This is a genomic window from Neorhizobium sp. NPDC001467 (assembly GCF_050275975.1).
In the GTDB taxonomy this organism is placed as follows: domain Bacteria; phylum Pseudomonadota; class Alphaproteobacteria; order Rhizobiales; family Rhizobiaceae; genus Neorhizobium.
Window position 1 is genome coordinate 1 of record NZ_JBNNPS010000006.1, and the last position, 57,671, is coordinate 57,671.

Genomic DNA, 57,671 nt, shown 5'->3' on the forward strand with positions numbered 1-57,671 from the left:
GCATCCGATAGGCGCAAAATCTAACCAATCCCGCCAGACCAAGCTCGATGACGAAATACCATGGGATGCGCTGGTGTTTTCACACAGCCTCGGCCCATTGCAGACCATTTTTCACTACTCGGCTTTGACGCGCCCGCAAATTCTCCGTTATCACAGTGCGATCTTTGCCAGAGGGTCGGCCTGTGAAGAAGCTTCTATACAACGATGCGCTGCAGATTGAGCCTCTGACAGTGTTTTTTAAGCAGGGCTGGACGCTGGTGGATTGTGCTGTTGACGGATCGACAAAACATCAAGTTGATCATCGAGCTATCAAACTACATTTCGAAAATGCTGAGAGGCTCTGGGGTTCATACCCGAGCCGCTACGTTTTGGCCAAGCGAGATACCGCTCTCCCTGACACTAAATTATCGACGGTGCTCTCTGCGCTGGAATTAGAAGAGGCAATGGATATCGCGGCCTTGGTCGGCTACAGCGATGGGGGGCCGATAGCGTTGTCCGCCAATGGCCTTCATTTGCCCGGCGTGGCTCAAGACGCAAATTGGTGGACTGGAAAGATGACAAGCTGAAGCCAGCAAATGTCCGCTCCTGGCGCTTTCGCGCCATTACCCACACATCCTCATCCTCACCCCTTCAACCTTGGCGCATTCCCCGGCCCCAGATCCGGCGTCGAGGCTTCCGAGGGCGCGGGTTCCGGCGCGATGATCCCCGAGGGCATGCGGGAGCGCAGCTCGTCGTCCTGATCGTTCATCACCGGTTTCAGGCGGGCAACGATGCTCGCCTGGCGGTTCTCGTTGGCGATCTTCATGCCGACGATATCGGTCACATAGAACGTATCGATGACCTTTTCGCCGAACGTGGTGATGTGCGCCGACTTGATATCCAGCGACAGGTCCGACAGCACGGCGGTGATTTCCGCAAGCAAGCCGACGCGGTCGAGGCACTCCACCTCGATGACGGTGAACTTGTTGGACAGCGTGTTGGAGATCGTGACCGACGGGTGAACGGAAAAAGTCTTGTTGCGCTTCTTGGATTTGGCGCGCGAGGCGATGACTTCAGGCAGCCGCTTCTTGCCCGAAAGCACGTCCTCGATCATGCGGCCGATCGTGCCGGCGCGGCGCAACTCGTCGGCATCGTCGGTGAACTCACGGCTGACGAGGATGGTGTCGAGCGCACGACCGTCATTGGTCGTGAAAATCTGGGCGTCGGCGATGTTGGAACCGGCTGCCGCGCAGGCGCCGGCGATGATGGACAACAAGCGCGGATGGTCGGGCGCCAGGACCGTGATTTCGGTAATGGCGCGAAAACTGTCGGTGCGCACCATGGTGGCGAGCGCGCGGCCGGCCTTGTCGGTATCGCGGATAAATTCGGCATGGCGTATCTGATCGGCCAGCGGCACGGAAAGCAGATAGGGCTGGTAATGCATGCGGCCGTAGGTCTTGCGGTCCTTCATGGTCCATCCCTGATCGAGCGCTTCCACCAGCGCCTCCTCCGAGGCCCTGGCGCGGTCCTTGCGCGAGCTTTCAGAAAAGCCGCCGGACAGGAGAAGCTCGGTCTCGTAGTATAGCGTGCGCAACAACTGGCCCTTCCAGCCGTTCCACACACCCGGACCGACGGCGCGAATATCGCAGACCGTCAGGATGAGCAGCGCCTTCAGCCGCTCCATCGACTGCACGTGTTCAGCGAAATCAGTAATCGTCTTGCGATCGTTGAGATCGCGGGTCTGCGCCGTCATCGACATCAGGAGATGCTGGTCGATCAGCCACACGACCAGTTCCGTCTGCTTGGGGTTGAGGCCAAAACGCGGGCAGAGTTTTCGCGCCACGCGGGCGCCGGCGATCGAATGATCCTCTTGTCGGCCCTTGGCGATATCGTGCAGCAGCACCGCCACGTAAAGTGCGGTGCGATCCTCGATGGTCGGCATCAGCTTGTTGATCAGCGGATGCTCGTCACCGAACTTGCCCTTGTCGATATCCGACAGCGCGTCGACCGCGCGGATGAGGTGCTCGTCCACCGTATAGTGGTGGTACATGCTGAACTGCATAAGGGCGACGATCCTGCCGAATTCGGGGATGAAACGACCCAGAACGCCGGCCTCGTTCATGCGACGCAGCGTCATGCCCGGCGTCCGCGGCGAGGTCAGGATCGAGAGAAAGAGGCGGTTCGCCTCCTCGTTGTCGCGCAGGCTGTTATCGATCAGCCGCAGGTCGCGATTGACCTGTTTCAGCGCGTCGGGGTGATATTCCAGTCCGGCCAGATCGGCGACATGGAAAAAGCGGATGAGGCTGACCGGATCGCGGCGAAATACGTCGGGATCGGCGAGCGCGATACGGCCGCGATCCTCCACGAATTCGCTGCTGCCGGCAATCTTGCGGGTGCGATAACGGAAACGGGTGATGACGCCGGTGAGGCCGGGCGCGGGCTTTGCCTGCTCTTCCTCGAGCGCCGCGCAGAGGATACGGGTGAGATCGCCGACATCCTTGGTCACGAGAAAATAATGCTTCATGAAGCGTTCGACGGCCGAAAGCCCCGGACGCGCATTATATCCGATGGCGGCCGCCACTTCGCGCTGGATATCGAAGGACAGGCGCTCTTCCGCCTTGCCGGTCAGAAAATGCATGTGGCAGCGCACCGCCCAAAGAAAGTCCTCGGCCTTTTCGAACAGGCGCAATTCCGCGCGCGACAGCACCCCGCGCTTGACGAGGGCAGCCGCATCGCGCACGCCGTAATGATATTTGGCGATCCAGAACAGGGTCTGGATATCACGCAGCCCCCCCTTGCCTTCCTTGACGTTCGGTTCGACCAGATAGCGGGTATCGCCCGCCTTCTGGTGGCGCATGTCGCGTTCCGCAAGCTTTGCGGCAATGAAATCGGGGCCGGAATTGTGGATGATCTCGCGATCGAACCGGGTATCCAGTTCTTCCGCCAGCGACTGTTTTCCGCAGATGAAGCGGGTTTCCAGAATGGCGGTGCGGATGGTCATGTCCTCGCGCGACAGACGGATACATTCCTCCACGGTGCGCGTCGCGTGGCCGACCTTGAAACCGAGATCCCACAGAACGTAAAGCAGGAATTCCACCGACTTGCGCATGGCATCGGTGCTGGAGGACGGCAACAGGAAGAGGAGATCGATATCCGAGCCCGGCGCCAGCGTGGCGCGGCCATAGCCGCCAACGGCGGTAATCGCCGTAGCACCGGCTGCTTGCGGATAGACATGCGCTTCGACCAGATCATGGATGGCGACGATCAGTTGGTCCTGCAGCCAGGAAATCCGTTCTGCACACAAGATGCCGCCGCCCTTGGTGGCTTCCAGCAGGGTGCGTGCCTTGTTGCGGCCTTGCGTGTTGACGGCGCGCAGAAGCGGCAAAAGGGCTGCGCGCATTTCCGCCGGCTTGCCGGCATGGGCGGTGGCGATGGCCTCGATATCGGCCTTCAGCCTGGCGACATCGAGCAGTTCTTCAAAATCGGTATCGGGTCTGGCCATGTCTTCCTACCGGTGCCGGGTCGCCACGCGTCTCATCTGCGGGCCTCGACCTCATTCACGCACCTTATTGCGCATGATTATGCCTGCTGCACGTTTCCAACTTGTTGCCTCTGCGCAACAAGATCAACCCCTTCGGCCTGCGCGCCAGACGTGCCGGTATCGCGTGCCTTCCACTGGCGCGGATTTTTGCCGGTGACGCGGCGGAACTCGCGATTGAAATTCGATTTCGTTGAGAACCCGACCTCGAACAGGATCGTGGTTGCCGATTTGGTCGTTTCATCAAGCAGCCGGCAGGCTTCGGCAACGCGGCGATTATTGACGAATTGTGAGACATTGAGCCCGGTGCTGCGGTTGATGGCGGCCGACACCTCGCGTGCCGGCAGACCGGCCTTGCGCGACAGCCGCGCAAGGCTGAGGTTCTCATCAGCAAACAACGTTTCGAGAGCCGCCGAAACCCGGGTGAGAACGGCAACATCCTCCGGGCAGGCCGCGGGCGCGCCGCCCGTCGCCGGCCTGGGTGCAGGCTGCGGCACCTGCGGCCGGAGGTAATAGGCTAGGACTGCGGCGATGGCGGCGAGATTCATCAGCGAAACGGCCAGCGGGACGTCGGCATTGCCATAATTTTCCGCATATATTGCCAGCGCCCCATCGCTCAGCGCAAAGAACAGCATGAGAGCGGCGGTCAGTCTGGCGGCGCGAAAGGCTGGCTGCATGCGCTGCAAGGCGGCTTCCGCCATCACCTCGTGGGACCCCGCCCGCGTGATGCGAAAGAGCGCGATGGCGTAACCGACGAAGGTGAGCAACAGCAGGAGATCCACAAGCGGACGCACGAATGCAACGGCAAGCGCGACAGCCAGCGGCGGTAGGACGTGCACCCAAGGCATTCGGATGGTCGAAGCGGTGAGGTTACGGAAGGCGAGGTAGGAAAGCGGCGGCATGGCTGACGCCGTAACCGGCAGAAGCGGCACGAGGCTGTCGACGCCATAGCCAAAGCGCAGACCGATACCGATGCACTGGGCTGCATAAAGCACCAGAAAGGCGTTGAAGATTTTGCGGGTTCCCGGCAGGTCAACGCCCCTGAGGCTGCCGTGCAAGGTCAGCACGAAAACGAGGCCGGCGAAGAACGGCAGGGGAATGGTAAGCAAGGCGGCGCCCCGGAGATGACGGCAGAGTTTGGTTGGCCGGATAAGGTTATAGCATAGGAGACGAGGCCGCGCATCCAGGGATGCTGTTCGAACCCATCCCTATCCGCGTCTGCCCCCGGGTCCGGTGGCGAATTTGTAGATCGCGTGAATGCTCGCCGGCGCCATTGGCCCGGCGCTGACACCTTTGCCTGGCTCGATCGGAAAGCGAGGGAACCGGTGAAAGCGTAAGTTATCATGACGCTATCGTTGACATGATTCCTGCCGGTTGGGGGACGGTATCGACCGCCCCCAAAGCTTCATCAGATCGGGTTGACCACGCCCCCGAACAGCAGCGCCAGAAGCACAGCGCCGATCACCAGACGATACCATACGAACGGCATGTAGCTCTTGGTGGAGACCAGCTTCAGGAACCAGACGATGACGGCGTAACCCACCACGAAGGCGATCAGGGTTGCGAGTGCCGTCGGGCCGGCGGCAACAGCGGTTTCCTCGCCCATCGTCTTGACGAGCTGGTAGAACCCCGAGCCGAACACGGCCGGCACCGCGAGCAGGAAGGAATAACGGGCGGCAGCTTCACGGGTATAGCCCATCAGCAGGCCGGCAGTGATCGTGCCGCCGGAGCGGGACACGCCTGGAATGAGCGCCATTGCCTGGGCAAACCCGAAAATGACGCCGTCACGCCAGATCAGCTGCTTCAGACCGTATTTCTTTTTGCCGATACGATCCGCCCAGCCGAGAATGAGACCGAATACGATGAGCATGATGGCGGTGATATAGAGGTTGCGCAGCCCGTGTTCGATCGTGTCCTTGAAGAGAAGGCCGAGCACGATGATCGGCACAGAGCCGATGACGATAAGCCAGCCCATGCGGGCGGCATCCCTGTCGTAATCGCCCTGGCGAAACACCTGCCGTAGCCATGCGGTGGCGATGCCGAGAATATCCTTCCAGAAATAGACGAGCACCGCCGCTTCCGTGCCGAGCTGGGTAATGGCGGTGAAGGCCGCGCCAGGATCGGTGCCGGAAGGCAGGAACTCTCCCAGGATGCGCAGGTGGGCGCTGGAGGAGACCGGAAGAAATTCGGTCAGTCCCTGAACAAGTCCAAGGATGGCGGCATCGGTCCAACTCACGCTCATGGCAGCTCCGGAGCTTTGGGGTTTCGCGGAAGGAAATAGGCGGATTTCCGGCTTCTCAAGTCTGGCTTGCGGCCATTCCCGAGCGTCCGTCTTTCGAACCGTCAATGTGACGATTGTATGGTTGCGGAAGGTTCGTCGACAGGCGCGCGCTGCGACGACCCGCAACGGGCGGCCGAAGGGATGCCGATCGGCCGCGACGGCTTTCAGGCTGCGACAATCAGGATCTCCGTTGGTGAAGGATCGATGGGATGTTGCGATGCAACAATAATCGCAGTCATGAGGGTTGGCCAGTCCCGATGAGGGCGCTGCGGTCACGCCCCGTTCAAAGGCGGCGTCGGCTAACCTCTTATTAGGAATTTGTTGACCATAACGGGTGATCCCGCGGCGCTCTTGAGGGCGTCAGATGTCCCGCGTAGTCCGGATTGTGATCATGATGGCGTTCGATTTCCTGCACGGCGTTTCGGTCGCCACCGTTTCCTGCCGAAACACGCTGGACCGCATGCGTCGGTTCGCGACGCGTCGGGCAAGAGGATTGACGGCGGCTTTGCTGGCGCTGCCCATGCTGGGTGCCACGAGCGGTATCGCGGCCGCCGAAACCCGGTCGTTGAAACTCTACTTCACCCATACCGGTGAGCGCGCCGAAATTACCTACAAGCGCAATGGCCGCTTCGATCCGGCGGGGCTTAACCGGATCAACCGCATTTTGCGGGACTGGCGGCGTAACGAGCCGACCAAGATGGATCCGCGCCTGCTCGATCTCGTGTGGGAGGTCTATGACCGGGTGAATGCCAAAGACTATATTCACGTGGTATCGGCCTATCGGTCGCCGGCAACCAACGGCATGCTACGCGGCCGCTCCCGGTCTTCGGGTGTCGCCAAGAAGAGCCAGCACATGCTGGGCAAAGCCATGGATTTCTATATCCCGGGCGTCAAAATTTCCACCCTGCGCGCCACCGCGATGCAGATGCAGGTCGGTGGCGTCGGTTATTACCCGACATCCGGCTCGCCCTTCGTGCATCTCGATGTCGGCAGCGTGCGCGCCTGGCCGCGCATGTCGCGGACGGAGTTGGCAAAGCTCTTTCCCGATGGGCGCACGCTGCACCTGCCCACCAGTGGCCGGCCGCTGCCCGGCTACCAGCAGGCGCTTGCCGACTACAAGCGCCGCATCGGTCCGCGTTCGATCGAAATTGCTGCGACCGCAGAGGATGACGACGACAATGCGGGACCGGTGATGACGCGGAGCCGCTCGCGTGACGCCGATGACAGCGGCTTTGTAACGGCCATGCTGCCGACGCCCAAAAGCCGCGCACAGGCGGCGCTGGACATGCAGGGCAGGTTTGGCGGCAGCCCGAAGGAAAAGGCGGAGTTTGCCGACAAGCGCGAGGAAAAGCAGGTCGAATTGCTGATGGCGGCCATTCCGGTGCCTTCGCCACGCCCCAAGACCGTCGAGACCACCGATCTTCCACCCGATCCTATCGTCGTCGCATCGATCGGGCCCATCCCCGCCCCACGTCCGGTTCTGCCGACGCCGCGATCCAAGCCGTTTGGCGATCCGGCCATCCGTCAGAATCTTGCAAAGATCCGCGTGCTCAAGGAGGCCGTTCCGGTCAACGGGACGGCCTCGGCCGAGCCCGTCGCGATCCGATCGCTCACCCACTGGGCACTGCTTTCGCCTGGTCAGACTCTCACGATGAAGCCGCCCATTCTGGTGAAACGTTCGCTGGAGACCGAGCCGGGGGCTGCGACCGAAACCGTGGCGCAGCGGCCGATGGCCCATGGAGGCGCGTTCGATTTCGGGCGGTTCGTCGAGGATGAAGGGTAAGCGGAGTTTTTACGCGAGCCACCTTGTGGGATCACGCATCCCGTGAACGACGGTGACAATCCTGACGTCATAATCGGTTGGCCGATAGATTGCGATGTAACGTCCTTCGACAAGCATACGCGCATCCGCCGAAATATCTGGCCGAGCTACACCGATCATGGGATGGGATGCCGCTTGATCGAACCTATCGAAGAGGCGGTTTAGGAGGCTGTTGGCTGCCGTCTGATTGTGTATGGCGATATCGCCAGATATTTTGCAGCTGACTTTTGGCACGGGGGAGATAACCGGTATCTAGCCACGACCGGAACGTCGCTCGGCTTGCAACTCCTGCAAAAACTGAACAGAGTCTATTTCCTCGGCTTCCCCACTCGCTTCGCCCAATGCATATTCGCGACGCAGAAATTCGAGCTCCAGCGCGTGAATCCGTTCCTCATCCTGCACCAACCGCAGCCCTTCGTCCAAAACCTCATTGGCGTTCTGATATCGTCCGGATTTCACCAGCCGATCGATGACCTCCGCGTTTTGATCGGTCAGGACGACATTTCGGGTGGACATGGCTGGGCCTCGCGGGTGCGGTTGCGAAGCCTATCATAGCAGAATGGCACGATCTGCCAATGCGCTCCTACTTCGCCGCCAGTTGCTTCCTCAACGCATAAAGCGCATCCATCGCCTCGCGGGGAGTCATGTCGTCCGGGTTAAGCGCCTTCAGCGCCTCCTCGACCTTGGACGGGCCACGCCGGGCTTCTTCCCTCCGTACGGCAACCTGGAACAGCGGCAGGTCGTCGATCAACTGGCTTGCCGGGTTCTTTCGATCGCTATCTTCGAGCTTGGTCAGCACGTCACGGGCACGCGCCACGACCGCATCCGGCAGGCCGGCAAGTCGAGCGACCTGGATTCCGTAGGATCGGTCGGCAGCGCCGGGCCCGACTTCATGCAGGAAGATCACCTCTCCATCCCATTCCCGCACCTTCATGGTGGCATTGGACAGGCGGGTGAGTTTTTCCGACAGGACCGTGAGTTCGTGGAAATGGGTGGCGAACAGGCCGCGGCAGCGATTGGCCTCGTGCAGGTGTTCCACCGCAGCCCAGGCAATCGACAGGCCGTCAAACGTCGCGGTCCCGCGGCCGATTTCATCAAGGATCACAAGCGAGCGGTCGGTCGCCTGGTTGAGAATGGCGGCGGTCTCGACCATTTCCACCATGAAGGTGGAGCGGCCGCGCGCCAGATCGTCCGATGCGCCGACGCGGGAAAACAGCCGGTCGACCACGCCGATATGGGCAGAGGCTGCGGGCACGAAGGATCCCATCTGGGCCAGAATGGCGATCAGTGCGTTCTGGCGCAGGAAGGTCGACTTACCGCCCATGTTGGGACCGGTAAGCAGCCATAGCGCCCCGAATTCCCCTCCGTCGCGCGGCGAAAGATCGCATTCATTGGCAATGAACGGTGCGGCCGATTGGCGGCGCAACGCCTGTTCGACCACCGGGTGGCGTCCACCTTCGATGGCAAACATGCGGCTGTTATCGACGATCGGACGGCGATAGGCCCATTCTTCGGCCAGCATGGCAAGACCGGCGGCGACATCGATGACGGCAAGCGCGCGAGCGCCCGCCTTGATGGCTTCGGCCGCGCCAGTGACCGCCTGCGTCATGTGGGTGAAGGCTTCAAGCTCGATCGTCAGCGCCTGGCCGGCGGCGTTGGCGATGCGGCTTTCGAGATCGGCAAGTTCCGTCGTGGTGAAGCGCATGGCGTTGGCCATGGTCTGGCGATGGATGAATCGGGCCTTGGCTTCCGGCGTATCCGTCATCGGGCCGGCATTGCCGGCGGTGACCTCGATGAAATAACCGAGCACGTTGTTGTGCTTGATCTTCAGCGACTTTATGCCGGTTTCCTCGGCATATTGCAGTTGCAGGCCGGCAATCACTTTTCGGGACTGGTCACGCAGGCCGCGGACTTCGTCGAGTTCCCCATAGGCGCCATCGGCGACGAAGCCGCCATCGCGTTTGAGAAGCGGCAAATCCTGCGAAAGCAAGGCGGAGAGAAGGGTCTCGACGTCATCCGGCAAAGCGGCAAGGAAGGACATGGCTTCCTCGAGCTCTGGCGGCAGCATGACTTTCGACAGGCTCTCGCCGACCGTGCGCGCTGCTCGCAAACCGGTCAGAATGGCGCCGAGATCACGCGGGCCGCCTCGATCGAGCGCCAGACGTGACAGCGCACGCGGCATGTCGGGCACATGTTTCAGCCCGGTGCGCAGATCGCCGCAGAGCGAAGGTTCGTCGATCAGGAAGGAGACGGAATCGAGCCGGCGGTTGATGGCGTCAGGGTCGGTCAGCGGCGACATCAACCGCTCGGCCAGAAGCCTGCCGCCACCGCCGGTAACGGTGCGGTCGATCGCTTTCAGAAGTGAGCCGTCACGGCTGCCGGCGAGCGTCCTTGTCAGTTCCAGATTGCCGCGGGTGGCGGGGTCAATGAACAGGGTGGAGGCGCCGCTTTCTCGCTCGGGCCGGCCGAGCGGCGGACGCTCCGCGATCTGGGTTTTTTCGACGTAAGCGACAGCCGCTGCGGCCGCTGCGAGTTCGGCCCGTGAAAACGTGCCGAAACCGTCGAGCGTTTCCACGCCGAAATAGCCGGTGATGCGGCTTTCGGCCATGGCACTGTCGAACAGCACGGCAGGCTGCGGCACGGCAACGCGGCCGAGCACGTCGAAGACCGGCTTCAGATCCGGATCATGGAAGATGGTATCGGCGAGGATGAGCTCGCGCGGCTCGATTCGCAGGATATCGGCCAGCAGGCGGGTGGAGTCGGTTTCCGCAAGACGAAAAACGCCGGTGGAAATATCGATCCAGGCCAGCGCCATCTGCTGGTCGCCGGTGCCACGAATGCGGGCCAGAGCCATCAGATAGTTCGATTCGGAAGCGACCAGCAGTTTTTCCTCGGTCAGCGTCCCGGGCGTGACGAGCCGCACGACATCACGCTTCACCACTGATTTCGAGCCACGCTTCCTGGCTTCCGCCGGGTCCTCGACCTGCTCGCAGACGGCGACGCGATACCCGAGCGAGATCAGTTTCTGCAGATAATCGTCGCTCGCGTGGATCGGCACGCCGCACATGGGAATGTCATGACCCATATGCAGGCCGCGCCTGGTGAGCGTGATGCCCAGCGCCCGCGAGGCCTCCACGGCATCATCGAAGAACAGCTCGTAGAAATCGCCCATGCGATAGAACAGCAGCGAGCCGGGGTTGTTGGCCTTGATCTCGATATACTGCTCCATCATCGGGGTCGCCGAGGCGCGGCTTTCCTCGGTGAGCAGGCGGGCAGTATCGAGCGTGTCGGTCGGCAGGCGTTGCAAATCGATGGTCCGTTTTGTGTTGCTTCCGGGAAAAGGCGACCTTATCGATGATGGCCCCGGAAAGACAACAATGGCAGCGGCAATCCGGCCTTCTGCCCACATGATACTGATAGAGCATAGGGAAACGGAAACACGATGGCCGCAGACAGACAAGCGCCCGGCACCAAGAACCGCATGTCGGTAACCGACCGCGAAGCGCTCGATTTTCATGCCACCGGCCGTCCCGGCAAGCTGGAAATTACGCCCACCAAGCCTATGGCAACGCAGCGCGACCTGTCCCTGGCCTATTCTCCCGGCGTTGCAGTACCGGTCAAGGCGATCGCCGAAAACCCGGCAACTGCCTATGATTACACGACCCGCGGAAACATGGTTGCGGTGATTTCGAACGGCACCGCCATTCTCGGTCTTGGCAATCTGGGCGCGCTTGCCTCAAAGCCCGTCATGGAAGGCAAGTCGGTCCTTTTCAAGCGGTTTGCCGATGTGGACAGTATCGATCTCGAGGTCGACACCGAGAATGTCGAGGAATTCATCAACTGCGTGCGTTATCTCGGTCCGTCCTTTGGCGGGATCAACCTTGAGGATATCAAGGCGCCGGAATGTTTCATCATCGAAAGCCGACTGCGCGAACTGATGGATATTCCCGTCTTCCATGACGACCAGCACGGCACGGCGATCATTGCAGCCGCCGGTCTCATTAATGCGCTGGAGCTGACCGGCCGTGATCTGAAGACCACCAAACTGGTCTGCAACGGCGCAGGCGCTGCCGCAATCGCCTGTATCGAACTCATCAAGGCGATGGGGTTTGCGCCGGAAAACATCATTCTCTGCGACACCAAGGGCGTAATCTATCAGGGCCGCAGCGAGGGCATGAACCAGTGGAAGAGCGCGCATGCGGCCAAGACCGACCGGCGTTCGCTGGAAGATGCGATGAAGGGCGCCGACGTGGTGTTCGGCCTGTCGCAGAAGGGTGCCTTTACCGAAGAGATGATCCGCTCGATGGCGGACCAGCCGATCATCTTCGCGATGGCCAACCCGGACCCGGAAATCACGCCGGAAGAGGTGGCGCGCATTCGTGACGACGCAATCATGGCGACCGGCCGTTCTGACTATCCGAACCAGGTCAACAACGTGCTCGGTTTTCCCTACATCTTTCGCGGGGCGCTGGATGTGCGCGCCAGCCAGATCAACGAAGCGATGAAGATCGCCGCCGCGCAGGCACTGGCCGATCTCGCCCGCGAAGACGTGCCGGATGACGTCGCCGCCGCCTACCAGGGTGTGCGCCCGCGCTTCGGACCGCAATATATCATCCCCGTGCCGTTCGATCCGCGCCTGATCTCGGCCATTCCGGTGGCGGTTGCGAGGGCTGCGATGGAAAGCGGCGTGGCGCGGCGCGACATTACCGATCTCGCCGCCTATGGCCGCCAGCTTTCGGCACGGCGCGATCCGATCGCGGCGAGCACGCAGAGCATTTTCGAACGCGTCCGTCAGTCGCCCAAACGCGTCGTTTTCGCCGAGGCCGAAGAGGAACAGGTCATGCGGGCCGCCGTGTCCTTCATCGCCCAGGATCTCGGAACTGCCATCCTGCTCGGCCGTGACGACGTGATCCGTGCAACGGCGGAAAAGGCCGGCATCGAACTCGATCGCCCGGGCATAGAGATCGTCAATGCCCGTCTTTCCAACCGTGTCGAAGCCTATATCGACTATCTCTACGAACGCCTGCAGCGCGAGGGTTATCTCCAGCGCGACGTACAGCGCCTGATCCACAACGACCGCAACCATTTTGCTGCCTGCATGGTGGCACTGGGCGATGCCGATGCCATGGTGACGGGGACGACCCGCAACTACGCGACCGCGCTCTCCGACGTGCGCCGCTGCATCGACGCCAAGCCCGGGCACAAGGTGATCGGCGTATCGCTGGTGCTTGCACGCGGTCGCACCGTCTTCGTCGCCGACACGGCCGTCCACGACATGCCGACGGCAGACGATCTGGCCGAAATCGCCATTGAAGCAGCCCACCTGGCCAAGCGTATGGGGCACGAGCCGCGGGTGGCGATGCTTGCCTATTCCACCTTCGGTCAACCCGTCGGCGAACGGTCGGAACGCGTGCGCGAAGCGGTGAAAATCCTCGACGGCCAGAGGCTCGATTTCGAATATGACGGCGAGATGGGAGCCGATGTGGCTCTCAACCTGGAACGCATGCAGCAGCAATACCCATTCTGCCGTCTTTCCGGCACGGCAAACGTGCTGGTCATGCCGGCCATTCACTCCGCAGCGATTTCCACCCGCATGCTGCAGGAACTCGGCGGCTCCACGCTGGTCGGACCGTTGCTGGTCGGTCTCGACAAATCGGTACAGATCGCGCCCATGGGCGCCAAGGACAGCGACATCGTCAATATGGCGGCGATTGCTGCCTATAACGCCGGCATGTAACAAATTGTGCCGAGGTCACAGTATCCATGACCTCGGCACAACGAATGCTCAAGATGAAAACCGACCGGCCGGTTCGATAGAGAGGATCGCACTAGCTCGCGAACCGCCCGGCATCGGCGCCAAAGTGGTTGATGTAGCGGCCAGAAATCACCGCGATCGGCAGCACGATCAACACGTCCGTGGTGTTGAAGGCCTGGTCGACCACAGCGCCATCGCCGATCATGGCGCCGAGCCGCAGGTAGCCCTTGACGAGCGGCGGCATGGCCGACAGCGCCTGGCGCGGATTGATTTCCTCCGCGGGCACCATGTCCATGTTGCGGTAGAGATCCGGCTGGGCCGAGACCATCCACTCGCCGTTCACCCGCGAATTATGGTGCAGGAAGGAGAGCGCCAGCGCATGGTCCTGCGGATCGATGCCGGGGAAGGAGGCGCAGCCGAACATCGCGTCCATGCCGTGTTTCAGCGCATAGGCCCAGTTGCCCTGCCAGAGAAGCTCGACGGTGCGCTTGGTCCGGTAATCGGGCAGAACGCAGGAACGGCCGAGTTCCATGAACCTCTTGCCGGGATGGCGCGCCAGAAGCGGTGCGAGATTAAATTCCGACGCCGAGTAGAAGCCGCCATGGGCCATTGCCACTTCCTGGCGCAGCAGGCGATAGGTGCCGACGATCTGATCCTCGATATCGCCCTCGATGGCGTGATCGATGACGAGAAGATGGTCGCAGATCTCATCGAAACTGTCGACGTCGCGCTGACGCCGCATGGCCTCGGCGGGCAGCTGTGCGCCCATTTCCTCGACGAAAACGCGGTAACGGACGGCCTGGGCGGCATCGATCTCCCGCGCCGTGCGAGCGAGGCGGGTTTCGAGCGTGCCTATCCTGCCGAATACGTCCGTGCCCGCAGCGGCCTGCGGGACAACCTGGTTAGTTTCGATGATGACGCCCCGAGTCAGCAATTCGACAGTCATGTTTTTTCGCCCGTGATAGCGCTTCGATGGCTGTCATAAATCATTTCCATGCGACACTGCCGTGACAGTCTTTGTCACATTGGCGGGCGGCGTCAAGATGCCTGACGCATGGCAGCTGTTCCGAATTGCCGCACCACGTCGTTCAGTCTGTCGGGCGAGACAGGCTTTTCCATGACATGGCTCGCTCCTGCCGAAAGAGCCTGCACATGCTGGCTGAGACGCCCCTCCCCGGTGAGGATTATGACAGGCAAGCTATCACCCCGTCCCTTGGCGCTGGCAGCGATGGCCGTAAGCGTGGGCGCGATTTCGCCACCCGGCATGTGCATGTCGGAGATGACGAGATCCGGCGGGGTCTCGCCGCAGGCAGCGCTCAGAAGTGCAGAGAAGTCCGCGACGCATGTGACGCTATGGCCGGCACGCGTGAGAATGGTCGAATAAAGCTTGGCGCTGACGGCATCGTCTTCCGCAAGCAGGATCGACAGGCCGCCCGACGATTCTGTCACTGTTTCATCGTGCTCCTGCGCGGCGGGTTGCGCATGCGTCGGCACGGCCGCGTCGCGTCCACCCAGACGACCGCGAAGGACATCGATCAGCGTGCGCTCGCGCAACGGGCGGATGAGCCAGGCGTCGTATAGCTGTTGCGGCTGGCTGCCGCGATCCTCCGGATTGACCAGAAGGATACGGCGTAGGCCTTCCTGATCGAACCCTTCGGCGGGACCGCCGGCGAGACGATGATCGACGATGAGATCGGTGAAGCGATCCGCCTGTGTACCAGCGTCCCGGATCAGTCGTTCCGCCTCTGCAATGCCGGCGACCTGGACGCAGGTGCCGCCCAGCGTTTCGATCATGCCCGCGATCGCCGCCGAGGACGGACCTTCCGGCGCGAGCAGCAGCACGCGCGACGCGCGCAGGGCTTCGGCACGGCCCGAAGACATCGGCCTTGCGGCCTCGACAAAGGCAGCGGCGCTTTCCGTCGGCGGCAGCGGCAAACGGATGGTGAAGGTGGAGCCGATGCCTTTCTCGCTATCGACGACCAAGGACCCGCCGAATTCCTGAACGATACGGTGCGAAATGGCCATGCCGAGGCCGGTGCCGCCGCTGCGCGCCTCGGTCGAGCCGGCCTGTTCAAATTCGCCGAAAATGCGCGCCTGCTCCTCCGCCGTCATGCCAGGCCCGGTATCGGATACAGTGATCACGACATTCTGTGCATCCGGCCAGGCGCGGATCAGCACGCCGCCGGATTGCGTGAACTTCACCGCATTGCCGATGACGTTGAACAGGACCTGGCGTAGACGGGCCGGATCGAAATCATGCAGGTCCGGCAGGTCGGACATGACGGTGGCGCCGATTTCCACCTGCTTCTCATGCGCGCGCGGAGCAAGCATTTCCACGACGCTTTCGATCAGTTGCCGAAGGTTTTCGGCGCGCGTATTGAGCTTGAAGCGGCCGGCTTCCATGGTGGAATAATCGAGCAGATCATCGACGAGTTGGGCTAGCGCCTGCCCGGCCTGGCGGATGCCGCCATTGTAGTTCTGCTGTTCGGGCGACAAATGCGTTCGGCCGAGCAGCTGGCCCATTCCGAGAATGCCGTTAAGCGGCGTGCGCAATTCATGGACGACGGTGGCAAGCTGGCGGGATTTGGTCAGGTTTAGTGCTTCAGCCTTGAGCCGGGCAACTTCCTGCGCTTGGCGCGCCATTCTTTCCTCGGTCACGTCGCGGGCAAAGCCGTAAAGGATGGTGCCATGCTCTTCGGTGCCGACCGACACATCGCGCCACCACAGGATGCGCGGACCGGCCGGCCTGTCGATCTCGATATCGCGGCCGCCGAGCGTCGGCTCGGATAGATCGATCTGTTGGCTGGACTGGGCGCAGGCGCGAAAACCAAGTTCTTCGAGCGTGCTGCCCTGGGGCGCATCGCGACCCGTCAACTGGCGAAAGACGCCATTGGCGGTGATGATGCGGCCGTTGGCGCTACGGGTTACGGCGACTTCACCCAGGGCTTCGGCAAGGCCGGCGGGGTCGGCCGATGAGATGGTGACGGTCGGCGCCGTTTCGCGGTGGCTGCCGAGGCGGGTGAAAAAATTCAGCCAGGCCGGACTGGGCGGCGGCGCTGTGGAAGGAGAGGTCCTAGAAAAGGCAACCGGAGCCGCGGCGTTTTCGTTCGCGCGCCCTTCTTCGGTCGGCGCCGGGACGCCGAAGGCAGCGATCAGTCGATTTTGCATGTCGGCTATCTTGCGCATGCCCGACAATTAGCATGCGCTTCCTTCCGAATGCTTTCGGACGAAGGTTAACGCTTTAGTTTTCAGGCCCTGCGGTCTTCTTCCTTGTTGAGCCTAAGATTTCATCGAGAATGACGCAGCCGGCGCCGATGGTGATGAAGCTGTCGGCAAGGTTGAAGACAGCAAACGACCAGGTCGATGTATGGAACAGAACGTAATCGATCACGTGGCCATAGAGGAAACGGTCGAACAGGTTCCCGAGCGCGCCGGCAATGATGAGCGCGAAACCGGCATGGGCGAATGTGCGGTCTGCGGGCGTGCGACGCCATAGCCAGATGACGAAGGCGCAGATTGCAAGCCGCATGCTGACGATGAACCAGCCGTCCATGTGATCCAGCATCGAGAAGGCGACGCCGGTATTATAGGTGCGGTAGAGCGCCAGCATGGGCATGACATGCACGGCTTGTTCAAGTGGCAGGTAATGATCGACCGCGATCTTGATGATCTGGTCAAGGATCAGCGCGACGACGATGAAGATCGCAATCGGCAACGGCCGCGAAAGAAGCGCCGGGCGTGCAATCGGGCTGGGGCTGGCGGGTTCGCTCATGCCGGTCCTTTTCAGATTTCCAGGAGATGTCGACGGGCTTCAAACAGCATGACCGCCGTCGCCACCGCAAGATTGAGGCTGTCCGCCAGGCCCTGCTGCGGGATGCGCACCAGACGCGTGGCTGATTTGGCCAGGTTTTCCGGAAGGCCGGACTGCTCGTTGCCCATCAGGATCACCACCGGCTTCTTCGAGTAATCGACCCTGCGATAGTCGACAGTACCGGCAAGGTGCGTGGCGACGAGCTCGGTGCCGGCGTGTTTCTGCCAGGACAGGAATTCTTCGACCGAGGTGCGGATGAGCGGCGTCGCAAAGATCGAGCCCATGGTGGCGCGCACGGTTTCGAGCGAAAACGGATCGGTGCATTCGCCGACCAGAATGACGCCGGATGCGCCGGCAGCATCGGCCGTGCGGATGATCGTGCCGAGATTGCCGGGGTCGCGCACGCGGTCCAGCGCCACAAAGGTCTGGCCGTTTTCCGGGCGGATGTCCGACAGGCGGGTCCACCGGCTTTCGAAGATGCCGACCACCATCTGCGGATTGTCGCGGCGGGTGATCGACGACAGGACCTTTTCACTGACTTCCAGCACGAGGCCGCCATTGGCGACGGTCTTTGCCGCCACCTGCTCGACCAGCGGCTTGCCCTTGGCAGCCTTGGCATAAACCAGCGTACGGATCTTCCAGCCGAGTTCCAGCGCATCGATGACCAGTTTCAGGCCTTCGGCCATGAAGGTCCCGGTTTCTTCGCGGGTCTTCTTGTCCGACAGTGCCTTGATGTCCTTGACGATCGGATTGGCAAGGCTGGTGACTTCCTTCACCTGGCCGACGCGGCGCGGGCCTTCCCGCCTGAAATCGGAACGATAGTCTTCGGTCATTTCGGCACCCAGCGGGAAAAGAGAGAGGTGGAGAGCGCGCGGCCATGATCCTTGCCGTCTATGCCAGCTTCGCGGATGACGAGTTCGCCCGATTCGACGACGCCGCCGGCGCCCCGCATGGTTTCGCGCATCAATTCATGGATGGAATAGAAACTGGCGCGGATGGAATAGGCGGTCAGCACAAGGCCGACAGCCTTGGGAGACAGAAGTTCACGGCAGATATCCAGCATGTTCGGCAGGTGCTCGAACAGGTGCCAGACCTCGCCATTCGGCCCGCGCCCGAATTTCGGGGGATCGGTGAGGATGATGTCGTACTTGCTGCCGCGACGTTCCTCGCGCTGGATGAACTTCATGGCGTCCTCGCAAATCCAGCGGATCGGCGCGCGGTCTAGGCCGGCCAGCGCCTGGTTTTCGCGGGCCCAGCCGATCGCCTTTTTTGAGGCATCGACATGGGTGACCTCGGCGCCGGCACCCGCCGCGACCAGAGAGGCCACACCGGTATAACCGAACAGGTTCAGCACTTTCAGCGGGCGATCGGCCTTCTCCTGCTGTTCCTTGACCCAGGCCCAATGGACGATCTGTTCCGGGAACACGCCGACATGGCGGAAAGATGTAAAACGGCCGAGGAAATCGATGCCGAGAAGCGCGAGCGGCCAGGTTTCGCCAAGCGCGTTTTTGGGGAAACGCCAGCGACCCATGCCATCCTCGTCGGTATCGCCGGTAAAGACGGCATCGGCATCATCCCAGACATGGTCGGGCAGAGCCGGCTTCCACAGCGCCTGCGCTTCCGGGCGCACGATGCAGTAGGGGCCGTATTGCTCGAGCTTCAGGCCATTGCCGGTATCGATCAGATGAAAATCACCGGCACCGGTGGATTCGAGAATGACTGGAATGCGCTCGGGCGGACGCTCGCCATCGCGCTCGATCATCGGGCGCTGTTCGGCTGTAGCCGCCTGGCGTGCCTCGGCTTCACGCAGATTGCCGAACTGCGCGTGTTCGCTGCGTGGATGGCGCGGCTTGGGCTCCGCACGTTGCGTTGCTGGACGACCGGACTTCTGCGGTCCGGGCGCGATTTTCGGAGCCGCGGACCGTACTGAGGCCGGACGTTCAGGGCGCGACGTGGCCGTCGGCTTGCCGCTGGACTTGCCCGACGATTTGCCTGCGGGCAGACTGGAGCCTTTGCCCGCTGTCCTGCCGGCCGGCTTCTCGCCGGGGCGCGATCCCGGTCGCCTTTCCTTGTTCTTCATGGTGTCTTCCCGAGCACGATCAGGCCGATCCGGTCGGGCCTTCCTTTATCTGGCGTGCAAATAGCATTGCCGCGCCCCTTGGCAAAGGGCTTTCCCTTCCGCAGATAGGTGACAAAAGACGGAAATGAACGGCATGACCGCATCTGAGAAGGAGCAGCCCCATGAATGTAACCGGTGAGGAACGCATTGCCGCGCACCGCGACAGGGTATGGGCTGGGCTCAACGACGCCGAAATCCTTAAGCGCTGCATTCCTCATTGCAAGAGCCTGGAATGGCAGTCGGAGCACGAACTTGCGGCCGTCATCCGGATCAAGCTTGGGCCGGTCGCCAGCAATTTCTCCGGAACAATCACGCTTTCGAATGTCAACGCCCCCGCAAGCTACCGGTTATCGGCGGCGGGCAAGGGCGGCATTCTCGGCTTTGCGCAGGGGGCTGCCGATGTGCAACTGATCGAGGATGGCGACGAGACGATCCTGCGTTACGTGGCGGCAGCGGAACTCGGCGGGCGACTGGCGCAGCTCGGTGCAAAACTGATCGGCAGCGCCACCCAACGTCTGGCCGCCCGGTTCTTTTCGGATTTCAATGATGCCGTGAGTGGTCAACCGTCGAAACCGGACGGCGCCTCCGTTGCAGCGAAGCTCACTTGATCCGCAACTGCTTTGCCTCGACCGGCGAGATCGACGGCTTGCCGTTCTGCTGCCACTTGATTGCTTCGCGGGCCTCGGTGCGGGCCTGCTTGCGGTAGCGCCCCTGATTCCACCAGGTCACCATGGAGCCGACGCCCATGCCAAAAATCACCGACAGGAACATCAGGACGAAAAGCGGCGCCGAGACCGACAGAATGCTGTCCTGCGGCTGGAAAGGATTGAGCGCCAAGGTTGCGCTCTGACGGTTGGCCACGCAAAGCACGACCAGCAGGATGCCGAGCGGTACGAAAATCACGAGATTGGCGATTTTTCTAACCTTCGTCATGGTCCCTCTCATCATTCCGAACTGGCGTGAATTCATGCTCCGCCGCAGCCACCCATGCGGCCGCCTTCATGAGCTAGGCCCGAAGAGCAGATTTTCAAGCGACGACGCCGGCCTCGTGAGGCTCAGTCGGCATCTTCCTCGTCGGCGAGATCGGGGTTCAGTCGCTCGCGCAGCTCCTTGCCTGTCTTGAAAAATGGCACCCACTTTTCCTCGACAAAGACCGTTTCGCCCGTGCGCGGGTTGCGACCGGAGCGCGAGGGGCGGTTCTTGACAGAAAAGGCGCCAAAGCCGCGAAGTTCCACGCGGTTGCCGGCGGCAAGCGCGTCAGTGATCTCGTCGAGAACGGCGTTGACGATATTTTCCACATCACGGTGATAAAGATGCGGGTTGCGGGCCGCGACGATCTGCACCAGTTCCGACTTAATCACGATCGTCCCCCAGAAATCATTGAATTATCTGTCACTGCCAACCTGCCAAACGGAAACGAGACCGTCAAGAAACAACTTGTCAGTGCCCCATTGGCGCATTGTCTCCGGCGTCAGACCGGTTTCCACGCCCATCAGCCGCGCCAGATAAATCGCAGCGGTCGGCAGCGAGAAGAAGGACCCGTTGTCCTTCTTTTTCCACTCCTCGACAGGCAAGTCCTTCGAAACACCCTTGGTCTCCAGCCAGGCCCGGATTTCCGCGTCGCCGCCGAGCTGGTCGATCAATTTCGCCTTGAGCGCCTGGCGGCCGGTAAAAATGGAACCATCGGCAAGCTTGAGCGTCTCTTCACGCGACAGGCCGCGTCGCTCGGCCACGAGATCGACGAACCAGTCGTAGCTGTCCATGATCATCGAACGGATCATCGTCTTGGCCTCCTCGCTTGCCGGATGGAAGGGCGACGGTTCGGCCTTGAGCGGTGCCGACTTGATTTCCTGGAGCGACACGCCGAGCTTGCGCATCAGCTCATCGACCTGCGGATACTGGAAAATGACGCCGATCGAACCGGTGATCGAACTTTCGCCGGCAATGATCATGTCACCGGCAGAAGCGATCATGTAGCCCGCCGACGCGGCAAGCGTGCGCACGTCGGAGACGACCGGCTTCTTTTCCGAAACGGCGCGGATCGCCTTGAACAGACGCTCTCCGCCATAGGTCGTGCCCCCCGGAGAGGAGATCGAGACGACCAGCGCCTTCACCTGATCGTTTTTGGCAATAGCATCCAGACGGTCGAGAAGTTCGGTATTGTCGGTGATCATGCCGGTGATTTCGACATGGGCGACATGCGGGCGCACCGTGCCCTTTTTATCGCCCGCGAAAAAGCTGTAGGCGGAAAAGCCGATGGCGATGACGAGGGCGAACGCGGCAACGCGCCAGAATGTCAGCTTGCGGCGCAGGCGGCGTCGATCGGCATAGGCCATGTCATCCATAATCGTCTTCCCTCAGGTGGTCTGTCCGGCTTCTAGAACCCTTCTGGCAAAAAAGGACCCGGCGCGTCGAAAATCAAGAGAAGTGTTCCGCCGCCGCCAAAATAAGGTGGTCGAACGCACGCTTGGCAGCGCCTGCGAATGCGAGTACACGTATTTGTGTCATCCATTATTGTTTGTTGATGACGAATTGCCATATTCACGGTGCATGAGCCGGCTGCCTGATCCCGTAGCCCTTCAATAAGAATGCGGACGCAAGACCGCGTGCCTGGAGAAACCCGCTGCAGACCCTCGACCCCTCCGCTTCCGCCGATAGTGCCGCCTTGCGGCAGAGCCGAGCCTATCGTCTGGCTCTGGCGCATTCGGCGCGTGTGAAGAAGCTGAAAGTGCTGCTGCCGGTCGCGGCGCTGGTCATTTCGCTGATTTTTATCGGCGTCTCATTCATCCGCACGTTTCTTCCGGAAAACCTGACGATCCAGAGCGCCACGATAGAAGACGGAAAGATCGTCATGGAAAGCCCGGCCATTGCAGGACGCAACGACGATGGCGTGAGCTATTCCATGACGGCATCGCGCGCGCTGCAGGACCTTCAGAATCCCAACATGATCTCGCTTGAAAACGTCAAGGCAGCGATGCCGATGAGCAAGGACGTGATCGCCCGTGTCGTGGCAAGTGCCGGCCTTTTTGACCGGGCCACCGACCGCATGCAGCTGACGGCACCTTTCGACGTCAATCTCAGCAACGGGCTGACAGCGAAATTCCAGTCTGCCAATATGGATGTGAAGGCCGGAACGCTGGATACGCCAGATACGATAACAATCTCCACGGCGGAAGCGTCTATTGTTGCAGACTCGATGAAGATAACGGATAAGGGAAAAACCATTACCTTCACGGGCGGGGTCCGGGTCGATCTCGAAGCCGCCTCGCTCAACAACCAGAACAAATAGAGCCCGGCCATGACCCTTCGCCGCTTCCTGATCTCGACGACCGTTCCGGCTGCACTTGCGGCCTGTTTTCTCGCCAGTCCGGCGCTTGCGCAGTCATCAACGCGCATGGAAGGAATGACCCTCTCCAATGACAAGCCGATCCAGATCGAAAGCGACCAGCTCGAGATCCAGGATACCGAAAAGAAGGCTTATTTTACCGGCAATGTGCGTGTGGTGCAGGGCACCACGACCATGCGCGCCGGCAAGATGACCGTGATCTATCTGGGCGAAGGTTCATCGGTGACCGCCGGCGACACGCAGATCGACAAGATCTTTCTCGAAGACACGGTGCATCTGACCTCGGGCGAACAGAACGCTACCGCCGACAACGGTGAGTTCGAAATGGCGTCGCAGACTTTCGTTCTGACCGGCAAGCAGGTGGTGCTGTCCGACGGGCCGAACGTGTTTCGCGGCTGCAAGCTGACCGTGTTGATGAAGACCGGGGAAGCCAAGCTCAATCCCTGCCCCAGCGGCCGCGTGCAGATCCTGCTCGACCCGAAATCGAAGCCCCAGCAGTAACCGCGCGCGCCCCCGTGAAAAAACTTTTTGCCAAACAGCCGAAGCCGGGCCAGCCGGAACCGTTCGACCCGCGCGACAAGGCGCGGTACGAAGGCACGCTGATCGCCCATGGCCTGACCAAGACCTATGACAGCAGACGCGTCGTCAACGGCGTGTCGCTGGTCGTGCGGCGTGGCGAAGCCGTCGGCTTGCTGGGACCGAACGGTGCCGGCAAGACGACGTGTTTCTACATGATCACCGGCCTCGTCGGCGTCGATCTCGGCATGATCGCCATCAATGGGAACGATGTGACCAGAATGCCGATGTATCGCCGCGCGCGGCTGGGTGTCGGTTACCTGCCGCAGGAAGCGTCGATCTTTCGTGGACTGACGGTCGAGGAAAACATCCTTGCCGTTCTTGAGGTTCATCAGAAGGACAGGAAGAAGCGCGCCCGCAAGCTCGACGAATTGCTGGAAGAATTCCACATTGAACGGCTGCGCAAGTCGCCGGCCGTGGCACTGTCCGGCGGCGAGCGGCGTCGTCTCGAAATCGCCCGTGCGCTTGCCACCGATCCGGCCTTCATGCTGCTTGACGAACCCTTTGCCGGGGTCGATCCGATCTCCGTCTCCGATATCCAGAACCTCGTGCGCCATCTGACCGCGCGCGGCATCGGCGTTCTGATTACAGACCATAACGTGCGTGAGACGCTCGGCCTGATCGACCGTGCCTATATCATCCATGCCGGCGAGGTTCTGACGCATGGCCGCGCCGACGACATTGTCAACAATGCCGACGTGCGCCGGCTCTATCTGGGCGACAAGTTCAGCCTCTGATCGTTGATGATGACGACAGGAATCCGGCACCGCCAGTTGTCGGCGCTTGACCAAACCCGTATAAAACGCAATTTTCGGGCCAAGTGAGGATTTCCGTCGCAGAGCGCCGGACAAAACCCACGACTGGGAGACCGTCCGGGAGTTTCGCGTTCATCATGGCCTTGTCCGCCAGCCTTTTTCTGCGACAGAACCAGTCGCTCGTCATGACGCCGCAACTGATGCAGTCGATCCAGCTGCTTCAGATGACGCATATCGAGCTTACCCAGTTCATCGCGCAGGAAGTGGAAAAGAACCCGCTGCTCGATGTCGCCGCCCTCGACACCGATTTTGCCCAGAACGATACGCATGGCATCGCCCCCGGCGCAGAGGCTGCCCCTCTGCGCGACGACCACGAAGGCGAGGATCGGGACGCAGCTTCTGGCGGCGAAGACGATCAGTCCGAATGGTACGACAGCCGCCACGGCCTTGGCGGTGCCCATCTCGTCGAGCAGCTGGATGTTAGTTTTGAGAACGTGTTTCCCGACGACCTGCCGCAGGCACGGCCCGATGCGCCCGAACTGATAAGCCAGTGGAAGTCGATGCCCGGCAGCGAAGGCGGTCAAAGCTACGAACTCGACGATTTCGTCGCCGCACGCGTTAGCCTTCACGACCACGTCGCTCAGCAGGTTCCGCTCCTGCTGAGCGACATCAACGAGCGCGTGGTTGCACGGCACCTGAGCGATCAGCTGGACGATGCAGGTTATCTGCAGGCCGATACCGCGGAAATCGCCGAGCGCCTGGGCGTCGGGATCGCTTTCGTGGAAAACGTTCTTCGAAGCCTGCAGACGCTTGATCCGCCTGGCATATTCTCGCGGTCGCTTGGCGAATGTCTGGCGATCCAGCTGAAACAGAAAGACCGCTACGACCCGGCCATGCAGGCGCTTATCGAACATCTGGACCTGCTGGCCAAGCGCGACTTTGCGACGCTCCGCAGGCTGTGCGGCGTCGAGGACGAGGATCTCATAGAGATGCTGGCGGAAATCCGCCAACTCGATCCCAAGCCCGGCAGCCGCTTCGACACCGTCGTTTCGGAAGCGATCGTGCCGGATGTCGTGGTGCGTTCGGGTGCCGACGGGGGATGGGCGATCGAACTCAACCCCGACACCCTTCCCCGCGTTCTGGTCAATCACAGCTACTTCCGCACGGTTTCCAAGACGGTAACCCGGCAGAGCGACGGTCAGGCATTTCTTTCCGAATGTCTCCAGAACGCCAACTGGTTGACACGCAGTCTCGACCAGCGCGCCCGCACCATCATGAAAGTGGCGACCGAAATCGTCCGCCAGCAGGACGCCTTTCTCGTGCACGGCATCGAGCACCTGCGGCCGCTCAACCTGAAAACGGTGGCGGACGCCATCAAGATGCACGAATCGACCGTCAGCCGCGTCACTTCCAACAAATACATGCTGACGCCGCGTGGGCTGTTCGAACTGAAATATTTTTTCACCGTATCGATCGGTTCGGGTGCCGGCGGCGACGCTCACTCGGCTGAAGCGGTGCGCCACCGCATCCGCCAGATGATTGCCCAGGAAACCGCCGAAGCGGTCCTTTCCGATGACGACATTGTTATCAGTCTGAAGAAGGCCGGGGTCGATCTTGCTCGCCGTACGGTTGCAAAATATCGCGAGGCGATGAACATCCCATCCTCGGTGCAACGGCGGCGCGAAAAGCGTGCGATGGCAAAAATTCCGGCTTCCGGCTGACCCATTCGGACGTCGACAGGCGCTGGTTTCACGGCCGATCGGGGTTCGTTCCGGTTGCAGGATTTACCAAGCGTTGACTTTGTCAGGCGTCAGGGCTAGAAGCCCGCCGCATCGGCTTGGAGATATGTGCCGCACCTTTGATCCCTCAATTATGACCTGACAGCGCAATTTGCCTCATCACCGTGTGTAGAGCTTGGATGCTTCCACGGCTTGGCGTAAACTGGTTCGTGCAAGTCACGACAAGAAGGAAACAATCCATGAGTGTGCGTGTATCTGGAAAGCATATGGAGATTGGCGACTCGTTCCGTCAGAAGATCGAAAGCCATATCGGCGATGCGGTTACCAAATACTTCGACGGGGGATATTCCAGCCAGGTGATTGTCGAGAAGGCGGGTTCTTCCCGCTTTTCGGCAGACTGCAAGATCCATCTGGATTCGGGCGTGGTCTTCCACGCGGCTGGGCAGGCCAACGATCCGCAGCTGAGCTTCGATGCCGCTGCAGAGCGGATCGAAAAACGTCTGCGCCGCTACAAACGTCGCCTCAAGGACCATCATGCCAACGGCAACAGTTCCGAAGACGTCGCCTACGCGATCATGGATTCCATTCCTGATGACGACCAGGAAGTGGCGGAGGACTTTGCTCCGACGATCGTCGCCGAAAGCTCCAAGCAGCTGCGCACCATGACGGTGGCGACCGCTGTGATGGCGCTCGACATGACCGATGAACCGGTTCTTCTGTTCCGCAGCCCGGAAAAGAGCCTGAACATCGTCTATCGCCGCAATGACGGCAATATTGGCTGGATCGACGCCGCCAATATCAAAGGATAACAGACTTGTCGGGAGCGGCTGCGTGCCGCTCCCCTCGCCCCGCTCGGCGGCAAAAGGATGAGAAGAAATGGCTTTGGCAGATCTGCTGCGGCAAGATGCGATTATCCCCAGCTTGAAGGTGAATTCTAAAAAGCAGTTGCTGCAGGAACTGGCTGCCCGGGCTGCCAAACTGACTGGCGTACCCGAGCGTGAGATCTTCGACGTCATCGTCCAGCGGGAGCGTCTCGGCTCGACCGGTGTCGGCCATGGCATCGCCATTCCGCACGGCAAGCTGACCGCCATTTCCCAGATCGTTGGTCTTTTCGCCCGTCTTGACGCGCCCGTCGATTTTGAGGCGCTGGACGACGAGCCGGTTGATCTGGTGTTTCTGCTTCTGGCGCCCGAAGGCGCCGGCGCCGACCACCTGAAGGCGCTTTCGCGTATTGCCCGCGTCCTGCGCGACCAGGATCTGGTCACCAAGTTGCGCGCCACCGAATCTGCGTCGGCAATCTACGCCTTCCTCAACGAGGAACAGGCTTCCAACGCTGCCTGAAACGTTTCGAACTTCAAAACAAAAAGCCCGGGTATCTGCTGACACCCGGGCTTTTTGTTGGATCGATGTTCGAACGATCAGGCCTTGTCGGTAGCTTCCGCAACTTCGGCCTTCGGGCCGCCCTTGGCAACGCCGACCATGGCCGGACGCAGCACGCGATCACCGATCGTGTAGCCGGCCTGCACGACCTGCACGACGGTATTGTTTGGTACGGCCGGGTTCGGCACTTCGAACATGGCCTGATGGAAGTTCGGATCGAACTTTTCGCCTTCCGGTTCGATCTTCTTGACGCCATGGCGTTCCAGCGTCGAAAGCATGGAGCGCTCGGTCATTTCCACGCCTTCGAGCAGCGTGGTGAGGCCCGCATCGGCCGCGGCGCGCATTTCGGCCGGAACGGCATCGAGCGCACGGCGAAGATTGTCGGACACGCCGAGCATGTCGCGGGCAAAGGCGGTGACGCCGTAAACCTTGGCATCCTTCAACTCGCGCTCGGTGCGGCGGCGCAGATTGTCCATATCGGCGGCAAGACGCACGAAGCGATCGCGCAGGTCGGCATTCTCGGCCTGGAGTTCCGCGAGCGGATCGGTTTCGGCGACGTCGGCTTCGACCGCGGCATTCTCCTCCAGCGCAGATGCCACGGCTTCGGCAGTGTTTTCATTGGCTGCCGCGTCAGGGCCGTTGTGGTTTGTTTCGTCGGTCATGACGGTCTCCGGGTGTTCGTGTGAAGTGGCCCCGATATCAGGGTTTGGGCCGAAAAAATCAAGAGTTTGGGGCGATCAAGCGTCAGGCGGCAACAAAGGCCTCAAAGCGGTGCGCGCGACATGCGGGCCAGCAATTGGGCGGTGTAATCCACCATCGGCACGATGCGTGAATAGTTGAGCCTCGTGGGTCCGATGACGCCAACGGCGCCCACGATGCGATCCTCGCCATCCCGATAGGGTGCGACGATGAGCGAAGAACCGGACAGAGAAAAGAGCTTGTTTTCCGAGCCTATGAAGATACGCACACCCGGCCCGCTTTCGGCAAGATCAAGAATCTCGATGAGGCTGTCCTTCTTTTCCAGATCATCGAACAGCAGCCGCAGGCGATCCATATCGTCTGCGCCGTCCAGCCCCTGCAGGAGATTGGCGCGGCCGCGCACGATCAGCTGTGCCGGCTTTCCCTCGCCATTGTCGCCCGACCAGACGGCAAGGCCCCGCGCGACGAGATCCTGCGACAGCGCGTCGAGTTCGCCCTTCACCTGTTGCTGGAGTTTTGCGATCTGGCCGCGCAGGTCCGGCAGGGTCTGTCCGGTCAGATGCGCGTTGACGTAATTGGCGGCTTCGGTGAGCTGCGATGACGTGATGCCGGACGGCAGGTCGATGACGCGATTTTCCACCTGATTGTGCTCGCCGACCAGAATGGCGAGCGCCTTGGTCGGCTCGAGCCGGATAAACTCGACATGTTTGAGCACCGGATCGCTTTTCGAGGTAATGACGATACCGGCGCCGCGCGATACGCCCGACAGCATGCGGCTTGCCTCGGTCAGCATGGTTTCGATCGGCTGGCCGCGATCGGACGCGCGCACTTCACGGTCGATATTGGCGCGTTCTTCCGGCGACAGGTCGCCCACCTGCATGAAGGCGTCGACAAAGAACCGAAGGCCCGTCTGGGTCGGCAGGCGGCCGGCGCTGATATGCGGCGAATAGATGAGGCCGAGTTCTTCGAGATCGCTCATGACATTGCGCACCGATGCCGGCGACAGCGACATCGGCAAAAGCCGTGACAGATTGCGTGAGCCGAGCGGTTCGCCATTTTCCAGATAGCTCTCGACGATGCGCCGAAAGATTTCGCGCGAACGGTCGTCGAGAATGGATTCCGTCGCCGTCGATCTCGAAAACGCCATATGCTTGCCCAACCTGTCTGAAACCTGGCTCTGTGATGGAGATATAATGCTGCCCCGCCTTTGGCAAAAGGGAAAAGCGGTCGCATCCTAACCGGCTTTTCCTTTGCAAAAGCGCCCCCACAGTTCTAGAAACGCGCTCACCATATTCATGGAGTTCAGCATGCGGCCTTCAGGCAGAAAAACCGACCAGATGCGCAAGATCTCGTTCGAGCGCAATTTTTCCAAGCACGCGGAAGGTTCGTGCCTCGTGAAGTTCGGGGAGACGCATGTGCTGTGCACGGCAAGTCTTGAGGAAAAGACGCCGCCGTGGTTGCGCAATTCCGGCAAGGGCTGGGTAACGGCCGAATACGGCATGCTGCCGCGCGCCACCGGCGACCGCATGAAACGCGAAGCCGCATCCGGCAAGCAGGGTGGCCGCACCCAGGAGATTCAGCGCCTGATCGGCCGCTCGCTGCGTGCCGTCGTCGATCTTGAAGCGCTGGGCGAGAAGCAGATTACCATCGACTGCGACGTCATCCAGGCGGATGGCGGCACCCGCACGGCGGCGATCACAGGCGGCTTCATTGCCCTGCATGATTGCCTGAAGTGGATGGAAGCGCGCAACATGGCGAAGGTCGACAAGGTTCTGAAAGACCATGTCGCCGCCATTTCATGCGGTATCTTTGCCGGCCAGCCGGTGATCGACCTTGATTACCTCGAGGATTCGGCCGCCGAAACCGATGCCAATTTCGTCATGACCGGTGCCGGCGGCATTGTCGAGGTGCAAGGGACTGCGGAAGGCAAGCCGTTCAGCCGCGAAGAATTCCTGACGTTGCTCGACCTCGCAACAGCCGGCACGGCCGAACTCGTGGCGATGCAGAAGGCCGCGATCGCGGGCTAAATTGTTTCGGGGTGCCAGCGCGCGCGTCGCCGGTGCCCCGAACCTCGTGTAATCAGCGTGCGATTGCGACGACCTTGCGAGCCGGAGGAAGGATTTTCGCCAGGCACCATCACAGACTTGCGGTCGCGCCGGAGCGCGCAGACAGTCGAGGCGATACTGGCTGCCATCATAAGCATGCCAACCTTCAGGCCGAAGACCACGCCAACCATGCCGCCATAGCTGTCTCTGTATCGATCAGGGCAATTATCCGGGCTGAACGCCATCATACCAGGGAGCGATGCATGATCGATGGCATTCTCGAAACAGCCCTTTATGTCGATGACCTTGATGCTGCCGAAAGCTTTTACGGTAGCCTCCTCGGTCTCGAAAAAGTCCTGCGCGCCGGCAACCGCCATGTCTTTTACCGCTGCGGCCGAGGCATCCTCCTGATTTTCAACCGCAGCGAAACCATCAAGCCACCCTCCCCTGACGCCCTGCCTGTTCCGCCCCATGGCACGACCGGCGCGGGCCATGCCTGCTTCCGCGTCAATGCGGAAGCGATTGACTTGATCGTCGAAAAGCTCAACAAGGCGGGCATCTCCATCGAAAGCGACTTTCGCTGGCCGAACGGCGCGCGATCGATCTATTTCCGCGACCCGGCCGGCAACAGCCTGGAATGCGCCGAACCCAAACTCTGGAGCCTTTGAAGGACTGTCATGCGCAAGCTCGAGACCCGTACGATCGTCGTGGCCAGCCATAATGCCGGCAAGATCCGCGAGATTGCCGACCTGATCGGTCCATTCGGCTTTTCCGCCAAATCTGCTGCCGAACTGCAATTCGAGGAGCCGGATGAGACCGGAACCACATTCGAAGAAAATGCCGCGATCAAGGCACTGGCTTCCGCCAAGGCTTCCGGTCTGCCGGCGCTGTCCGACGACAGCGGCATTGTGATCGACGCGCTGGACGGGGCGCCGGGCGTCTACACGGCCAACTGGGCCGAACGCGAGGATGGCAGCCGCGACTTTCCCTGGGCCATGCAGAAGGTGGAAACCGCATTACAGGAAAAGGGTGCGACCACGGCCGACCGGCGCACCGCGCGTTTCGTGAGCGTGCTGTGCCTGGCATGGCCGGATGGACATACCGAAACGTTTCGCGGCGAAGTCGAAGGCGTCATCGTCTCGCCGCCGCGCGGCAACGATGGTTTCGGCTATGACCCGGTCTTTCAGCCGGTCGGTTACGACACCACATTCGGCGAGATGACGGCGCAGCAGAAGCATGGCTGGAAGCCCGGCGATGCCGAAGCGCTTTCCCACCGCGCCCGCGCCTTCAAGCTTTTTGTCGAAACCTGCCTGGAAGCCTGACGCTACAAGATGGACACCGTGCTCGACCGCCATGCATCGCTTCTGCCCGATACCGGCGAACCCGGTTTCGGGATCTATGTGCATTGGCCCTTCTGTGCCGCCAAATGTCCTTACTGCGACTTCAACAGCCATGTCCGCCACCAGCCCGTCGATCAGGAGCGGTTTACCGCTGCTTTCCTGAAGGAGATGGCATGGATGCGGCAGATGAGCGGACCGAAAACGGTGACCAGCGTGTTCCTGGGCGGCGGTACGCCCTCGCTGATGCATCCGACAACCGTCGCCGCCATCCTTGACGGTATCGCCCGGCATTGGCACATGCCCAACGGCATCGAAATCACCATGGAGGCGAACCCTTCGAGCGTCGAAGCCGAGCGTTTTCGTGGCTACCGCGCCGGTGGCGTCAACCGTGTGTCCTTAGGCGTGCAGGCACTCAATGATCGCGACCTAAAATTTCTGGGGCGTCTGCATGACGTGGAGGATGCGCTGAAGGCGATCAAGCTGGCGCGCGACATTTTTCCGCGCATGTCCTTCGACCTCATCTATGCCCGCCCGAAACAGACCGTGGCCGAATGGGAAGCGGAACTGCGGCAGGCGATCGACCATGCCGTCGACCACCTGTCGCTCTACCAGTTGACGATCGAGGAAGGCACGCCCTTCTACGGCCTGCACAAGGCCGGAAAGCTGATCGTGCCGGACGGCGACCAGTCGGCCGATCTTTACGAGGCGACGCAGGAGATTACCGCACGGTTCGGCATGCCGGCCTATGAAGTCTCCAACCATGCGGTTCCAGGCGCAGAGAGCCGCCATAACCTGACCTACTGGCGCTACGGCGACTATGCCGGCATCGGGCCTGGTGCACACGGCCGGCTGACGCGAGGCTCCTACAAGGTGGCGACGGCGACCGAGCGCAAGCCGGAAGCCTGGCTCGACCTCGTGGAAGCGCAGGGCCACGGCATGGTGGAGCAGGAGATGCTTGGCTATGACGAAATGGCCGACGAACTGCTGCTGATGGGCCTGCGGCTGACAGAGGGCGTCGATCTCGCCCGCTGGAGCCAGCTTTCCGGCCGTGACCCGAACCCGGAGCGCGAGCAGACTTTACTGGAACACGGGTTTATCGAACGCATCGGCAACTCCCGACTGCGCTGCACGCCGTCGGGCATGCTGATCCTCGATGCCGTGGTCGCCGATCTGGCGTTCTAGCCTGCGGTCGTGTCATTGGCTTGCGGGCAAACGCAGCCGACCGGTAGGCTTGCCGTTATCGCTCCGCTCAGAACAAGCACGATGCCGCGCATCCGCCCTGGCCCGATGCCACTATCGCGACAGCATCAACTTCGTGCCGAAGCCCAGGAAGACCATCCCCACGCCCAGATCGATCTTCTTCTTTGCTCTGAGATAGGCTGCAGCGACGCGGCGATGGCTGATAAGGCCGACAAGAAAGGTGTAATACACTGTCGAGACGGTGACCATCACCGTAATGGCGGCAAGGCCATAGAGGAACGGCGTCCCGGCCGGCATGGTGGCGGCAAACAGCGAGGCCACGAACAGCGCCGATTTCGGGTTGGCAAGATTAGTGGCAAGCCCCATGCGGTAAGCCGTCTTCAGGGGGATCTCTGTCTTTTCCCGGGCCAGTTCATCCGGTGGGCCTGCCTGCCGCAGATCTTTGAGGATCTTGAAGCCCAGCCAGACCAGATAAAGCCCGCCGGCGATCTTCAGCGCCAGATAGGCGAAAGGCGCGGCCTGGAACAACACGTTGATACCGAGCCAGCCGGCAATCCCCCAGCACAAGGTTCCCGTCACCGTCCCGCATGACGCGACGATCGCGACCTTGCGCGGCGCCGTCAGTGCATAGCGGATGACGAGCAGGGTGTTCGGACCCGGCGTGATGCAGGCGACGGCCCAGATTGTAGCGACGGAAATCAGAAACATCGATGCGTCCCTCAGGCATAGCCCTTTTTGAAAGACATGCGCCCGCGGGACGATAATGGTCAAGCCAAGGTTTTTGATAGAACGCCCAAGCGCGATGGAGAAGGCTCCGTCGCGCTGGACCGTGTTCCCGGCACATGGCTGGGTCTGGAGACCCCGGCCTATGATCAGGCGTTGTTGTCGTTGATCAGACGCTTCAGGAGTTCGATTTCCTGGCCGAGCTTCGTATCGCCGCCGATCAGTTCCTCGATCTTGCGCACGGCATGCAGAACCGTGGTGTGGTCGCGGCCGCCAAAACGACGACCGATTTCCGGGAAGGACCGCGGCGTCAGCGTCTTGGCCAGATACATGGCGATCTGGCGCGGCTTGACGATGACGCGGGTGCGGCGGTTGGACACCAGTTCCTGGCGCGACACGTTGTAGTGACGTGCAACGATGCGCTGGATGTCCTCGATACGGACGCGCTTGGCGTCACCCGTGCCGACCAGATGGGCCAGCAGCTCATCGACACGCTCGATCGACAGCGATGGCTCGAAGGAACGGCGGAAGATCAGCTGGTTGAAAGCGCCTTCCAGTTCGCGGCCGCTATTGGCGACATTGCGGGCGACGTGGCTCAAAATCTCATCTGGAATGTCCAGCGACGGATCGTCCTGGCGCGAAATCTCGAGGCGGCGCTTGAGCATTTCGAAGCGCATCTCGTAATCGGGCGTTTCCATCTCGATATTGACGCCACCCTGGAGACGCGAGCGAACGCGGGTGTCGAGCGATTCCAGCTCCCACGGCGCACGGTCGGCAGCAACGACGACCTGCTTGGCACTGTCGAGCAGCATGTTGAGAAGATGACAGAACTCGTTCTGGATCATCTTGCCCTGCAGGAACTGCATGTCGTCGATGATCAGAAGGTCGATGTTGCGCAGCGATTCCTTCAGCGTCAGGGCATCGTTGTCGCGAATGGCCGTAGCGAAACGCCACATGAAATATTCGGCGGTCAGATAGACGACGCGCGGATTGCGGTCGCTGCCTACGGCGGCATTGGCGATCGCCTGCAGGAGATGGGTCTTGCCTAGACCGACGCCGGAATGGATGAAGAGCGGGTTGAAACGCACGGCATTGGCACCGGCATCCGCAATGGTGCGGGCGGCGGCAAGTGCAACGCGGTTGGACGGGCCTTCGACAAAGGTGTCAAACGTGTAGCGGCTGTCGAGCGGCGAACCGAACAGCGGACCGCCGGAAGACGCCTGGCGTGTGGCCGAAGGAAGAGCGGCGGCAGCAGCCTGAACGGGCGCCGAAAAGGATGCGATCTGACCGATTTCGCGCGGCGGCGGGCGACGGACGGGCTGGGCAGCAGGCACGGCCTCGGCAGCCGGACGCTCTTCTACACCGGCGCGGCCAGGCCGGCCTGCGGTACGCACCAGGATTTCGACCTTGAGGATTTCGGAATCCTCGGCCTGCATGATCGTGGTAATGAGATCGAGATAACGATTGTTGATCCACGATTTCAGAAACGTCGTGGGAACGCTGAGGCGAACAACGCTCTTGGATACGGAATGGAGCTTGAGGCGTCCGAACCAGCTCGTGTAGACTTCAAGGCCAACCTGCGCCTTGAGGCGCGCGCTGAACCGCTCGAAAAGAGCATCATTCTGCATTTCAGACTTATCCCCTGCCGCCTGGGAGCAAACTGAACCTAACGCCTGCGGTACGGTGTCGCTTTCGCCAAAAGCCCGGATCGGAGCCGTGTTCATCTGCATTGCTGTGCCGCCTTCCAATATTACGCATGCCCGGCGAGACTATGTGTACCGCCAGGTCGAACTCGTTAAATTGCGCTCCGCCCGTCCCCTCGTCAAAGACCGGCGTCCGCAGTCATTATTCAAATGCTCCGTGGACCTGTGATCCAACCAGAACCTGCCAGAAGCTCTTAATCGCGAAGCTTCAGATCGCATCGGGTAAACGACGCGACCGAAACATCCCATCCTCGCTACGGGACGTCACTCTACTCTGTCCAAGGGGCCGACCGGCGGCCCCATGCATTCGGCAATAAGCAGCCGCGCCGGAATCTCGAAGGATTCACGGTACACAACCGCTGATTATATGAAAAAACGGAAACATAACTTCCGTCCCAAGAGTCTAGAGCGGTGTTAAAACCCCTCTATACTAGGATGTTTGCCGGCGTTCCCGACAACTCCCCGCGCCCCTTGTTGAAAGCCATTTAGGCAGGATCACATGGCAAGATCAACAGCGAATTTTAAGCAAAATTGGAGAGCGGCCGTTGACTCTTCTGGCCCGGTCGGCATCGATTTAAGTCCTTGTTCGAGAATCTCTTTTGAATCAACGGGATTCAAAAATGGCAGGATTACGGGACCCGCGATAAGCGAAAAAATAAAAATTCGCTTGACTCGAAATCGGACAGCCCGACCAGTGCAAATATCGGTGGAACACTCCCTTTCCTTCCATAAGCTTTTGATTTTGAACGAATTTTTATGTCATCGGCTTGTTATCAATTCGTCAAATACGAGGAGAAACATTCGCTCATAACGCGAACGCGAAAAAGCCCGGTCAACGACCAGGCTTCATTCATGACAGCGATTTTAACGCTGATTAGGCCGACAGAGCCTTAACGCGCTTGGCAAGACGCGAGACCTTGCGGTCGGCCGTATTGCCGTGCATCACACCCTTGGTGGCGGCGCGCTGGATTTCCGGCTGAGCGGCCTTGAGGGCTGCTGCTGCAACCGTCACGTCGCCCGATGCGATCGCTTCTTCGACCTTGCGGATGAAGCCACGGACGCGCGAACGGCGAGCCTTGTTGACTGCGGTACGGCGAGCGATCTTGCGGGTCGCCTTTTTCGCCGAAGTTGTATTGGCCATCTCATGCCTCTCTACGAATTCGAACCAAAACTCCACCATCGCCACGCAGGGTCGTTGCGACCTCACCATTCAGCAATTCGGGAGCAATAGAGGAAGCCGTGATCGGGCTTTCCCAACTGTGGAGCGGCGTATAACCCTAATGGGCGCAGTCGTCAACGCGCAATTTCGCCGGTTTTGCCCGGATTGCGAGTCTTTTCTCTGCTCGAGGCGTCGAACCTCACCGCTGGCATTGCGGGCAATAGAAAGACGAGCGGCCGGCCTGGGTGACGCGCTGGATCGTGCCCGCGCAGCCTGGGGTGCGACAGGCTGTGCCTTCCCGGTCGTAGACGAAAAAGGAATGCTGGAAATAGCCCAGCGTGCCATCGGTCTTTATATGGTCCCGCAGTGACGAGCCGCCGGCGGCAATGGCATCGGCAATGACCTCGCGAACGGCCTGTGTCAGCGCCACAAGCTGTTTCTTGGGTCTGCCGGTAGGCGTGACGATAGTTCCCGATGCGCGCAACGGCGACAGGTGCGAGCGCCACAGCGCCTCGCAGACATAGATATTGCCAAGACCGGCAATATTGTTCTGGTCGAGCAGCGCGCTTTTCAGCGGCTGGATCTTTCCTGAAAACCGTCTGGCGAGATGATCGGCATCCAGAATATTGCCGGTCGGTTCGGGCCCAAGGCCGACGAAGGCCGGATAGGCATCAAGCTGCGTGCGCTTCCACAAATGCATGAAGCCGAAACGGCGCGGATCGTTATAGATAATGCGCATCGGGCCCGCGGCCGTCTGCAGATGAAAGACGACGTGATCATGCTTTTCGTCCTTGGAACGAGCATGATGGAAATTGCCGGGCAGCCGTTCGCCTCCTCCTTCCTCTATGCGAAACGAACCGGACATGCCGAGATGGGCAATGATGGTTTCCCCGTCATCGAGATCGATCAGTAGATATTTGGCGCGACGGCCGAGCGCCTCGATGCGTCGCCCCGCGACCCGCGCCTCGAACCGTTCGGGAAAGGGAAAGCGCAGGTCCGGGCGGCGAAGCTCCAGCCGGGTAATGACGCCCCCCTCCATCACCGGTGCCAGCCCCCGACGGACGGTTTCGACCTCTGGCAATTCGGGCATGGCTTTCCTAACTTCCTGTTTCAACGGCCGGCGGACTGCTCTATAGACCAAGCGAACATGGCCTTGCGCCAAAGCGCCCGCGTTTGACGGAACAGATAGTGCGGGCCGCGTGCATTCGCTATGCCTACCCGACCGATACGCAGGTTTGAAAGAAGAGGACAATTCCATGGCTGACACCCGAACCCAGGCAGACGGCGGCATGGAAACCTCCTATGGCTTTCGCGAGGTCGGCAGCGGCGAGAAACAGGGTCTGGTCAACGACGTCTTCCACAAGGTCGCAAAACGCTACGACGTGATGAACGACGTCATGTCGGTCGGCATGCACCGTGTCTGGAAGGATGCGATGATCAGCGCGCTCAACCCGCGCAGGGATGCGGACTACCGGTTTCTCGATGTGGCCGGCGGCACGGGCGACATTGCCTTTCGCATCGTCGAGGCTTCCGGCCGGCAGGCAAGCGGCACTGTTCTCGATATAAACGGCTCGATGCTGGCCGTGGGCGCCGAGCGCGCCGCCAAGAAGAAGCTGGCCGACAACCTGACCTTCGTAGAGGCCAATGCCGAAGACCTGCCGTTCGAAAACAATTCCTTTGACGCCTATACGATTGCCTTCGGCATTCGCAACGTGCCGCGCATCGATGTAGCACTGTCGGAAGCGTTTCGCGTGCTCAAGCGTGGTGGACGGCTGCTGGTGCTGGAATTTTCGGAAGTGGAAATGCCGCTTCTTGAGCGCGTCTATGAGGAATGGTCGTTCAAGGCCATTCCGCAGTTCGGCAAGATGATTACCGGCGATGCCGAACCCTACCAGTATCTGGTGGAATCGATCCGCAAATTTCCCAATCAGGAAAATTTTGCGACGATGATCCGCACCGCCGGGTTTTCCCGCGTCAGCTTCACCAACTATACCGGCGGCATTGCCGCGCTGCATTCCGGCTGGAAGCTGTAAGGGCAAAGCATGAGCACGATCGGCGCCTATTTCCGCCTGGCCCGCGTTGGCTGGGTCCTCGTCCGCGAAGGCGTCGTCTCCGCCTTGCCGACGCAGGGCCTTCCGCCTGCTCTAGCGCTTGCCAAGTCGCTGACCACCATCTTCGTCAAACCGCGTTCCATCAAGGAAAGCCGCGCCGAGCGGCTGGCCCGCGCCGTCTCGCGGCTAGGGCCCTCCTATGTCAAGATCGGCCAGTTCCTCGCGACCCGGCCCGACGTGGTCGGCGTCGACTGGTCCGCCGATCTGGCCCTGCTGCAGGACCGCATGGCGTTCTTCCCGACCGCGATCTCCAAGATCCAGATCGAGACGTCGCTCGGCCGGCCCATCGACGATCTCTACACGGCCTTCGGCGAGCCGATTGCCGCTGCCTCCATCGCGCAGGTGCATCCGGCAGAAGTCGCGGGCAAGAAGGTGGCGGTGAAAGTGGTGCGCCCCGGTGTGCGCCAGCGCTTCGCCAATGATATCGAGGGCATGTATCTCGTCGCCCATATGCAGGAACGGTTCATGCGCTCCTCGCGGCGCCTGCGCCCGGTCGAGGTGACGCGCACGCTTGAGCAGACCACCAAGCTGGAAATGGACCTGCGGCTGGAAGCGGCTGCCCTTTCCGAGATTGGCGAGAATACCAAGGATGACCCCGGTTTCCGCGTTCCGAACGTGGACTGGGAGCGCACCGGCCGCGACGTCATCACCATGGAATGGATCGACGGCATCAAGATGTCGAATGTCGCGGCTTTGCGCGCCGCCGGCCACGACCTCGATCTTCTTGCCGAAACGTTGATCCAGTCCTTCCTGCGCCATACGCTGCGCGATGGCTTCTTTCATGCCGACATGCATCCGGGCAACCTGTTCGTCGACCCGCAAGGCATGATCGTTGCCGTCGACATGGGCATTGTCGGGCGGCTGGGCAAAAAGGAACGGCGCTTCCTTGCGGAGATCCTCTACGGTTTCATCACCCGGGATTACATGCGGGTCGCGCAGGTACATTTCGAGGCCGGCTACGTTCCGAGCCATCACGACATTGCCAGTTTCGCGCAGGCGATCCGCGCTATCGGCGAACCGATCCACGGACAGCCGGCAGAAACCATTTCCATGGCTCGGCTTCTGGCGCTGCTGTTCGAGGTCACCGATCTGTTCGAGATGGAAACCCGCCCCGAACTGATCATGCTGCAGAAAACCATGGTCGTGGTCGAGGGCGTGTCGCGCATGCTCAACCCGCGCTTCAACATGTGGAAGGCTTCCGAGCCGGTGGTCGGCAACTGGATACGGGACAATCTGGGCCCCAAGCGGATCATGACCGACCTCAAGGACGGCATGACGGCAGCGATCAAGCTGGCCGAAGCCCTGCCGGAAATCGCCGCCAAAACCGAAAAATTCCATGGCCAGCTGTTGCAGATGAGCGAACATGGCCTGCGCTTCGACACACAGACTGCGGAAGCGATCGGTAAGGCGGAGGCGCGCCATACACGATCGGGACGACTGGCGCTTTGGGTGATCGCCATCGCACTGGTTTCGATTGCGATCATGCTGGCCTGACGGCAACGTCGAGGAACGGCATATTGTCACCATAGGACACGATTGGACAGAAGCGGTTTGCAGTAGACCCGCGCATGGGGAGAGAATGGCAAGGTCTGGCGCGCATGACAGCAGGCAATCCGCAAGGCCGGGTCCAGCGACCGGTGCCGCCGACCCGCATGCCGTCATCGAACTCACCGGCCAGCCGCTCGGTTTTCCCGAACTGATCCGCATCGGCGAAGGATCCGCGCAGGTGACGGCTGATCCGGATGGATTGGAGCGGGTGCGCGTCGCCCGCGCGGTTTTGGAAAAGGCGATCGATGACGGCATTCCCGTCTATGGCGCGACGACCGGCGTCGGTGCCATGAAGGATGTTGCCTGGTCGCCCGAAGAGCTGGATGCCTTCAATCTCGGTCTTGTGCGCGCCCACCACTTCGGCACCGGCGAACCGTTTTCCATCTCGGTCGTGCGCAATGCGATGGCGCTGCGCGTCAATACGGCGCTCACCGGTTATGTCGGCTGTTCGACGGATCTGGTCGGGGCCTATCTGGCGCTTCTGGCCGCCGATGTCATTCCGGTCGTCAGGCGCACCGGCTCGATCGGTTGCGCCGATATCGGCCTGATGGGCCAGATCGGGGCGGTGCTGACCGGCGTCGGCGAAGCGCATTACAGGGGCCGACGCCTGCCGGCCGCGCAGGCATTTTCCGAAGCGGGTCTTGAACCTTTCCGGATGGCGCCACGCGATAGTCTTGCCTCGCTCAGCGTCAATTCCGTCAGTTTCGCCGCAGCGGCCGAAGCGACGCGGGCAGCGGCCGGAGCAATCCGCGCCATGCTGGCGACCGGGCTCGCCGCCTCCGCGGCCATGGGCGCTTCGCGCGACCCGTGGGTGGCGGTCACGCATGTCGGCACGCCGCGTGAAAAAATGATCGGCGCATGGCTCTGCCGCGCCTCCGACGGCTGGAGCGATGCAGGGCAGGACTGGCCGGTCGCCACGCATGTGCAGGACCCGCTGAGCCTGCGCATGATCGCTCAGGTGTTCGGATCCGTGTTCGAGGCGGTGCTGACGGCCGGGCATAAGGTGCTGGCAGCGACCGGCCGCTCGGACGACAATCCGGTGATTGCCGAGGGGCGCGTGCTGACCTCGGGCGGGTCGCTGCCGCTCGACGTCACGGTTCTTCTCGAATCCGCTTCGCTTACCATGGCGCATGCGGCCCGCAACGCCTTCAACCGCTGCGTCCTTCTCGGAAACGGTCAGCGCCGGGACCTGCCCGTCAATCTCGTGCCGCCTGGACGTATCGCCACCGGTTTCGGACCGATCATCAAGCTCGCCGGCGAAATCTTTTCGCGTGTATTGTCGATGACCAATCCTGTATCGGCGCAGTCGCTGGTCGTTTCCGGCGGCATGGAGGACGAGGCGGCGTTCCTGCCGCTGGTGATCGAGCGGTTCGAGCGACAGACGCAGGCCTTGAAACGTCTGGCGGCGCTGGAGGCGCTCTTGGCCGCGCAAGCGATGGACATTTGCGGCGACAGGCCAGGCGGGGCCGCGAAACTGGTCTATGACGTTGTGCGCCGCCATGCCGCCTTCTACACGGTCGACCGTCCGCTTTCGGCAGAGGTCGAGGCGATTGAGGACGATCTGTCTGCGGACGCTTTTCTGACCGACCTGATCGCCATTTCGCCGATCCATGCTATCGATGACTTCTTCGCGCTGGGAACGCCTGGCAGACCCGCGGCCGCGTGAGGCAGGAGACAGACGGCACATAGACGACAGGCCGATCAATGGGAGGCAGGGCCATGGCGGATTTCGATCTCGTTTTGCACGGAACGGTGGTTCTTCCGGACCGCATTGTCGATGGGGCCTATGTCGCCGTGCACGACGGCAGGATCGCGCAGATCGGACGCGGCATGCCACCTTCCGCCAAGGACCGGCATATGCTGGGCCACGGCGCCCTGATCCTGCCCGGCGCAATCGATGCGCAGGTGCATTCGCTGTCCCAGAAGGATCAGGAGGATTTCGTCTGGTCCACTCGTTCGGCTGCCGCCGGCGGCGTCACCACCATTGTCGACATGCCCTATGACGAGGGCGATCTGGTCTGCTCTGCCGAGGCGGTGAAACGCAAGATCGCGCATGCCGGCGCGCAGGCGCGCGTGGATTTCGCGCTTTACGGCACGATCGATCCGCAAGAAGGTCCGGCGCGGATTCTCGAGATGGTGGATGCCGGGGTCGCCGCCTTCAAGTTTTCGACATTCGGCACCGATCCGAAACGGTTTCCGCGCATTCCGCCGGCTCTGCTCGATGCTAGCTTTGCAGCCATTGCACCCACCGGCCTCACCGCAGGCGTGCACAATGAGGATGACGAGGCGGTGCGGGCCTATATGGCGACCGTCATGGCCGCCGGCATAACCGACTGGCGCGCGCATGGAATGTCGCGGCCGCCCATCACCGAACTGCTAGCCATGCACACGATCTTCGAAACCGGCGCGCAGACCGGTTGCCCGGCCCATGTGGTGCATTGTTCGCTGGGGCGTGGCTACGATATCGCCGCAGCCTATCGGCGTGATGGTTTTGAGGCGACCGTTGAATGCTGCATCCATTACCTGACACTCGACGAGGAAAACGACGTCAAACGCCTCGGCGGAAAGGCCAAGATCAACCCGCCCATCCGTCCGCGCGCCGAGGTGGAGGCCCTGTGGCGAAAAGTGGCCGATGGAAAAGTCTGGCTGGTTTCCACCGATCACGTGAGCTGGTCGGAAGATCGCAAGACGGATTCCGACATGTTGAAGAACGCATCCGGCGTGCCGGGGCTGGAAGTAATGGTGCCGCTGTTCGTCAAAGGCGCGATGGAACGCGGCATTTCGCTGACATGGGCGGCAAGACTGATGGCGCAGAACCCGGCACGACATTTCCGCATCGACCATGTGAAGGGCGCGCTAACCATTGGCCGCGATGCCGATATCGTGGTGTTGACACCGGAGGAGAAGATCTATGACGCAGCGGCGAGCGGCAACAACGTCGTCGGCTGGAGCCCCTATGACGGCATCCGCCTGCCCTATACAGTACAGGCCACCTATCTGCGCGGCAGATTGGCGGCGCGGGAGGGCCATGTGACGGCGGAACCTGGGCGCGGCCGTTTCGTGCGACCGCCAATAAGACATGTATTGCAAGGGGAACTTTCATGACGTCCAACCTGACGGTCGATGCCGCGCGTATTGCGGCCGACATCACGGCGCTGTCCGAAATCACGGAGCCGGACCGGCCGTGGACGCGACGGGCATTTTCACCGCTGTTTCTGCAAGGCCGCGCCTATGTGGAGCGGCGCATGAAGGATGCGGGGCTTGAGACGCATATCGATCATGCCGGTAACCTGATCGGACGCAGAGCCGGAAAAAAGGGCGGCGGCACGCTGATGATCGGATCGCATTCCGACACGGTGCCCGAGGGCGGGCGGTTCGATGGCATTGCCGGGTTGATTGCCGCGCTGGAAGTGGCCCGTTCGCTTGCCGACAAGGGCATCGAACTCGACCACGATCTGGAGATCGTTGATTTTCTGGCCGAGGAAGTGAGCCCGTTCGGCGTCTCCTGCATCGGCAGCCGCGGCATGACCGGGCAGCGACCAGATACGTGGCTGCACCGCATGGCCGATGGCCGCAGCCTCGCGACCGGCATTGCCGAAATGGGCGGCGACGTGAATGCGGCGACGGCCCGCGGCGACATCAGGGGCTTTCTCGAACTGCATATCGAGCAGGGCACGGTGCTGGAACGCGAAGGCATCAATATCGGCGTAGTGACGGCTATTTCCGGCATTACACGGATCGAAATCGTCGTCGAGGGTCGCGCCGACCATGCCGGCACAACCACCATGCCCGACCGCAAGGATGCGCTGGTGGCAGCCTCCGACATCGTATTGGCAATCCGCGGAGCCGGATTGGAGCTGTCGAAGACGCCAGGGCATTTTACCGCAACGGTCGGCGAATTCGCGATCGAGCCAAATGCCGCCAATGTCGTGCCCTCCCGTGTGCGCATGCTGATCGATGCGCGGGCGGAATTTCCGGCGGACATGGAATTGTTCGGGGCGCAGGTGGAGCGGATCGCCTCCCAGGCGGCCCAACGCTGGGGCGTTACGATCGCGACGCCGGAGCGGATTTCGCATGTCGTCGCGACACCCTGCGACCCCGACATTCTCGATATTCTCGAACGGGCTGCCGATGGCGCGGGCATCACCCATCGCCGCATGGCCTCGGGCGCCGGGCACGATACCGGCTGGATGGCCAAGGCGGCGCCCGCAGCCATGATCTTCGTGCCTTGCAAGGATGGCCGCAGCCACGCCGCCGACGAATGGGCAGAGACCGACGATATCGCGCTTGGAACGGCGGTACTGTTCCAGGCCGTGCAGGACATGGACCGGAGATTGTCTGAGGAGCGCTGACACGATGGGACGCATACTGGTCGAAAAGGATGTCGAGGCCGCCGTCAAGGGCGGGTCCGTTTATGCCGCCGGTGGGGGCGGCTGGGCCGATCATGGCCGCATGCTGGGCTATGCAGCGGTCGCTGTCGGCAAGCCGGAACTGGTATCGATCGATGAATTGAAGGACGACGACTGGGTGGCGACGGCTGCTGCCATCGGTGCACCCGCCTCGACCACGCCCTGGGAAATGCGCGGCGTCGATTATATCCGCGCCGTCGAGATTCTGCAGGAAACGCTAGGTGAAAAGCTTGCCGGCCTCATTATCGGCCAGAACGGCAAATCCTCGACCCTGAATGCCTGGCTTCCCTCCGCCGTCCTCGGCACCAAGGTGGTGGATGCCGTGGGTGACGTGCGTGCGCATCCGACCGGCGACATGGGTTCGATCGGCATGGCGGGTTCGCCCGAGCCGATGATCCACACAGCTGTCGGCGGCAATCGCGAGGAACACCGCTACATCGAGCTGGTGGTGCGCGGCGCGACGGCAAAGATCTCGCCGGTGCTGCGCACGGCGGCCGATCAGTCGGGCGGCTTCATCGCCTCCTGCCGCAATCCGCTACGGGCATCCTATGTGCGCAATCATGCGGCGCTGGGCGGGATTTCCCTGGCGCTGACGCTGGGTGAGGCAATCATCGAGGCGGAAAAGCGTGGCGGCTCGGCCGTGATCGACGCCATCTGCAAGACGACGGGTGGTCAGATCATTGCCGAAGGCGAGATTACAGCCAAGAATGTCGTTTATACGCAGGACGCTTTCGATATCGGCACCATTACCATTGGTGCGGGAGACAATGCGTCGCTACTGCATGTCATGAACGAATATATGGCTGTGGAGGATGCCGGTGGCAATCGTGTGGCCACGTTCCCGTCGGTAATCACGACGCTGTCTGTCGAAGGCGAGCCGCTGAGTGTCGGCCAGCTATCGGTGGGCATGAAGGTTTTTGTGCTGCATGTGCCGATGGAGATTTTGCCGCTGTCTTCCAGCGTCCTCGATCCGACGGTTTATCCCTATGTGGAGAAGGCGATGGGGATCGAGATTGCGAAATATGCGCTGAAGGGGCGCTAGAGCCGAGCGTCAAGGCCATCGCACGGAACGAAGGAGGAGACCCGAATGGCAAAGCACAATCCGCGTCACCCCGATTTTCCCATTCCCAGGGGGCCGGACCTGCGTGCCAAGGGCTGGCGGCAGGAAGCCCTGTTGCGGCTTCTGGAAAATGTTCTGTCTGTCGGCGAGGATCCGGACAATCTGGTTGTCTATGCGGCCCTCGGCAAGGCGGCGCGCAACTGGGCATCCCATAAGGCGATCGTCGAGGCGCTGACGACGATGGACGAGGACCAGACGCTGCTGATTCAGTCCGGCAAGCCGGTGGGGCTGATGAAGACCCATGCCAAGGCGCCTCTTGTCATCATGGCCAATTGCAACATTGTCGGCCAATGGGCGAAAGCCGAATATTTCTACGAGCTGGAGCGCAAGGGGCTGATCTGCTGGGGCGGGCTGACGGCCGGGGCCTGGCAATATATCGGCAGCCAGGGTGTCATTCAGGGCACCTACGAGATTTTCATGCGCATTGCCGAACGACGGTTCGGCGGCGATCTGGCGGGCCGTTTCATCCTCACGGCCGGCCTTGGCGGCATGGGTGGTGCGCAGCCATTGGCCGGGCGCATGGCCGGGGCGGCCATCCTGTGCATCGACATCGACCCGGAGCGCGCGGCCAAACGCAAGATGATCGGATATCTGGACGAGATTGCATCCGATCTCGATGCGGCACTGGCGATGATCGACGCTGCGGTGAAGGAGAAGCAAGCGATCTCCGTCGGTCTCGTCGGCAACGCGGCGGCGGTTTACCCGGAGATTTATCGACGCGGAATCGTGCCCGATATCGTCACCGACCAGACGTCCGCGCATGACCTCGTTTATGGCTACGTGCCGAAGGGCATGGATCTCGCGACTGTGAGAAACCTTCGCAAGGATGGTCAGGGCCAGTTGATGGCGGCAAGCCGTGCCTCGATCGTTGAGCATGTGCAAGCCATGCTGGATTTCCAAAAGGCTGGCGCGGAAGTTTTCGACAATGGCAACCTGATCCGCACACAGGCGCGCGAGGGCGGTGTCACAAACGCCTTCGACATTCCGATCTTCACCGAAGCCTATCTGCGGCCACTCTTCGCACGCGCCATCGGCCGTTCCGCTGGATGGCGCTGTCGGGCGAGGCAAGCGATATTGCCCGCATAGATGATCTGCTGGTCGAGATGTTTCCGGAAAACCGTATCATCACCAACTGGGTACGATTGGCGCGGGAAAACATTCCGTTCGAGGGACTGCCGGCGCGGATCGCCTGGCTGGGGCATGGCGAGCGCACGGCACTGGCTCGACGCGTCAACGAACTGGTCGCGAAGGGCGAGCTGGCCGGACCGATCGCGTTTTCACGCGATCATCTCGATGCCGGGGCCATGGCGCACCCGAACATCATGACGGAGCGGATGAAGGACGGATCGGACGCGATCGCCGACTGGCCGCTGCTCGACGCCATGATGCTATGCGCCTCCATGGCGGACCTCGTCGTCGTGCATTCCGGCGGTGGTGGTTATGCCGGCTACATGACCAGCTGTGGCGTCACCGTGGTGGCCGATGGCACGCATGAGGCCGATGAGCGGCTTGAGCATGCGCTGACGAACGATACGGCGCTGGGCGTGATCCGCTATGCCGATGCGGGCTACGAGGAAGCGCTTGACGAGGTCGAAAGGAAGGCTGTGCCGCATATCCGGACGCAGTGACGATGCGCGCGGCCGGGGCCCCTGGGCAGCGAACCGAAGGCCCCCTTTGTCGCCGGCAAAATCGTTTTCAATGTTATGCAGCATCTTGCTCAAGCGGCGCTGGCGTATCGGATCGTGATCGAAGGCGGACAGTCCGGCCATCATTCCGCCGCGATCATCGGTTCGCTAGAGGAATATAGTCCTTTCGCAGGATGCATCTTGCGCAATGCGTGGTGCATCGACACTGTTGCTGCATGACCACTTCGCCCATCGAACCGGAAACCCAGGCGTTTCGACAGATCGATCGGCCGGCTTCTGGAGGCCTCATGGCGCTTGGCGCTTCGCATCGATTGACCGACGGCATCGCAGCCGTCGAAACCATGACGCGCTTTGCGCTGGCCGTGCTGGCGCTCGCATCCGGCGTCTATACCTATCTGGGCGCACGCACGATCCTTGATGGTTCGCCGACGGCGGTGTTCTTTGCTGCCATCATCTATTCCGTCTCGGTCTCGGTCGGCATCTATGCCTTCTGGTCCTATATGATGCGGTTTTATCCGCATGTGACGAGTCGCACCGGACGTACGGGCCTCCTGTTCGTGATGGCGGCCGGTTGCGCGATGATCATGGCCATGTCGAGCTGGCTCAATGCCGCCGCGCTCGCGGGCTCGGCCGCCGTGGAACGGCATCTCGCCCGTTCGGTCGAGGATTATTCCGCCGATCTCGACCGCGCCCACCAGAATGCGCTCGCCGCACAAAGCCTGCTGCCGGACATCCAGCGCGCCTCCGAACGCTTCTCGCAACTGGCTGCCGTCGAGCGGCAGTCCGGCTCCCTTACCGGTACGACCGGCTCCGGCAGCGTCGTGCAGTTGCTCACCCAGATGTCGGCGCAGATGAAATCGCTCGAGGGCAATATCAACGCCTCGCGTGAACAGGTCACCGAACTGGTGGAACAGGGCCAGAAGCGGCTGGAGACCATGCGCACCATTCTCTCGACGCCGGGCGCGATCGAGCCCCGGGCGGATCAGTTCTCTTCGGAAGCCGTGGCACTGACCAATATCATGACGCAGCTTTCGCAGATGTCGGTTGCGCCTTCCATCCGCCGCGCTGCCGACGACCTCTCGCTCGGCTTCATCGCCCCGGTACCGGATGGCGCCGCCCCCGACCTTGTTAACCGCCAGAACCAGGTGATGGAGACGGTCAAGACATCGGTCGCAGCACAGTCCAAGGCCTTGGCCAAGGCGGCGGATGAAATTCTCGAACGGCCGCCTGTGGCGGAACGCCGTTTCGTGCCCATGTCATCGGCAGAGGCCGTGCTGCAATATGCCTATGACTTCATTCCCGCATGGGCCGGCGCCATTTCCATCGACCTTCTTCCCGGCGTCATGGTGTTCATTCTCGCGATTGTCCACGGCTCCATTCGCCGTCAGGAAGAAGGCATGTCGTTTGCCGAACGTCTGACGGTGGCCGAACTCATGGAAACGCTGTCTCTGCAAAAGGCGATTTCGGAAAGGTCGGCCGAGGCGAAGACCGGTGCCCAGCCGAATGCCGAGGAGGTGGCGCTGGCCGCCGCGGAAGAACGTGCGCAACGGGAACATGACGCGGACGACGGGGCCGAAAATCGGGATGAGGCACATTTTTCACGCGCCGATCATCACCGCACGGCAGACGGAGACGACACCCATCACGCGACGAATGTCGCAAGTTTCGATCCGGCCAAGACCCCGCGCAAAGGCCCCTGATCCGTGAGCCAGTTCAGCCGATCCGTTGCCACCAATGTTACTGCCGAGCCGAAGAAGCCCCGCAGTCTGATGCAGGTTCTGGCGTCGATCGACGATGGCACGATCCTGCGTACAGTGTTCTACCTCCTGCTGGGGGCTGCCGTCACGTTCCTTGCCGTCGATGTGTATGAGATTGCCACAAGGAAGGCCAATGAAAGCCTTCCCGGTCACGACCCGCTGACCACCGACGCGCCGGTGCTTCCACCGGCCCTGACCGAAGGTACGCCACATGCGCCGCCAGTCGAACCGGCAAGCCCGGCCGAGGTGCTGCGCAAGCCGATCACCTTCAATCTGGCGACAGGCGGCGTGCTGCTTGCCGAAGGCGCAATCGATCCCGGTGCGGCCGAACGGTTCAGGGCCGAGATCGAGGCGCGCGGTGAATATGTGAAAACGGTGACGCTCAATTCGCCGGGCGGCTCGGTGGAAGACGCCATCGCCATGTCGAAACTGATCCGCGACAGGAAGCTGGTAACGCGTGTGAAGGAACGCGCGCTCTGCGCTTCCTCCTGCCCGATCGTTTTTGCCGGCGGGGTGATGCGGATTGCGGAAAAGGATGCGGTGATCGGCGTGCACCAGGTCTTTAACGGCAGTCGCGAAAAACCTTCGCCGGAAGAAGCCATGTCGGCCGCGCAATCGACCACCGCCCGCATCGCCCGGCATCTGGAGGAGATGGGCATCGGCGCCGGTGTCTGGCTGAAGGCGCTGGAGACCCCGCCCGACCGGCTCTACTATCTGACGCCGAAGGAATTGGCGGATTTCCGGCTCACCACGCCGGGCGTAACACCTGCGGCGACGGCATCTCCGGTGCGGCGACCCTGACCGAACGCAAAGCGCCCGATATCGCCCGCGATTGCAACTTCCGCCCCAAAGGCTTAGCTTCCCGCCGACATCATTACGGGCAGAGCCATGGATCTTGCGGGCAAGCGCATTCTTCTCATCATCGGCGGCGGGATTGCCGCGTATAAAAGCCTCGATCTGATCCGCCGGTTGCGCGAGCGCGGTGCGCAGGTGCGGCCGGTCATGACCCGCGCGGCGCAGGAATTCATAACCCCGCTTGCCGTCGGTGCATTGTCGTCGGGCCACGTCTATACCGACCTGTTTTCGCGCGAGGACGAGCAGGATGTCGGCCATATAAGACTGGCGCGCGATTGCGACCTGGTTCTGGTTGCGCCCGCGACCGCTGACCGGATGGCAAAAATGGCGCATGGCCTGGCCGACGATCTTGCCGGCGCCGTGCTGCTGGCCACCGGCCGCTCGGTGCTGCTCGCACCCGCGATGAACCCGAAAATGTGGCAGGCGGCGGCGACGCTGCGCAATGTCGAGACGCTGAAAGGCGACGGCATCGCATTTGTCGGCCCGATGGCCGGCGAGATGGCGGAAAGCAACGAGGCGGGCACCGGCCGGATGGCCGAGCCGCTGCAGATCGTCGATGCGGTGATCGACCTGCTCGGTGGCGGGCCGATGCCGCTCCAGGGCCGTCGGGCGATCGTCACGTCCGGGCCGACGCATGAGCCGATCGATCCGGTGCGCTATATTGCCAATCGCTCTTCCGGCAAGCAGGGCCACGCGATTGCCGCAGCACTGGCCAAGCTCGGAGCCGACGTCACGCTGGTTTCCGGGCCGGTGACGATCCCGGAGCCGGATGGCGTCACCACCGTGCATGTGGAAACGGCAAGCGAGATGCTGGCGGCTGTCGAAGCGCACCTTCCGGCCGATATTGCCGTCATGGTGGCGGCGGTGGCGGACTGGCGTGTCGCCACCTCAGCCGGTCAGAAGATCAAGAAACAACCGGGCGAAGCTCCGCCGCCGCTGATGCTTGCGGAAAACCCGGACATCCTGAAGACGGTCGGCCACCATGTGCAGCGGCCCAAACTCGTCATTGGCTTTGCCGCCGAGACACAGGATGTCGAGGACAATGGCCGCGCCAAACTGGCGCGCAAGGGGGCCGACATGATCGTGGCCAACGACGTTTCCCCACAAACAGGCGTGATGGGTGGTGACCGCAACCGGGTCCACATCATTTCGGCCGAGGGGATCGACATATGGCCGGAGCTTTCCAAGACCGATGTCGCCCAGCGGCTGGCGGCATGGATTGTGGCACGGTTTTCCAGCTGAAACACGCGCGAAGCGGCTGTGCACCGAAGAAGCTGAGGACCGAGTCGGGTATTCCCCTGCTCGGGCCCAGATCAGGCAGCCTGCGAAAACAGTTTTGGTTCGAAAACGCCCCTTTTCATGCCCTCGTCGCTGAGCGTCACGGCGCTGCCATCGGGAATTTCCATCCAGGCATCGACATCATCGTTCAACGGTTCCGACACAAGGCAATACCCTGACTGCCCGCCCATCGGCGCCGCATAGAGCGTCGGTGGCCGGTTATCGGTCGCATAGCGCACGGCATAGAGCTGCCTGCCATTGGAAAAGGCGGCGGTGAAGCGCACGAGCGCGTCGCCGCCGTGACGACGCGAGAACGCCTCGACCGTTGCGATGGCTTGGGCCATGGCGCCGAATGGATCTTCATCCAGCCCGAAGTGCAGCGCGAGAAGGAAGAGCAGTTCGGAATCCGTCGTGCCGGTGCGGGCGTCGAACAGCGCGTCGGGCAGCAGCGCCTCCATGCGCCGGCGGATGCGGTCAAACCCGGCAATCTGGCCATTGTGCATGAACGACCAACGGCCGTGGACAAAGGGGTGGCAGTTATCCCGACGCGTGCCGCCATGTGTGGCGGCGCGCACATGCGCCAGGAAAAGCGGCGAGCGTATCTGCCGTGCCAGGCTGCGCAGATTGCAGTCGGACCATGCCGGCAGGATGTCGCGGTAACGCCCCGGTTCGGAATGATCGCCATACCAAGCGATGCCAAAACCATCGCCATTGGTGGCGGTCTTGGCGCGATTGGCGCAGTGCGATTGCTCGATCAGCGAATGGGCGGGCGAGGATACGAGCTCTTCGAGATAAAGAGGGTTACCACGGTAGGCTGCCCAACGGCACATGGCTTTCACTGCTCCAATCAGGACTGCGAAAAGAGGCGACTCATACCCGCAAGGGTCGATGCATATGGCTAACGAAAGGTTAAACTAACCGTATTCATGACGGAATTGCGACAGTCGCGCCCAGGCATTATGCAAGGCGACGCACGACTGTGACACCTGAGCAACGTTTGGCCGCTACCGTACCGAAGGGGTCCGTCACGGACGCGGACGGGGCGATCGGGGTTGCCGGCCCCGATCGCCGACCTAATTATCAGCACATGTCACAACAAGCAAAAGCCAGCAAAATCATGCGGGTCGGTTCCTCCTCGCCCTCTGCTGAGGCCGTATGCGAGCTTCTCCGCGACGTCGATCGATTTGCCCTCTTCGTGGATATCGACGGCACACTGATCGATCTTGCCGCAACGCCTGACGGTATCACCGTGCCGCCGGACCTGCCTTCAAACCTGGCGGCGGTGTCGCAGAAACGTGGAGGGGCGCTGGCGCTTGTAACGGGTCGGGCGCTTGCCTATGCCGATGCGCTGTTTACGCCGCACCGTTTTCCGATCGCCGGGCTGCATGGTGCCGAGCGTCGCATGGCTGACGGTACTGTCGACAAGGTTACCGTGACGCCGCATTTCCAGGCGCTCAAGGCCGAGATTGCCGACAACGCTGCCGGCTGGCAGGGGGTGCTGATCGAGGACAAGGGGGCGGCGGTCGGTGCCCATTATCGCCAGGCGCCGGAGCGCCGTGACGCGCTCGAAGCACTGATGCAAGCGGCAGCCGCAAAGGCGGGTCCAGAGTTTGCCCTGCAACGGGGCAAGATGGTGATCGAGCTTCGCCCCGCCCGCGCAAGCAAGGGCGAAGCGGTTAAACGTTTTCTTGAAGAGGCGCCGTTTTCCGGGCGCCTGCCGATCACCATTGGTGACGACCTGACCGACGAGGCCATGTTCCGTGTGGCAAACGAGCTCGGCGGCCATTCGATCCATATCGGCGACGCCATGCTTGCCGATGGCAGCAAGACGGCCGCCACCCTTCTTATCCCCAGCGCGCAGGAATTTCGCGACATTCTGGTGGACCTGGCGCGATAGCGCCGGAGTTCGTCAACTTTATATCTGAAAGGAATTTGCCTTGAGCCGCCTTGTGGTCGTTTCGAACCGTGTCACCGTTCCCAAGAAGGCGGGCGATGCACCCGCCGGCGGTCTTGCTGTTGCCTTGCAGGCCGCCCTGCAGGAGCGCGGCGGCATCTGGATGGGCTGGTCGGGCAATTCCAGCGGCGATAACGAGCCGGCAGAGATGGATATTCGCGAACATGGCAACATCACCTATGCGCTGACCGACCTCACCGACACCGATGTGGAGGAATATTACCACGGTTTTGCCAATCGGGTGCTCTGGCCGATTTGCCACTACCGGCTGGATCTGGCCGAATACGGGCGCAAGGAAATGGCCGGCTATTTCCGCGTCAACCGTTTTTTTGCCCACAAGCTGGCGCCGCTTCTCAAGGAAGACGACATCATCTGGGTGCACGACTATCACCTCATCCCGCTTGCCGCGGAACTGCGGCAGATGGGTTTCAAGAACAGGATCGGCTTCTTTCTGCACATTCCCTGGCCGCCGGCCGACGTACTGTTCGCCATGCCGGTGCATGAGCAGATCATGCGCGGGCTGTCGCAATACGATCTCGTTGGCTTCCATACCGATTTCGACCTCGATAATTTCGGCGGCGGCCTGGTACGCGAGGGGATCGGCGAACGGCTGGAGGGCGGCCGCAAGTTCTCGACCTATGGGCGGACGTTCAAGGGTGGCGCCTATCCGATCTCGATCGAAACCCAGGCGTTTTCCCAGTATGCGCAGCGGGCGTCGCGCAATGCCATGGTCAAGAAGGCCCGCGAAAGCATAGAGGGTCGCGACCTGATCATCGGTGTCGACCGGCTGGATTATTCCAAAGGTATTACACAGCGCATCGATGCGTTCGAAAAGTTCATCGACCTCAACCCGGCCTACCAGAACAAGGTCACCTATCTGCAGGTAACACCGAAATCCCGTTCGGAAGTGCCGGAATACGAGGAGATGCAGCGCACGGTGGCTGAACAGGCGGGACGGGTAAACGGCGCTCTCGGCCAGGTGGATTGGACCCCGATCCGCTATGTCAACCGGTCGATCGCCCGGCCGCTTCTGGCCGGCCTCTACCGGCTTGCCAAGATCGGGCTGGTAACGCCGCTGCGCGACGGCATGAACCTTGTCGCCAAGGAATATGTCGCCGCGCAGGATCCGGCCGATCCTGGGGTTCTGGTCCTGTCCCGATTTGCCGGAGCGGCGCGCGAACTTTCCGGAGCTCTTCTCGTCAATCCATACGATATCGAAGGTACCGCGCACGCCATTGCCCGCGGTCTCACCATGTCACTCGAAGAGCGCAAGCAGCGCTGGGAGCAGATGATGAAGCATCTGCTGGAATATGACATCAACCGCTGGTGCGATGACTTCCTGAAGGATCTGACCGCGGATTGAGATCGTAGCCGCGTGACAATGCCGATATCTAACACTCTGATGGTGGTCAACGCATTGGACGTGATGGTCGCAATCGACTGAGCACGGTGGCGCAGGCCTTCCAATGCGGACATTGCAGCGCTAATGCTGCCGGATGTTCCATCTCGCTCAAGCCGCCACATTCGAACAGGTGGTCAAGAACAGCCGCTTTGCGGCCATCGCCCTTCCCGTTCCCAGCGAGGAGGCGGTCAAGGCTGCATTGAGCGAACACAGTCTTGCGGACGCAAGTCATAATTGCTGGGCATGGCGGATCGGCTCCGCCTATCGTTTCTCCGACGACGGCGAACCGAGCGGCACGGCGGGCAAGCCGATCCTTGCAGCAATCGACGGGCAGTCGCTGGATCAGGTTCTGGTGATCGTCACCCGCTGGTTCGGCGGCGTCCTGCTCGGCAGCGGAGGGCTGGTGCGCGCCTATGGCGGTACGGCGGCGGCATGCCTGCGGGCGGCAGCGCTGGTGGAGGTCAAGCCCACAGTTCAGGCCATGGTCGAAATCGAATTTTCCGATCTCGCGCGCATCAGGGCGAAGCTGTTGGCGGTCATCGACCTCAGCATCGAGGACGAGCAGTTTACCGCAACCGGCGCCACTCTTTGCATGCGCGTGCCAGAGGCGCAGATAGACACCGTTTCACGGCTGATCTGCGATCTCACAAGCGGACGCGCCGCGCTGAAACGCGACGACGCCTGAAGATCACGCCGCCTTAGCGACGTGATATTCCTTGATCGCCACCATTTTGATAGCCGGGTAACGTTCGGACTCGTAGCGCAGCGAGAAAGCATCCTGGGCCAAGAAGACAGGATCGCCGTCGAGATCGCGGGCGATATCGCCACGCTTGACGGTGACGAATTTTTCAAGCTCCGCCTTGTCATCACACGACACCCAGCGACAGACGGAAAAACGCGACATTTCGAAAGAGACCGGCAGCGAATATTCGGCCGACAAGCGCTCCTTCAGGACATCGAGCTGCAGAGCCCCGACGACGCCGACAATGGCTGGCGAGCCATCTTCGGGTGAAAACAGCTGTACGACGCCTTCCTCGGCCATCTGCTGGAGAGCTTCCTTGAGCTTTTTCGCCTTCATCGCGTCTTCCAGACGCACACGGCGCAGAATTTCAGGCGAGAAGTTCGGCACGCCCTGGAAGACCAAGGCTTCGCCCTCCGTCAGCGTATCGCCGATACGAAGCGTGCCATGATTGGGAATGCCGACGACATCACCGGCAAAGGCCGTATCAGCAAGCTGGCGTTGCGAGGCGAAGAAGAATTGCGGCGCGGTAAGACCAAGCTGCTTGCCGGTGCGGGCGAGTCGCGCCTTCATGCCGCGTTCGAGCTTGCCCGAGCAGATGCGCGCAAAAGCAATACGGTCACGATGGTTTGGGTCCATATTCGCCTGAATCTTGAAGACGAAGGCTGTCATCTTGTCTTCGGCGGCATGCACGGTGCGGATGTCGGCAATCTGGTCACGCGGCGGCGGTGCATAGGCACCGAGCGCGTTGATGAGGTCGCGGACGCCGAAATTGCGCAGGGCCGAGCCGAAGAAGACTGGGGTCATGTGGCCTTCGAGGAAAGACTGCTGGTCAAACGGGCGGCAGGCTTCCAGAGCGAGTTCGGTTTCCTCGATGAAGGCTGCGCGTTCGTTTTCCGGCAGACGGTCGGCAACGGATTGCGGGCCGTTGACCGGCAGCGCATCCACCTGCGTGTCGGAGCCGCGAAACGTGTTGCCAGCCAGATTGTAGGCACCGCAAAAGGTCTTGGCACGTCCGACCGGCCAGGTGACCGGAGCGGTATCGAGCGCCAGCTTTTCCTCAACTTCATCGAGGATTTCGAACGGGTCGCGGCTTTCGCGGTCCATCTTGTTGATGAAGGTAATGATCGGAATGTCGCGCATGCGGCAGACTTCGAACAGTTTCAACGTGCGCGGCTCGATGCCCTTGGCGGCGTCGATGACCATGACGGCTGCATCCACCGCCGTCAGCGTGCGATAGGTGTCGTCGGCGAAGTCCTCGTGACCGGGCGTATCGAGAATGTTGAAGACATTGCCCTGATATTCGAAGGTCATCACCGAGGTCACCACCGAAATACCGCGTTCGCGCTCGATCTTCATCCAGTCGGAGCGTGTCTGAATGCGGTCCTTCTTGGCCTTGACCTCACCCGCCAGCTGGATGGCGCCGCCAAACAGAAGCAGTTTTTCCGTAAGCGTGGTCTTGCCGGCATCCGGGTGGGCGATGATCGCAAAAGTGCGGCGGCGGGAAACCGCCTCTGCCAGTGTTTCGGCCATGGGAAATCCTTTGAGTTGCCGCGTATCTAGCGATTTGGCGTCAGATATGCAATTGACCGCGGGTAAAACAGGAGAATGACATGCACGACGTGATAGGCCCCGTGGTCAACCTGATCCGCCTGCCGAACGGCGCCGGGCTTGAGCTTCCGGCCTATGAAACATCCGGTGCCGCCGGCATGGATTTGCGGGCCGCCATTGCCGAGGACGAGACAATGACGCTCCGGCCGGGCAAGCGCGCGCTCGTGGCGACCGGCTTCGTCTTCGAAATCCCCACCGGTTTCGAGGCGCAGATCCGTCCGCGTTCCGGCCTTGCCTTCAAGAACGGCATCACCTGCCTTAACACGCCCGGCACGATCGACAGCGATTACCGCGGCGAAGTGAAAGTGCTGCTGGTCAACCTCGGCGACGAGGATTTTGTCATCACGCGCGGCATGCGCATCGCCCAGATGGTGGTGGCGCCGGTCACGCAGGTGCAGATTGCCGAAATCGTAGGGACATCGCAAACCGGCCGCGGCGCGGGCGGTTTCGGCTCGACGGGCGTGTGAGGGCAGATGCCAAGGTGCGGCTCTTGGGCGCAGACCAGCCGCGCGGCAGATGGACCCCGGTGGTCGCAATCTCTCCCGCGCCCTAGAAAATGCTAGCGGCATGACATCAGCAGTGAAATGGTCCTGCTCAATACCGGCTTTGCCATTACAGCCGGCCTCACGCTCTCAAGCTCTTGAGGCCATCGTGGCATCAAGACAGGGCAAACGAAGTGAGTATCCGGATCGGATGGCTGCTACTGCACCACATGCCGCATGGCGATCCGCCAATGCGATAATGCCGCCGGGTCATTCCCAAGGAGCCGATCCGGCTACCGGCACTGGCACGTCTCTGAAAATCGCAATGGATCTTTTTTTCGCGCAGATACGATCGAGACACGGCACCGGCACAAAAGGCCAGGCTACCCCTGTCGGACGGCATGGACTTTCCAAAAGAGGCGTGTGGGCGGGCTGGCCGGGATCGATAACGGGCTTGTTCAAAATCGGTCGAAAAGCGTCGAATTTTTCCGCCACTAGCCGCCATATGCAAGGTGGCATCCTCGCATTGTAACGGGCGAAGTTCTATTTTCTGTCGAGATTTTAGAACGGAGAATGACATGTCGGAGAAGAAGCCCGGTCGGGGTCGCATCTATGCCTCGATTACACAGACCATAGGCGACACGCCGCTGGTGCGCCTCGACAAGCTGGCCAAGGAACAGGGCCTGAAAGCCACGATCCTTGCCAAGCTGGAATTCTTCAACCCGATCGCTTCGGTAAAAGACCGTATCGGTGTTGCGATGCTTGAAGCGATGGAGGCCGATGGACGCA

Annotated in this window: 51 protein-coding genes and 1 pseudogene (1 of these 52 running past the window's edge); 30 read left to right on the forward strand and 22 right to left on the reverse strand. The window is 61.4% G+C overall.

What is annotated here, in order from left to right:
* On the forward strand, positions 1-220 hold a 220-nt coding region (locus ACQKKX_RS13455; RefSeq protein WP_427571203.1), incomplete at its 5' end, for a hypothetical protein.
* On the forward strand, positions 183-566 hold the full coding sequence (locus ACQKKX_RS13460) for a hypothetical protein (RefSeq protein WP_427571204.1): 384 nt from the start codon (positions 183-185) through the stop codon (positions 564-566). The genes ACQKKX_RS13455 and ACQKKX_RS13460, both read left to right, overlap by 38 nt.
* 56 nt (positions 567-622) lie before the next feature.
* On the opposite strand, the gene ACQKKX_RS13465 is transcribed toward ACQKKX_RS13460, so the two are convergent.
* The 3 genes from ACQKKX_RS13465 to ACQKKX_RS13475 all read right to left on the reverse strand — a co-directional run bounded on the left by ACQKKX_RS13465 (position 623) and on the right by ACQKKX_RS13475 (position 5,759).
* Positions 623-3,481 (reverse strand): [protein-PII] uridylyltransferase, encoded by a 2,859-nt coding sequence (locus tag ACQKKX_RS13465; RefSeq protein ID WP_427571205.1) that lies wholly within the window; start codon positions 3,479-3,481, stop codon positions 623-625.
* 77 nt (positions 3,482-3,558) lie between these two features.
* Positions 3,559-4,626, reverse strand: a complete 1,068-nt coding sequence (locus ACQKKX_RS13470; protein ID WP_427571206.1) for a helix-turn-helix domain-containing protein — start codon at positions 4,624-4,626, stop codon at positions 3,559-3,561.
* 299 nt (positions 4,627-4,925) lie between these two features.
* Complete coding sequence (locus ACQKKX_RS13475) at positions 4,926-5,759, reverse strand: undecaprenyl-diphosphate phosphatase (protein WP_427571207.1); 834 nt, start codon at positions 5,757-5,759, stop codon at positions 4,926-4,928.
* 430 nt (positions 5,760-6,189) lie between these two features.
* Between ACQKKX_RS13475 and ACQKKX_RS13480 the strand changes: the two genes are divergently transcribed.
* Positions 6,190-7,581 carry a DUF882 domain-containing protein gene (locus ACQKKX_RS13480; RefSeq protein ID WP_427571208.1) on the forward strand — a complete coding sequence of 464 codons (1,392 nt, stop codon included), beginning with the start codon at positions 6,190-6,192 and terminating at the stop codon, positions 7,579-7,581.
* Between the two features lie 9 nt (positions 7,582-7,590).
* Here ACQKKX_RS13480 and ACQKKX_RS13485 read toward each other — a convergent pair whose 3' ends face one another.
* The 3 genes from ACQKKX_RS13485 to mutS all read right to left on the reverse strand — a co-directional run bounded on the left by ACQKKX_RS13485 (position 7,591) and on the right by mutS (position 10,852).
* The gene (locus tag ACQKKX_RS13485) at positions 7,591-7,854 is read right to left on the reverse strand and encodes a type II toxin-antitoxin system RelE/ParE family toxin (protein WP_427571209.1); all 264 of its coding nucleotides are present in this window, start codon (positions 7,852-7,854) and stop codon (positions 7,591-7,593) included.
* An 18-nt stretch (positions 7,855-7,872) separates the two neighbouring features.
* Entirely contained in the window at positions 7,873-8,136 is a 264-nt protein-coding gene (locus ACQKKX_RS13490) for a type II toxin-antitoxin system ParD family antitoxin (protein WP_427571210.1), read from the reverse strand.
* 67 nt (positions 8,137-8,203) lie between these two features.
* Entirely contained in the window at positions 8,204-10,852 is a 2,649-nt protein-coding gene (mutS, locus tag ACQKKX_RS13495; RefSeq protein WP_427571593.1) for a DNA mismatch repair protein MutS, read from the reverse strand.
* Between the two features lie 210 nt (positions 10,853-11,062).
* Between mutS and ACQKKX_RS13500 the strand changes: the two genes are divergently transcribed.
* Positions 11,063-13,357: an NADP-dependent malic enzyme gene (locus ACQKKX_RS13500; protein WP_427571211.1), complete on the forward strand. Its 2,295-nt coding sequence runs from the start codon at positions 11,063-11,065 to the stop codon at positions 13,355-13,357.
* A gap of 91 nt (positions 13,358-13,448) precedes the next feature.
* Here ACQKKX_RS13500 and ACQKKX_RS13505 read toward each other — a convergent pair whose 3' ends face one another.
* The 5 genes from ACQKKX_RS13505 to ACQKKX_RS13525 form a co-directional block, all read right to left on the reverse strand.
* Positions 13,449-14,321 (reverse strand): GNAT family N-acetyltransferase, encoded by an 873-nt coding sequence (locus tag ACQKKX_RS13505; protein WP_427571212.1) that lies wholly within the window; start codon positions 14,319-14,321, stop codon positions 13,449-13,451.
* Between the two features lie 92 nt (positions 14,322-14,413).
* Complete coding sequence (locus tag ACQKKX_RS13510; RefSeq protein WP_427571213.1) at positions 14,414-16,543, reverse strand: ATP-binding response regulator; 2,130 nt, start codon at positions 16,541-16,543, stop codon at positions 14,414-14,416.
* Between the two features lie 73 nt (positions 16,544-16,616).
* Entirely contained in the window at positions 16,617-17,147 is a 531-nt protein-coding gene (lspA, locus tag ACQKKX_RS13515) for a signal peptidase II (RefSeq protein WP_427571215.1), read from the reverse strand.
* An 11-nt stretch (positions 17,148-17,158) separates the two neighbouring features.
* Complete coding sequence (locus tag ACQKKX_RS13520) at positions 17,159-18,019, reverse strand: TrmH family RNA methyltransferase (RefSeq protein ID WP_427571217.1); 861 nt, start codon at positions 18,017-18,019, stop codon at positions 17,159-17,161.
* A complete protein-coding gene (locus tag ACQKKX_RS13525; RefSeq protein WP_427571219.1) occupies positions 18,016-19,266 on the reverse strand; it encodes a class I SAM-dependent methyltransferase in 1,251 nt (416 codons plus the stop codon). The genes ACQKKX_RS13520 and ACQKKX_RS13525 overlap by 4 nt, the downstream gene beginning before the upstream one ends.
* 161 nt (positions 19,267-19,427) lie before the next feature.
* Here ACQKKX_RS13525 and ACQKKX_RS13530 point away from each other — a divergent pair, with 161 nt between their 5' ends.
* The gene (locus ACQKKX_RS13530) at positions 19,428-19,913 is read left to right on the forward strand and encodes a CoxG family protein (RefSeq protein WP_427571221.1); all 486 of its coding nucleotides are present in this window, start codon (positions 19,428-19,430) and stop codon (positions 19,911-19,913) included.
* On the opposite strand, the gene ACQKKX_RS13535 is transcribed toward ACQKKX_RS13530, so the two are convergent.
* From ACQKKX_RS13535 to sppA, 3 genes are all read right to left on the reverse strand, one after another.
* Positions 19,906-20,238: a LapA family protein gene (locus tag ACQKKX_RS13535; RefSeq protein WP_427571224.1), complete on the reverse strand. Its 333-nt coding sequence runs from the start codon at positions 20,236-20,238 to the stop codon at positions 19,906-19,908. The two genes, ACQKKX_RS13530 and ACQKKX_RS13535, sit on opposite strands and share 8 nt — an antisense overlap.
* A gap of 122 nt (positions 20,239-20,360) precedes the next feature.
* Complete coding sequence (locus tag ACQKKX_RS13540) at positions 20,361-20,666, reverse strand: integration host factor subunit beta (protein WP_306837888.1); 306 nt, start codon at positions 20,664-20,666, stop codon at positions 20,361-20,363.
* A 24-nt stretch (positions 20,667-20,690) separates the two neighbouring features.
* Positions 20,691-21,650 carry a signal peptide peptidase SppA gene (gene sppA / locus ACQKKX_RS13545; RefSeq protein WP_427571227.1) on the reverse strand — a complete coding sequence of 320 codons (960 nt, stop codon included), beginning with the start codon at positions 21,648-21,650 and terminating at the stop codon, positions 20,691-20,693.
* A gap of 320 nt (positions 21,651-21,970) precedes the next feature.
* On the opposite strand from sppA, the gene lptC reads away from it, so the two are divergent.
* From lptC to ptsN, 6 genes are all read left to right on the forward strand, one after another.
* The gene (gene lptC / locus ACQKKX_RS13550; RefSeq protein ID WP_427571229.1) at positions 21,971-22,594 is read left to right on the forward strand and encodes an LPS export ABC transporter periplasmic protein LptC; all 624 of its coding nucleotides are present in this window, start codon (positions 21,971-21,973) and stop codon (positions 22,592-22,594) included.
* 9 nt (positions 22,595-22,603) lie between these two features.
* Positions 22,604-23,152, forward strand: coding sequence for an LptA/OstA family protein (locus tag ACQKKX_RS13555; protein ID WP_427571231.1), 549 nt, complete (start codon positions 22,604-22,606; stop codon positions 23,150-23,152).
* Between the two features lie 14 nt (positions 23,153-23,166).
* Positions 23,167-23,964, forward strand: coding sequence for an LPS export ABC transporter ATP-binding protein (gene lptB / locus ACQKKX_RS13560; RefSeq protein ID WP_427571233.1), 798 nt, complete (start codon positions 23,167-23,169; stop codon positions 23,962-23,964).
* Between the two features lie 155 nt (positions 23,965-24,119).
* The gene (gene rpoN, locus ACQKKX_RS13565) at positions 24,120-25,703 is read left to right on the forward strand and encodes an RNA polymerase factor sigma-54 (protein ID WP_427571235.1); all 1,584 of its coding nucleotides are present in this window, start codon (positions 24,120-24,122) and stop codon (positions 25,701-25,703) included.
* Positions 25,704-25,960: 257 nt separating this feature from the next.
* On the forward strand, positions 25,961-26,530 hold the full coding sequence (hpf, locus tag ACQKKX_RS13570) for a ribosome hibernation-promoting factor, HPF/YfiA family (protein ID WP_427571237.1): 570 nt from the start codon (positions 25,961-25,963) through the stop codon (positions 26,528-26,530).
* A gap of 67 nt (positions 26,531-26,597) precedes the next feature.
* Positions 26,598-27,062 carry a PTS IIA-like nitrogen regulatory protein PtsN gene (gene ptsN, locus ACQKKX_RS13575; protein ID WP_427571239.1) on the forward strand — a complete coding sequence of 155 codons (465 nt, stop codon included), beginning with the start codon at positions 26,598-26,600 and terminating at the stop codon, positions 27,060-27,062.
* A gap of 77 nt (positions 27,063-27,139) precedes the next feature.
* Here the strand turns inward: ptsN and grpE are convergent, their stop codons facing one another.
* Entirely contained in the window at positions 27,140-27,763 is a 624-nt protein-coding gene (grpE, locus tag ACQKKX_RS13580; protein WP_427571241.1) for a nucleotide exchange factor GrpE, read from the reverse strand.
* Between the two features lie 101 nt (positions 27,764-27,864).
* Positions 27,865-28,947 (reverse strand): heat-inducible transcriptional repressor HrcA, encoded by a 1,083-nt coding sequence (hrcA, locus tag ACQKKX_RS13585; protein ID WP_427571243.1) that lies wholly within the window; start codon positions 28,945-28,947, stop codon positions 27,865-27,867.
* Positions 28,948-29,107: 160 nt separating this feature from the next.
* On the opposite strand from hrcA, the gene rph reads away from it, so the two are divergent.
* The 4 genes from rph (at position 29,108) to hemW (ending at position 32,367) form a co-directional block, all read left to right on the forward strand.
* Entirely contained in the window at positions 29,108-29,827 is a 720-nt protein-coding gene (rph, locus tag ACQKKX_RS13590) for a ribonuclease PH (protein ID WP_427571245.1), read from the forward strand.
* A gap of 281 nt (positions 29,828-30,108) precedes the next feature.
* Complete coding sequence (locus ACQKKX_RS13595) at positions 30,109-30,513, forward strand: VOC family protein (protein WP_427571247.1); 405 nt, start codon at positions 30,109-30,111, stop codon at positions 30,511-30,513.
* Positions 30,514-30,522: 9 nt separating this feature from the next.
* Positions 30,523-31,167 (forward strand): RdgB/HAM1 family non-canonical purine NTP pyrophosphatase, encoded by a 645-nt coding sequence (gene rdgB / locus ACQKKX_RS13600; RefSeq protein WP_427571249.1) that lies wholly within the window; start codon positions 30,523-30,525, stop codon positions 31,165-31,167.
* A gap of 9 nt (positions 31,168-31,176) precedes the next feature.
* A complete protein-coding gene (hemW, locus tag ACQKKX_RS13605) occupies positions 31,177-32,367 on the forward strand; it encodes a radical SAM family heme chaperone HemW (RefSeq protein ID WP_427571251.1) in 1,191 nt (396 codons plus the stop codon).
* A 111-nt stretch (positions 32,368-32,478) separates the two neighbouring features.
* On the opposite strand, the gene ACQKKX_RS13610 is transcribed toward hemW, so the two are convergent.
* The 4 genes from ACQKKX_RS13610 to mutM all read right to left on the reverse strand — a co-directional run bounded on the left by ACQKKX_RS13610 (position 32,479) and on the right by mutM (position 37,060).
* On the reverse strand, positions 32,479-33,093 hold the full coding sequence (locus tag ACQKKX_RS13610) for a LysE family translocator (protein WP_427571253.1): 615 nt from the start codon (positions 33,091-33,093) through the stop codon (positions 32,479-32,481).
* Between the two features lie 164 nt (positions 33,094-33,257).
* Positions 33,258-34,838, reverse strand: coding sequence for a chromosomal replication initiator protein DnaA (gene dnaA, locus ACQKKX_RS13615; RefSeq protein WP_427571255.1), 1,581 nt, complete (start codon positions 34,836-34,838; stop codon positions 33,258-33,260).
* 847 nt (positions 34,839-35,685) lie between these two features.
* Complete coding sequence (gene rpsT / locus ACQKKX_RS13620) at positions 35,686-35,952, reverse strand: 30S ribosomal protein S20 (protein ID WP_427571257.1); 267 nt, start codon at positions 35,950-35,952, stop codon at positions 35,686-35,688.
* Positions 35,953-36,169: 217 nt separating this feature from the next.
* Positions 36,170-37,060: a bifunctional DNA-formamidopyrimidine glycosylase/DNA-(apurinic or apyrimidinic site) lyase gene (mutM, locus tag ACQKKX_RS13625; protein WP_427571259.1), complete on the reverse strand. Its 891-nt coding sequence runs from the start codon at positions 37,058-37,060 to the stop codon at positions 36,170-36,172.
* 166 nt (positions 37,061-37,226) lie between these two features.
* Between mutM and ubiE the strand changes: the two genes are divergently transcribed.
* The 10 genes and pseudogenes from ubiE (at position 37,227) to coaBC (ending at position 50,658) form a co-directional block, all read left to right on the forward strand.
* Positions 37,227-38,003, forward strand: a complete 777-nt coding sequence (gene ubiE, locus ACQKKX_RS13630) for a bifunctional demethylmenaquinone methyltransferase/2-methoxy-6-polyprenyl-1,4-benzoquinol methylase UbiE (RefSeq protein WP_427571260.1) — start codon at positions 37,227-37,229, stop codon at positions 38,001-38,003.
* Positions 38,004-38,012: 9 nt separating this feature from the next.
* Positions 38,013-39,575, forward strand: coding sequence for a 2-polyprenylphenol 6-hydroxylase (gene ubiB, locus ACQKKX_RS13635; protein ID WP_427571261.1), 1,563 nt, complete (start codon positions 38,013-38,015; stop codon positions 39,573-39,575).
* Positions 39,576-39,660: 85 nt separating this feature from the next.
* A complete protein-coding gene (locus ACQKKX_RS13640) occupies positions 39,661-41,295 on the forward strand; it encodes an aromatic amino acid lyase (protein ID WP_427571263.1) in 1,635 nt (544 codons plus the stop codon).
* 53 nt (positions 41,296-41,348) lie between these two features.
* The gene (locus ACQKKX_RS13645; RefSeq protein WP_427571265.1) at positions 41,349-42,734 is read left to right on the forward strand and encodes a dihydroorotase; all 1,386 of its coding nucleotides are present in this window, start codon (positions 41,349-41,351) and stop codon (positions 42,732-42,734) included.
* Positions 42,731-43,981, forward strand: a complete 1,251-nt coding sequence (locus ACQKKX_RS13650) for a Zn-dependent hydrolase (RefSeq protein WP_427571267.1) — start codon at positions 42,731-42,733, stop codon at positions 43,979-43,981. The genes ACQKKX_RS13645 and ACQKKX_RS13650 overlap by 4 nt, the downstream gene beginning before the upstream one ends.
* Before the next feature lie 4 nt (positions 43,982-43,985).
* Positions 43,986-45,080, forward strand: a complete 1,095-nt coding sequence (locus tag ACQKKX_RS13655; RefSeq protein WP_427571269.1) for a DUF917 domain-containing protein — start codon at positions 43,986-43,988, stop codon at positions 45,078-45,080.
* A gap of 45 nt (positions 45,081-45,125) precedes the next feature.
* Positions 45,126-46,786 (forward strand): annotated as a pseudogene (locus ACQKKX_RS13660) (urocanate hydratase).
* A 305-nt stretch (positions 46,787-47,091) separates the two neighbouring features.
* On the forward strand, positions 47,092-48,504 hold the full coding sequence (locus tag ACQKKX_RS13665; RefSeq protein ID WP_427571595.1) for a hypothetical protein: 1,413 nt from the start codon (positions 47,092-47,094) through the stop codon (positions 48,502-48,504).
* A gap of 69 nt (positions 48,505-48,573) precedes the next feature.
* Positions 48,574-49,362: a hypothetical protein gene (locus tag ACQKKX_RS13670; protein ID WP_427571597.1), complete on the forward strand. Its 789-nt coding sequence runs from the start codon at positions 48,574-48,576 to the stop codon at positions 49,360-49,362.
* Positions 49,363-49,449: 87 nt separating this feature from the next.
* Positions 49,450-50,658, forward strand: coding sequence for a bifunctional phosphopantothenoylcysteine decarboxylase/phosphopantothenate--cysteine ligase CoaBC (gene coaBC / locus ACQKKX_RS13675; RefSeq protein ID WP_427571271.1), 1,209 nt, complete (start codon positions 49,450-49,452; stop codon positions 50,656-50,658).
* A 71-nt stretch (positions 50,659-50,729) separates the two neighbouring features.
* On the opposite strand, the gene ACQKKX_RS13680 is transcribed toward coaBC, so the two are convergent.
* Positions 50,730-51,524, reverse strand: a complete 795-nt coding sequence (locus ACQKKX_RS13680; RefSeq protein ID WP_427571273.1) for a class II glutamine amidotransferase — start codon at positions 51,522-51,524, stop codon at positions 50,730-50,732.
* Positions 51,525-51,811: 287 nt separating this feature from the next.
* Here ACQKKX_RS13680 and otsB point away from each other — a divergent pair, with 287 nt between their 5' ends.
* The 3 genes from otsB (at position 51,812) to ACQKKX_RS13695 (ending at position 54,735) form a co-directional block, all read left to right on the forward strand.
* Positions 51,812-52,591, forward strand: coding sequence for a trehalose-phosphatase (gene otsB, locus ACQKKX_RS13685; RefSeq protein ID WP_427571274.1), 780 nt, complete (start codon positions 51,812-51,814; stop codon positions 52,589-52,591).
* Positions 52,592-52,631: 40 nt separating this feature from the next.
* Positions 52,632-54,011 (forward strand): alpha,alpha-trehalose-phosphate synthase (UDP-forming), encoded by a 1,380-nt coding sequence (otsA, locus tag ACQKKX_RS13690; RefSeq protein WP_427571275.1) that lies wholly within the window; start codon positions 52,632-52,634, stop codon positions 54,009-54,011.
* Between the two features lie 133 nt (positions 54,012-54,144).
* A complete protein-coding gene (locus ACQKKX_RS13695; RefSeq protein ID WP_427571276.1) occupies positions 54,145-54,735 on the forward strand; it encodes an IMPACT family protein in 591 nt (196 codons plus the stop codon).
* A 3-nt stretch (positions 54,736-54,738) separates the two neighbouring features.
* Here the strand turns inward: ACQKKX_RS13695 and ACQKKX_RS13700 are convergent, their stop codons facing one another.
* Entirely contained in the window at positions 54,739-56,322 is a 1,584-nt protein-coding gene (locus ACQKKX_RS13700) for a peptide chain release factor 3 (RefSeq protein ID WP_427571277.1), read from the reverse strand.
* A gap of 80 nt (positions 56,323-56,402) precedes the next feature.
* Between ACQKKX_RS13700 and dut the strand changes: the two genes are divergently transcribed.
* On the forward strand, positions 56,403-56,867 hold the full coding sequence (dut, locus tag ACQKKX_RS13705; protein ID WP_427571279.1) for a dUTP diphosphatase: 465 nt from the start codon (positions 56,403-56,405) through the stop codon (positions 56,865-56,867).
* 593 nt (positions 56,868-57,460) lie between these two features.
* On the forward strand, positions 57,461-57,671 hold the start of the coding sequence (gene cysK / locus ACQKKX_RS13710) for a cysteine synthase A (protein ID WP_427571281.1). It continues 755 nt past the right edge of the window; 211 of the gene's 966 nt are visible here — the first part of the coding sequence; the start codon lies at positions 57,461-57,463; its stop codon lies off the right edge, out of view.

What these genes read in the sequence shown, in the direction of transcription:
- ACQKKX_RS13465 (WP_427571205.1), bottom strand. Translation starts at nt 3,481, where the DNA reads ATGGCCAGACCCGATACCGATTTTGAAGAACTGCTCGATGTCGCCAGG.
- ACQKKX_RS13475 (WP_427571207.1), bottom strand. Translation starts at nt 5,759, where the DNA reads ATGAGCGTGAGTTGGACCGATGCCGCCATCCTTGGACTTGTTCAGGGA.
- ACQKKX_RS13480 (WP_427571208.1), top strand. Translation starts at nt 6,190, where the DNA reads ATGATGGCGTTCGATTTCCTGCACGGCGTTTCGGTCGCCACCGTTTCC.
- ACQKKX_RS13490 (WP_427571210.1), bottom strand. Translation starts at nt 8,136, where the DNA reads ATGTCCACCCGAAATGTCGTCCTGACCGATCAAAACGCGGAGGTCATC.
- mutS (WP_427571593.1), bottom strand. Translation starts at nt 10,852, where the DNA reads ATGATGGAGCAGTATATCGAGATCAAGGCCAACAACCCCGGCTCGCTG.
- ACQKKX_RS13500 (WP_427571211.1), top strand. Translation starts at nt 11,063, where the DNA reads ATGGCCGCAGACAGACAAGCGCCCGGCACCAAGAACCGCATGTCGGTA.
- ACQKKX_RS13505 (WP_427571212.1), bottom strand. Translation starts at nt 14,321, where the DNA reads ATGACTGTCGAATTGCTGACTCGGGGCGTCATCATCGAAACTAACCAG.
- ACQKKX_RS13510 (WP_427571213.1), bottom strand. Translation starts at nt 16,543, where the DNA reads ATGCAAAATCGACTGATCGCTGCCTTCGGCGTCCCGGCGCCGACCGAA.
- lspA (WP_427571215.1), bottom strand. Translation starts at nt 17,147, where the DNA reads ATGAGCGAACCCGCCAGCCCCAGCCCGATTGCACGCCCGGCGCTTCTT.
- ACQKKX_RS13520 (WP_427571217.1), bottom strand. Translation starts at nt 18,019, where the DNA reads ATGACCGAAGACTATCGTTCCGATTTCAGGCGGGAAGGCCCGCGCCGC.
- ACQKKX_RS13525 (WP_427571219.1), bottom strand. Translation starts at nt 19,266, where the DNA reads ATGAAGAACAAGGAAAGGCGACCGGGATCGCGCCCCGGCGAGAAGCCG.
- ACQKKX_RS13530 (WP_427571221.1), top strand. Translation starts at nt 19,428, where the DNA reads ATGAATGTAACCGGTGAGGAACGCATTGCCGCGCACCGCGACAGGGTA.
- ACQKKX_RS13535 (WP_427571224.1), bottom strand. Translation starts at nt 20,238, where the DNA reads ATGACGAAGGTTAGAAAAATCGCCAATCTCGTGATTTTCGTACCGCTC.
- sppA (WP_427571227.1), bottom strand. Translation starts at nt 21,650, where the DNA reads ATGGATGACATGGCCTATGCCGATCGACGCCGCCTGCGCCGCAAGCTG.
- ACQKKX_RS13555 (WP_427571231.1), top strand. Translation starts at nt 22,604, where the DNA reads ATGACCCTTCGCCGCTTCCTGATCTCGACGACCGTTCCGGCTGCACTT.
- rpoN (WP_427571235.1), top strand. Translation starts at nt 24,120, where the DNA reads ATGGCCTTGTCCGCCAGCCTTTTTCTGCGACAGAACCAGTCGCTCGTC.
- hpf (WP_427571237.1), top strand. Translation starts at nt 25,961, where the DNA reads ATGAGTGTGCGTGTATCTGGAAAGCATATGGAGATTGGCGACTCGTTC.
- ptsN (WP_427571239.1), top strand. Translation starts at nt 26,598, where the DNA reads ATGGCTTTGGCAGATCTGCTGCGGCAAGATGCGATTATCCCCAGCTTG.
- grpE (WP_427571241.1), bottom strand. Translation starts at nt 27,763, where the DNA reads ATGACCGACGAAACAAACCACAACGGCCCTGACGCGGCAGCCAATGAA.
- hrcA (WP_427571243.1), bottom strand. Translation starts at nt 28,947, where the DNA reads ATGGCGTTTTCGAGATCGACGGCGACGGAATCCATTCTCGACGACCGT.
- rph (WP_427571245.1), top strand. Translation starts at nt 29,108, where the DNA reads ATGCGGCCTTCAGGCAGAAAAACCGACCAGATGCGCAAGATCTCGTTC.
- ACQKKX_RS13595 (WP_427571247.1), top strand. Translation starts at nt 30,109, where the DNA reads ATGATCGATGGCATTCTCGAAACAGCCCTTTATGTCGATGACCTTGAT.
- rdgB (WP_427571249.1), top strand. Translation starts at nt 30,523, where the DNA reads ATGCGCAAGCTCGAGACCCGTACGATCGTCGTGGCCAGCCATAATGCC.
- hemW (WP_427571251.1), top strand. Translation starts at nt 31,177, where the DNA reads ATGGACACCGTGCTCGACCGCCATGCATCGCTTCTGCCCGATACCGGC.
- ACQKKX_RS13610 (WP_427571253.1), bottom strand. Translation starts at nt 33,093, where the DNA reads ATGTTTCTGATTTCCGTCGCTACAATCTGGGCCGTCGCCTGCATCACG.
- dnaA (WP_427571255.1), bottom strand. Translation starts at nt 34,838, where the DNA reads ATGCAGATGAACACGGCTCCGATCCGGGCTTTTGGCGAAAGCGACACC.
- rpsT (WP_427571257.1), bottom strand. Translation starts at nt 35,952, where the DNA reads ATGGCCAATACAACTTCGGCGAAAAAGGCGACCCGCAAGATCGCTCGC.
- mutM (WP_427571259.1), bottom strand. Translation starts at nt 37,060, where the DNA reads ATGCCCGAATTGCCAGAGGTCGAAACCGTCCGTCGGGGGCTGGCACCG.
- ubiE (WP_427571260.1), top strand. Translation starts at nt 37,227, where the DNA reads ATGGCTGACACCCGAACCCAGGCAGACGGCGGCATGGAAACCTCCTAT.
- ubiB (WP_427571261.1), top strand. Translation starts at nt 38,013, where the DNA reads ATGAGCACGATCGGCGCCTATTTCCGCCTGGCCCGCGTTGGCTGGGTC.
- ACQKKX_RS13640 (WP_427571263.1), top strand. Translation starts at nt 39,661, where the DNA reads ATGGCAAGGTCTGGCGCGCATGACAGCAGGCAATCCGCAAGGCCGGGT.
- ACQKKX_RS13645 (WP_427571265.1), top strand. Translation starts at nt 41,349, where the DNA reads ATGGCGGATTTCGATCTCGTTTTGCACGGAACGGTGGTTCTTCCGGAC.
- ACQKKX_RS13650 (WP_427571267.1), top strand. Translation starts at nt 42,731, where the DNA reads ATGACGTCCAACCTGACGGTCGATGCCGCGCGTATTGCGGCCGACATC.
- ACQKKX_RS13655 (WP_427571269.1), top strand. Translation starts at nt 43,986, where the DNA reads ATGGGACGCATACTGGTCGAAAAGGATGTCGAGGCCGCCGTCAAGGGC.
- ACQKKX_RS13665 (WP_427571595.1), top strand. Translation starts at nt 47,092, where the DNA reads ATGGCGCTTGGCGCTTCGCATCGATTGACCGACGGCATCGCAGCCGTC.
- ACQKKX_RS13670 (WP_427571597.1), top strand. Translation starts at nt 48,574, where the DNA reads ATGCAGGTTCTGGCGTCGATCGACGATGGCACGATCCTGCGTACAGTG.
- coaBC (WP_427571271.1), top strand. Translation starts at nt 49,450, where the DNA reads ATGGATCTTGCGGGCAAGCGCATTCTTCTCATCATCGGCGGCGGGATT.
- ACQKKX_RS13680 (WP_427571273.1), bottom strand. Translation starts at nt 51,524, where the DNA reads ATGTGCCGTTGGGCAGCCTACCGTGGTAACCCTCTTTATCTCGAAGAG.
- otsB (WP_427571274.1), top strand. Translation starts at nt 51,812, where the DNA reads ATGCGGGTCGGTTCCTCCTCGCCCTCTGCTGAGGCCGTATGCGAGCTT.
- ACQKKX_RS13695 (WP_427571276.1), top strand. Translation starts at nt 54,145, where the DNA reads ATGTTCCATCTCGCTCAAGCCGCCACATTCGAACAGGTGGTCAAGAAC.
- ACQKKX_RS13700 (WP_427571277.1), bottom strand. Translation starts at nt 56,322, where the DNA reads ATGGCCGAAACACTGGCAGAGGCGGTTTCCCGCCGCCGCACTTTTGCG.
- dut (WP_427571279.1), top strand. Translation starts at nt 56,403, where the DNA reads ATGCACGACGTGATAGGCCCCGTGGTCAACCTGATCCGCCTGCCGAAC.